Source organism: Streptomyces endophyticus, from assembly GCF_035798155.1.
Classification (GTDB): Bacteria; Actinomycetota; Actinomycetes; order Streptomycetales; family Streptomycetaceae; genus Streptomyces; species Streptomyces endophyticus.
In genome coordinates, this window is record NZ_JAOZYC010000207.1 from 1 (window position 1) to 56866 (window position 56866).

At 71.5% G+C, this 56866-nt stretch carries 52 protein-coding genes (1 of these 52 cut by a window edge); 18 read left to right on the forward strand and 34 right to left on the reverse strand.

The window, feature by feature from the left end; all coding sequences use genetic code 11:
* The 4 genes from OKJ99_RS41620 to OKJ99_RS41635 form a co-directional block, all read right to left on the reverse strand.
* A partial coding sequence (locus OKJ99_RS41620) for an ATP-binding protein (RefSeq protein WP_326023830.1) occupies window positions 1-2294 on the reverse strand: 2294 nt, incomplete at its 3' end.
* A 70-nt stretch (window positions 2295-2364) separates the two neighbouring features.
* A complete protein-coding gene (locus OKJ99_RS41625; RefSeq protein WP_326023831.1) occupies window positions 2365-5316 on the reverse strand; it encodes a hypothetical protein in 2952 nt (983 codons plus the stop codon).
* Window positions 5316-7901, reverse strand: coding sequence for a S8 family serine peptidase (locus tag OKJ99_RS41630; RefSeq protein ID WP_326023832.1), 2586 nt, complete (start codon window positions 7899-7901; stop codon window positions 5316-5318). Before OKJ99_RS41630 ends, OKJ99_RS41625 begins: the two co-directional genes overlap by 1 nt.
* 74 nt (window positions 7902-7975) lie before the next feature.
* The gene (locus tag OKJ99_RS41635; RefSeq protein ID WP_326023834.1) at window positions 7976-9031 is read right to left on the reverse strand and encodes a M23 family metallopeptidase; all 1056 of its coding nucleotides are present in this window, start codon (window positions 9029-9031) and stop codon (window positions 7976-7978) included.
* Window positions 9032-9388: 357 nt separating this feature from the next.
* Between OKJ99_RS41635 and OKJ99_RS41640 the strand changes: the two genes are divergently transcribed.
* The 6 genes from OKJ99_RS41640 (at window position 9389) to OKJ99_RS41665 (ending at window position 16109) form a co-directional block, all read left to right on the forward strand.
* Window positions 9389-9976 (forward strand): TMEM165/GDT1 family protein, encoded by a 588-nt coding sequence (locus OKJ99_RS41640; protein ID WP_326023836.1) that lies wholly within the window; start codon window positions 9389-9391, stop codon window positions 9974-9976.
* 75 nt (window positions 9977-10051) lie between these two features.
* A complete protein-coding gene (locus tag OKJ99_RS41645) occupies window positions 10052-10654 on the forward strand; it encodes a TetR/AcrR family transcriptional regulator (RefSeq protein WP_326023837.1) in 603 nt (200 codons plus the stop codon).
* Window positions 10651-12318, forward strand: a complete 1668-nt coding sequence (locus OKJ99_RS41650; RefSeq protein WP_326023838.1) for an FAD-binding dehydrogenase — start codon at window positions 10651-10653, stop codon at window positions 12316-12318. The genes OKJ99_RS41645 and OKJ99_RS41650 overlap by 4 nt, the downstream gene beginning before the upstream one ends.
* Window positions 12315-13115: an SDR family oxidoreductase gene (locus tag OKJ99_RS41655; protein WP_326023840.1), complete on the forward strand. Its 801-nt coding sequence runs from the start codon at window positions 12315-12317 to the stop codon at window positions 13113-13115. Before OKJ99_RS41650 ends, OKJ99_RS41655 begins: the two co-directional genes overlap by 4 nt.
* A 330-nt stretch (window positions 13116-13445) precedes the next feature.
* A complete protein-coding gene (locus OKJ99_RS41660; RefSeq protein WP_326023842.1) occupies window positions 13446-15263 on the forward strand; it encodes a S9 family peptidase in 1818 nt (605 codons plus the stop codon).
* Between the two features lie 78 nt (window positions 15264-15341).
* Entirely contained in the window at window positions 15342-16109 is a 768-nt protein-coding gene (locus tag OKJ99_RS41665; protein WP_326023843.1) for an SURF1 family protein, read from the forward strand.
* A 142-nt stretch (window positions 16110-16251) separates the two neighbouring features.
* Here OKJ99_RS41665 and OKJ99_RS41670 read toward each other — a convergent pair whose 3' ends face one another.
* From OKJ99_RS41670 to OKJ99_RS41700, 7 genes are all read right to left on the reverse strand, one after another.
* The gene (locus OKJ99_RS41670) at window positions 16252-17403 is read right to left on the reverse strand and encodes a hypothetical protein (protein ID WP_326023844.1); all 1152 of its coding nucleotides are present in this window, start codon (window positions 17401-17403) and stop codon (window positions 16252-16254) included.
* The gene (locus OKJ99_RS41675; protein ID WP_326023845.1) at window positions 17400-18068 is read right to left on the reverse strand and encodes a SigE family RNA polymerase sigma factor; all 669 of its coding nucleotides are present in this window, start codon (window positions 18066-18068) and stop codon (window positions 17400-17402) included. Before OKJ99_RS41675 ends, OKJ99_RS41670 begins: the two co-directional genes overlap by 4 nt.
* A 306-nt stretch (window positions 18069-18374) precedes the next feature.
* A complete protein-coding gene (locus OKJ99_RS41680) occupies window positions 18375-19445 on the reverse strand; it encodes an aspartate-semialdehyde dehydrogenase (RefSeq protein WP_326023846.1) in 1071 nt (356 codons plus the stop codon).
* A complete protein-coding gene (locus tag OKJ99_RS41685; RefSeq protein ID WP_326023849.1) occupies window positions 19445-20731 on the reverse strand; it encodes an aspartate kinase in 1287 nt (428 codons plus the stop codon). Before OKJ99_RS41685 ends, OKJ99_RS41680 begins: the two co-directional genes overlap by 1 nt.
* A gap of 242 nt (window positions 20732-20973) precedes the next feature.
* Window positions 20974-21720 carry a DUF5063 domain-containing protein gene (locus tag OKJ99_RS41690; protein WP_407700874.1) on the reverse strand — a complete coding sequence of 249 codons (747 nt, stop codon included), beginning with the start codon at window positions 21718-21720 and terminating at the stop codon, window positions 20974-20976.
* A complete protein-coding gene (recR, locus tag OKJ99_RS41695) occupies window positions 21713-22312 on the reverse strand; it encodes a recombination mediator RecR (RefSeq protein WP_326023850.1) in 600 nt (199 codons plus the stop codon). The genes OKJ99_RS41690 and recR overlap by 8 nt, the downstream gene beginning before the upstream one ends.
* Window positions 22313-22383: 71 nt before the next feature.
* Window positions 22384-22728 (reverse strand): YbaB/EbfC family nucleoid-associated protein, encoded by a 345-nt coding sequence (locus OKJ99_RS41700; RefSeq protein ID WP_326023851.1) that lies wholly within the window; start codon window positions 22726-22728, stop codon window positions 22384-22386.
* Window positions 22729-23076: 348 nt separating this feature from the next.
* On the opposite strand from OKJ99_RS41700, the gene OKJ99_RS41705 reads away from it, so the two are divergent.
* Window positions 23077-23835, forward strand: a complete 759-nt coding sequence (locus OKJ99_RS41705; RefSeq protein ID WP_326023852.1) for an SLATT domain-containing protein — start codon at window positions 23077-23079, stop codon at window positions 23833-23835.
* Between the two features lie 88 nt (window positions 23836-23923).
* On the opposite strand, the gene OKJ99_RS41710 is transcribed toward OKJ99_RS41705, so the two are convergent.
* The 3 genes from OKJ99_RS41710 to OKJ99_RS41720 all read right to left on the reverse strand — a co-directional run bounded on the left by OKJ99_RS41710 (window position 23924) and on the right by OKJ99_RS41720 (window position 27711).
* Complete coding sequence (locus OKJ99_RS41710; protein WP_326023854.1) at window positions 23924-24574, reverse strand: hypothetical protein; 651 nt, start codon at window positions 24572-24574, stop codon at window positions 23924-23926.
* A gap of 125 nt (window positions 24575-24699) precedes the next feature.
* On the reverse strand, window positions 24700-25383 hold the full coding sequence (locus OKJ99_RS41715; protein ID WP_326023856.1) for a GntR family transcriptional regulator: 684 nt from the start codon (window positions 25381-25383) through the stop codon (window positions 24700-24702).
* 972 nt (window positions 25384-26355) lie between these two features.
* Window positions 26356-27711: an aspartate aminotransferase family protein gene (locus OKJ99_RS41720; protein ID WP_326023858.1), complete on the reverse strand. Its 1356-nt coding sequence runs from the start codon at window positions 27709-27711 to the stop codon at window positions 26356-26358.
* A 165-nt stretch (window positions 27712-27876) separates the two neighbouring features.
* Here OKJ99_RS41720 and OKJ99_RS41725 point away from each other — a divergent pair, with 165 nt between their 5' ends.
* The 3 genes from OKJ99_RS41725 (at window position 27877) to OKJ99_RS41735 (ending at window position 30437) form a co-directional block, all read left to right on the forward strand.
* Window positions 27877-28383 (forward strand): hypothetical protein, encoded by a 507-nt coding sequence (locus tag OKJ99_RS41725; RefSeq protein WP_326023860.1) that lies wholly within the window; start codon window positions 27877-27879, stop codon window positions 28381-28383.
* An 84-nt stretch (window positions 28384-28467) separates the two neighbouring features.
* Entirely contained in the window at window positions 28468-29166 is a 699-nt protein-coding gene (locus OKJ99_RS41730) for a response regulator transcription factor (RefSeq protein ID WP_326023862.1), read from the forward strand.
* Window positions 29166-30437, forward strand: a complete 1272-nt coding sequence (locus OKJ99_RS41735) for a sensor histidine kinase (RefSeq protein ID WP_326023864.1) — start codon at window positions 29166-29168, stop codon at window positions 30435-30437. The genes OKJ99_RS41730 and OKJ99_RS41735 overlap by 1 nt, the downstream gene beginning before the upstream one ends.
* Before the next feature lie 57 nt (window positions 30438-30494).
* Here OKJ99_RS41735 and OKJ99_RS41740 read toward each other — a convergent pair whose 3' ends face one another.
* Both OKJ99_RS41740 and OKJ99_RS41745 read right to left on the reverse strand, forming a co-directional pair.
* Window positions 30495-31295: a polyphosphate polymerase domain-containing protein gene (locus OKJ99_RS41740; RefSeq protein WP_326023866.1), complete on the reverse strand. Its 801-nt coding sequence runs from the start codon at window positions 31293-31295 to the stop codon at window positions 30495-30497.
* Entirely contained in the window at window positions 31292-31978 is a 687-nt protein-coding gene (locus tag OKJ99_RS41745) for a DUF4956 domain-containing protein (RefSeq protein WP_326023868.1), read from the reverse strand. Before OKJ99_RS41745 ends, OKJ99_RS41740 begins: the two co-directional genes overlap by 4 nt.
* A gap of 201 nt (window positions 31979-32179) precedes the next feature.
* Between OKJ99_RS41745 and OKJ99_RS41750 the strand changes: the two genes are divergently transcribed.
* On the forward strand, window positions 32180-33931 hold the full coding sequence (locus OKJ99_RS41750; protein WP_326024023.1) for a serine/threonine-protein kinase: 1752 nt from the start codon (window positions 32180-32182) through the stop codon (window positions 33929-33931).
* Between the two features lie 33 nt (window positions 33932-33964).
* Here the strand turns inward: OKJ99_RS41750 and OKJ99_RS41755 are convergent, their stop codons facing one another.
* From OKJ99_RS41755 to OKJ99_RS41770, 4 genes are all read right to left on the reverse strand, one after another.
* Complete coding sequence (locus OKJ99_RS41755; RefSeq protein WP_326023870.1) at window positions 33965-34390, reverse strand: PIN domain-containing protein; 426 nt, start codon at window positions 34388-34390, stop codon at window positions 33965-33967.
* A complete protein-coding gene (locus tag OKJ99_RS41760; protein WP_326023872.1) occupies window positions 34387-34653 on the reverse strand; it encodes a hypothetical protein in 267 nt (88 codons plus the stop codon). The genes OKJ99_RS41755 and OKJ99_RS41760 overlap by 4 nt, the downstream gene beginning before the upstream one ends.
* A gap of 121 nt (window positions 34654-34774) precedes the next feature.
* On the reverse strand, window positions 34775-35575 hold the full coding sequence (locus OKJ99_RS41765; protein WP_326023874.1) for a hypothetical protein: 801 nt from the start codon (window positions 35573-35575) through the stop codon (window positions 34775-34777).
* Between the two features lie 139 nt (window positions 35576-35714).
* Window positions 35715-36056, reverse strand: a complete 342-nt coding sequence (locus OKJ99_RS41770; RefSeq protein ID WP_326023875.1) for a hypothetical protein — start codon at window positions 36054-36056, stop codon at window positions 35715-35717.
* Between the two features lie 186 nt (window positions 36057-36242).
* Here OKJ99_RS41770 and OKJ99_RS41775 point away from each other — a divergent pair, with 186 nt between their 5' ends.
* The 3 genes from OKJ99_RS41775 (at window position 36243) to OKJ99_RS41785 (ending at window position 38079) form a co-directional block, all read left to right on the forward strand.
* On the forward strand, window positions 36243-37082 hold the full coding sequence (locus OKJ99_RS41775) for a helix-turn-helix domain-containing protein (protein ID WP_326023876.1): 840 nt from the start codon (window positions 36243-36245) through the stop codon (window positions 37080-37082).
* Window positions 37079-37318 carry a DUF397 domain-containing protein gene (locus tag OKJ99_RS41780; RefSeq protein ID WP_326023877.1) on the forward strand — a complete coding sequence of 80 codons (240 nt, stop codon included), beginning with the start codon at window positions 37079-37081 and terminating at the stop codon, window positions 37316-37318. Before OKJ99_RS41775 ends, OKJ99_RS41780 begins: the two co-directional genes overlap by 4 nt.
* A gap of 245 nt (window positions 37319-37563) precedes the next feature.
* The gene (locus OKJ99_RS41785; protein ID WP_326023878.1) at window positions 37564-38079 is read left to right on the forward strand and encodes a hypothetical protein; all 516 of its coding nucleotides are present in this window, start codon (window positions 37564-37566) and stop codon (window positions 38077-38079) included.
* Between the two features lie 233 nt (window positions 38080-38312).
* Here OKJ99_RS41785 and OKJ99_RS41790 read toward each other — a convergent pair whose 3' ends face one another.
* Complete coding sequence (locus OKJ99_RS41790; protein ID WP_326023879.1) at window positions 38313-39596, reverse strand: adenylosuccinate synthase; 1284 nt, start codon at window positions 39594-39596, stop codon at window positions 38313-38315.
* A gap of 172 nt (window positions 39597-39768) precedes the next feature.
* Between OKJ99_RS41790 and OKJ99_RS41795 the strand changes: the two genes are divergently transcribed.
* A complete protein-coding gene (locus tag OKJ99_RS41795) occupies window positions 39769-40629 on the forward strand; it encodes a diacylglycerol kinase family protein (protein WP_407700875.1) in 861 nt (286 codons plus the stop codon).
* A gap of 73 nt (window positions 40630-40702) precedes the next feature.
* Here the strand turns inward: OKJ99_RS41795 and OKJ99_RS41800 are convergent, their stop codons facing one another.
* Complete coding sequence (locus OKJ99_RS41800) at window positions 40703-41209, reverse strand: GbsR/MarR family transcriptional regulator (protein ID WP_326023881.1); 507 nt, start codon at window positions 41207-41209, stop codon at window positions 40703-40705.
* A gap of 92 nt (window positions 41210-41301) precedes the next feature.
* On the opposite strand from OKJ99_RS41800, the gene OKJ99_RS41805 reads away from it, so the two are divergent.
* Window positions 41302-42234 (forward strand): ABC transporter ATP-binding protein, encoded by a 933-nt coding sequence (locus OKJ99_RS41805; RefSeq protein ID WP_326023883.1) that lies wholly within the window; start codon window positions 41302-41304, stop codon window positions 42232-42234.
* Window positions 42231-43847 carry an ABC transporter permease gene (locus tag OKJ99_RS41810; protein WP_326023884.1) on the forward strand — a complete coding sequence of 539 codons (1617 nt, stop codon included), beginning with the start codon at window positions 42231-42233 and terminating at the stop codon, window positions 43845-43847. Before OKJ99_RS41805 ends, OKJ99_RS41810 begins: the two co-directional genes overlap by 4 nt.
* Window positions 43848-43903: 56 nt before the next feature.
* On the opposite strand, the gene OKJ99_RS41815 is transcribed toward OKJ99_RS41810, so the two are convergent.
* The 4 genes from OKJ99_RS41815 to OKJ99_RS41830 form a co-directional block, all read right to left on the reverse strand.
* Entirely contained in the window at window positions 43904-45139 is a 1236-nt protein-coding gene (locus OKJ99_RS41815) for a cytochrome P450 (protein WP_326023885.1), read from the reverse strand.
* A 19-nt stretch (window positions 45140-45158) separates the two neighbouring features.
* Window positions 45159-45824, reverse strand: a complete 666-nt coding sequence (locus OKJ99_RS41820; protein WP_326023886.1) for a response regulator transcription factor — start codon at window positions 45822-45824, stop codon at window positions 45159-45161.
* Complete coding sequence (locus OKJ99_RS41825) at window positions 45821-47155, reverse strand: sensor histidine kinase (protein WP_326023887.1); 1335 nt, start codon at window positions 47153-47155, stop codon at window positions 45821-45823. The genes OKJ99_RS41820 and OKJ99_RS41825 overlap by 4 nt, the downstream gene beginning before the upstream one ends.
* Before the next feature lie 98 nt (window positions 47156-47253).
* Window positions 47254-48144, reverse strand: a complete 891-nt coding sequence (locus tag OKJ99_RS41830; protein WP_326023889.1) for an alpha/beta hydrolase — start codon at window positions 48142-48144, stop codon at window positions 47254-47256.
* A gap of 127 nt (window positions 48145-48271) precedes the next feature.
* Between OKJ99_RS41830 and OKJ99_RS41835 the strand changes: the two genes are divergently transcribed.
* Window positions 48272-48892: a TetR/AcrR family transcriptional regulator gene (locus OKJ99_RS41835; protein WP_326023891.1), complete on the forward strand. Its 621-nt coding sequence runs from the start codon at window positions 48272-48274 to the stop codon at window positions 48890-48892.
* 48 nt (window positions 48893-48940) lie between these two features.
* On the opposite strand, the gene kynU is transcribed toward OKJ99_RS41835, so the two are convergent.
* The 8 genes from kynU to OKJ99_RS41875 form a co-directional block, all read right to left on the reverse strand.
* On the reverse strand, window positions 48941-50143 hold the full coding sequence (gene kynU, locus OKJ99_RS41840; protein WP_326023893.1) for a kynureninase: 1203 nt from the start codon (window positions 50141-50143) through the stop codon (window positions 48941-48943).
* Window positions 50136-50978, reverse strand: a complete 843-nt coding sequence (locus OKJ99_RS41845; protein ID WP_326023894.1) for a tryptophan 2,3-dioxygenase family protein — start codon at window positions 50976-50978, stop codon at window positions 50136-50138. The genes kynU and OKJ99_RS41845 overlap by 8 nt, the downstream gene beginning before the upstream one ends.
* Window positions 50979-51133: 155 nt before the next feature.
* Entirely contained in the window at window positions 51134-51547 is a 414-nt protein-coding gene (locus OKJ99_RS41850) for a DUF3151 domain-containing protein (protein WP_326023895.1), read from the reverse strand.
* Between the two features lie 137 nt (window positions 51548-51684).
* Window positions 51685-52716: a class II fructose-bisphosphate aldolase gene (gene fbaA / locus OKJ99_RS41855; RefSeq protein WP_326023896.1), complete on the reverse strand. Its 1032-nt coding sequence runs from the start codon at window positions 52714-52716 to the stop codon at window positions 51685-51687.
* Between the two features lie 166 nt (window positions 52717-52882).
* On the reverse strand, window positions 52883-53443 hold the full coding sequence (gene pyrE, locus OKJ99_RS41860; protein WP_326023897.1) for an orotate phosphoribosyltransferase: 561 nt from the start codon (window positions 53441-53443) through the stop codon (window positions 52883-52885).
* Window positions 53444-53479: 36 nt separating this feature from the next.
* Entirely contained in the window at window positions 53480-54274 is a 795-nt protein-coding gene (locus OKJ99_RS41865) for an aldose epimerase family protein (RefSeq protein ID WP_326023898.1), read from the reverse strand.
* Window positions 54275-54300: 26 nt separating this feature from the next.
* Window positions 54301-55320, reverse strand: coding sequence for an SRPBCC domain-containing protein (locus tag OKJ99_RS41870; RefSeq protein WP_326023899.1), 1020 nt, complete (start codon window positions 55318-55320; stop codon window positions 54301-54303).
* Between the two features lie 503 nt (window positions 55321-55823).
* Window positions 55824-56866, reverse strand: the 3' portion of a protein-coding gene (locus OKJ99_RS41875; RefSeq protein ID WP_407700876.1) for a polyamine aminopropyltransferase. 481 nt of this gene lie beyond the right edge of the window; the window shows 1043 of its 1524 coding nt (coding positions 482-1524); the start codon falls outside the window, past its right edge; its stop codon occupies window positions 55824-55826.

Genomic DNA, 56866 nt, shown 5'->3' on the forward strand with positions numbered 1-56866 from the left:
GATCCGTACGATCGAGACCGCGCCCGAGATCCACGGCGACACGGGCCTCGACGGGCCCGCGCTCCAGGACGCCGCCTGACGAACTCGGCGAGGGCCTGCCGCAGCGCCTCGGCCGCTTCCGCGAAGTGGCCCATTCTCGCGAGGACCTGGCTGTGGGCCAGGCGGGCGCGGGCCGCGTCGACGTCGAGGCGGGCGACGAGGTCGCGGTAGTAGCGGTCGGCCGTGTCGTTGGCGTAGAGGGCGGCGGCGCGTTCGGCGGCGCGGCGCAGGTACTCGGCGGCGCGCGGGTCGTCGGCGCGGGCGAAGTGCGAGGCGAGCGCGTCGACCGCGTCGGGGCGGCGGGCGAGGACGGCCCGCGCGAACGCGCCGTGCAGTTGCCTGCGGCGGACCGCCGTCAGCCGCTCGTAGCAGGTGAGGCGGACCAGCGGGTGCCGGAAGGCGAGCCCCGGTTCGGGCCGCCCGGCCACCACGACCTGCCGTTCCTCCACCAGCGAGGCCCCGATGGCCCGCTCGACCCCGTCGGCGGCCGCGGCCCCGGTCACCGGCGGGTGCAGGCCGTGCTCGGCGACGTCGAGGAGTTCGGACAGGGCCGCCTCTCCCCCGGCCACGGACAGCGCCTCGACCAGGCGCCGCGCGTCGGGGTCGAGGCGCACGAGCCGGTCCGCCACCAGCTCCCGCACGCCTTCGGGCGCCCCCGCGTCGGCCGGTCCCTCGGCCAGGTCGCGGGCGAGTTCGAGGGCGAACAGCGGGTTGCCGAGGGAGAGTTCCCACACCCGGTGCTCCTGCCCGGGGCGCGGCGCGGCGGCGCGGGCCACCGCGAGGCACGCCTCCCGGTCCAGGAGACCCAACTCCTCGCGTACGGCGAGCCGTTGACGTACCAGGAAGCTCAAGATGGAACGCCGTGCGTCGCCTTCGGGGAGTTCCTCCTCGCGGTACGTCACCAGGAACCGCAGCCGGATCCCGCGCTCCGCGGCGCGCCGGGCCAGATGGCTCATGAGCTGGTACGAGCCGGTGTCGGCGGCGTGCAGATCGTCGAGGACCGCGAGCACAGGGCGGGCGGCGGCCAGATCGCCGAGCAGGGCCGCGCCGGCCCGGAACAGCCGGTCGCGCTCCTCCTCGGGGCTGCGCTCCCCCGGCGTCCGCACCTGCCCCAACGACGGGAGGAACGCGGCGAGTTCGGGGTACTCGGCGCCGATCCGCGCGCGCTGCGCCGCGTCGTGCTCGGCCAGCCACCCGTCGAGCGCCTCGGCGAACGCCCCGTACGGCGTGTGCCCCTCCGCGTCCTGACCGCCGCCCCACAGCACGGCGGTGCCGGACGCCGCGGCCCGCCGCGCCACCTCGCCCACCAGACGCGTCTTGCCGATGCCCGCCTCGCCGGTGAGCAGGGTGACCGGCGGCCCATCGGCGGCGAGAAGCCGGTCGAGCACCGCGTCGCGGCCGTGCAGCGGGGTGGCCGGTTCGGCCCGTAGCGGCGCTGGCAACGTTGTCCTGATGGGGACGGGGGTGGGCGCCGCCGCGAGGGCGGCCCGGTGCAGCTGCTCCGTCTCGGGCCCCGGGCGGACGCCGAGTTCCGCGTCGAGCGCCTCGCGGCACAGGTGGTACTGGTGCAGCGCGCGCCGCCGCAGGCCCTGGCGCAGGGCGGCGTCGATGAGAACGCGGTGGGCCAGCTCCTCGGCGGGGCTGGTGGCGAGGACGCGTTCGGCGGCGGTGGCCGCATCCGCTGCCGCGCCGTTGGCCAGGTGCGCCTCCGCGAGGCCGAGCAGCAGCCGCTCCCTCAGCAGCGCGAGCCGCCCGCGGCGCTCCTCGGCCCAGTCCACGTACCGGTCCTCGGGCAGCAGCTCGCCGCTGAACAGGTCGAGGACGGCTGCCAGTTCGGCCGCTCCCCCCTCGGCGAGCGTCGCTTCCGCCGCTGTCTCCGCCGCGTCGGCGTCGATCCACACGGCCGTCTGGTCGAGGAAGAGCATGCCGCCGTCGGATATGAGATACGACGACGCGGCGCGCGGGGCGAGTTCGGGTTCCAGGGCGTGCCGGGCGGCGTGCAGGGCGACGCGCAGGCTGCCCGCCGCGGACTGCGGATCGGCGTCGGGCCAGCAGATGTCCATGGCCTGCTCGCGGTGGAGCCGGTGTCCGGGGACGACGGCGAGCAGCTTCACCAGGGTCCTGGCGCTGGGCCGCGACCAGCGTTCGGCGGGCTCGGGGCCGCCGTCACGAGTCGCCCGGAAGCCATCGAAAAGGTGCAGGCGCAGCAGTGGGGCACCGGAGTCGGGGGCCTCGTCCGTGCGTCGTGCGTCCATAAGGGCGTCACTGTAACCGAGCATGCCGACGACCCCCTGGGCCAGGCCCAGGGGGTCGGCACTGTCGGTGTCAGGCCTTGTCGATGCTCAGGGTGATCGCCGAGCGGATCGCCGTGTACGGGCTCACGACCTCGTTGCCGACGAGGCCGGCCGTGCGGTCGGTGCCGTACCCGTCGAAGGCGAGCGTGACGATCTCGTCCTTCCCATCGGCGTCGAGGTCGGCCACGAAGTGCTCGCGGGCGCCCCAGGCGTTGTAACCGGTGTCGGCCAGCTGGTGCGGTTCGATGCCGGCCTGCAGCACCGCCGGGTCGTAGAGCGCGACGAACGTCTCGCCGCTGCGGACCAGGACACGGGCGCCGTCCGGGCCCTTGGCGAAGGAGCCGCTGCGGACCTCGGCAATGGCCCGCGGCGTGCGGTCCACACCGTCGGCGCCGTAATTGCGCAGCGAGGCGAGGCTGTTCTCCACCAGGCCCTCGGGGCCGGTCATCCAGTTCGCGAGCGTGGCGAAGCCGCCCGCCTTGGCCTCGTGCAGCAGCTCGCCGGTGCGGCCGTCGCGGATCTGCACCATGTTGGTCAGCTGGTTGGGCGGCGCCTGCTCGGAGTTGCCGCGCACCACGTAGGTGAAGACCACCGCGTGCCCGTCGGCGTAGGGGATGCCCGGCGAGGCGAAGGTGCCGGCCCGCAGCGGGATGCCGAGGACGTCGCCCTGGCTGCTGGCGGGCGCCTTCGGGGTGAACGACCAGGTGACGGAGCCGTCCTTGCCGTTGAGTGCGGCCCCGCCCACGGCGACCGGGGCGGTGGGGTTCTTTCCGCGGGTCTGGTACTGGGCGTAGACCTTGCCGTCGGCCGCGGACAGGTCCGCGAACGCCGGGGTGCCGATCTCCGCCGGGACCGTGTACGCCCACTTCAGGGTGCCGTCGCCGTCGTACGCGCGGACCTTGTCGGTGGCCACGGCCACCTCGGCGGCGCCGTCGCCGTCGAGGTCGGAGGCGACGACGTTGCGCACGTACTCGCCGGCGTCCGCCTTGATGGTGGTGAGGACCTTGCCGGTGCGGGCGTCGACGATCGCGGCCGCCGAACTGGCGGCGACGATCAGCTCGTCGCGGCCGTCACCCGTGGTGTCGGCCTTGATCACCTGAACCACCCGACCGGGCAGGGTCGCCGCCCACAGCCGCTTGGGCTTGCCCGACACCATCGACGGGCCGTCGTAGGCGAACAGGCCGTTGGAGGAGCCGCCGAGGACGACGTCGTTCTTCTTGTCGCCGTTGATGTCGGTGGCGGCGGCGGTGAAGGGGGTGCCCTCCAGCGGCTGGACGCTCTCCTGCTTGCCGCTGCCGAGGTTGTAGACCCGTACGTTCTGGTCGGTGTCGACGGTGCGCAGCCGCCAGCCACCGTCCTTGGTGAACGGCTGGGCGGTCAGCATCGAGCCGACGATGCCGCTCTTCTCCCACTTCACGGCGCCCTTGGCGCCGCTGAGCACGGAGATCCGGGCGTAGTGGCTCGCGCCGCGGTTCTCCGCGGTCGACCTGTCGGTGTCGTCCAGGTACGAGGCGACGATGGTGCCGTCCACGGCCTTCACGCCCCAGGCTGCGCCGACGTCACTGTTGTCGCCGGACCGCTTGACGGTGCGCGCCCACAGCACGCTCGCGTCGTCGCCGTTGAGCGCGCGGACGCTGTTGCTGTTCATGTTGGGGATGACGCTGCCGGCGCTCGGGGCGACCGTGGACTCGCTGACCGTGTACTCCGGCTTGGCGCCGCCCTGGATGTCGCCGATCTCCAGCGCGAGCGGAAGCGCGTTGATCCGCTCGCTGAGGCTGGTGCGGTCGCCGTCGGCGGGAGCGTACGAGGTGATCTCGTACTTCACGCCCTCGCTGTAGTCCGACTGCTCCAGCGCCACGATCCGGTCGCGCGCGGCGTCGAGGCGCAGCTGACGCACGTAGAGACGGCTGCTCTTGGCCCACTTGAGGCTGCCGTCCTTGGTGTCGATCACCAGGGCGTGGCCACTGGGCGCCTTGTCGGAGGCGTAGCCGCGCGCCTGGTTCCAGGAGGCGGCGAGCAGGCCGTCACCGATCGGCTGCAGCGAGCCCCACTGGACGCCGGCGTAGGCACCGGCGTCGTACGTCCAGGTGTCGGACGGGGTGAGCTTTCCGTCGGCGTAGTCGAAGCGGATGCCGTTCAGCGTGGTCTTGGCGTCGGCCGGGGAGTTGAGGTTGTTGTACGCCGAGTCCGCGACGACCAGGGTCCTGCCGGCGAGCTTGACGTTGTACGCGGCGGCGTACAGCTTCGACCACAGCGTCTTGCCGGTGGCGCCGTCGAGGACCGTGACGAAGGTGCCGTTGGGAAGCGAGGAGCCGGGCGAGGTGAACGGGCGGTAGGGCAGCACGCCGGACTCGGCGGTGAAGACGATGTCGTCGACGCCGTCGCCGGTCAGATCGCCGGTGCTGACACCGTCGTCGGAGGTCATGCTGAACGGGCCGACCGCGTTGAAGCCCATCACGACGGCGGCCGGGTACGGCTCCTTGCTGCCCCGGGGCGTCGGCGTGACCTGCCAGTCGCGGTCCAGGGACGTCGAGTCGCGCGACCACAGTTGCTTGCCGTCCGCGCCGACGCGCTGGATCGGGCTGAGCGCGTTGACCGAGAAGTAGTCGCCCTTCGAGCCGCTGACCGGGAAGGTGGCGGCCATGCCCTGGGCACCCTCGATGCCGGACTTCTTGGTCAGCTTCCACTTGCTCGTGGCGGTGGTGGACGCATCGCCCGTGTCGGACGCGGTCCCGGCGTCGTCGGAGTCGGCGGACTCCACGGCGTCCTGGGCGTCCTTGGCGGCCTGCCGCGGGTCGCCGAGGTCGCGTCCGTCGCCGTAGACGTCGGGCATGGTCGCCTGCGACAGCTTTTCGGCCTGGCTGTCGGTCAGCGTCAGCACACCGCTGTCCTCGGCGTGCACCGCCGGCGACGCGCTGAGCGCGAGCCCGGAGGCGATCAGTACGGAGGCCAGGCGCAGGCCCCGTCGTTGGATGTTTCTCATCAGGCACCCTTCGGGGTGAAGCGGATCGCGGTGGCGTCGCTCAGGACGGTCTCGTTGAAGGAGTGGCCGAGGCCGTCGGTGCCGGCCTGGTTCTCGATTCCGGTGGTCGCCGAACCACCGCGCTGCAGCGCGCTGTCGCCGATGCCCTTGTACTGGAGGGTGACGGCGCCGGTGGCCTCGTCGAGGACGGCCTCGAAGGAGATCCGCACCGAGGTGTCGGAGGCGAAGGCGGCGTTGTTCCAGACGATCGCGAACTTCCGGGCGCCGCTCTTGCCGGTGACGGCGGTCTGCACGCTGGAGCGCTTGTCGAGGACGAGGTCGTCCCAGAGCGCCGCGACCACACCGTTGGGCTGGGCGGCGGCCGGGAGGGCGGTGTTGGCGTACTCGCCCAGGCGCGGCTGGAGGAAGTTGACCAGGCCGTTGGTGGTGATGGACGCGCTGGTGTAGCTGACGCCGTAGTACTTCACCGGGAACGGCAGGCCGATCGTCTTGGCGTCCTCGTCACCGGTCAGGCCGGTGGCCGTGGAGCCCTTGATCCAGGAGGAGGCGACGGGGGCGCACGCGTACGTGCCGCCCGCGTCGGTGCGGTTGGGCAGCTTCACATCGGCGGTCTTGTCGCCGTCGACCTTGAGCTCGCCGTTGTAGGTGCCGTTGCACACGACCGGCGCGGCGGGGGCGGCCCGCAGCGTGTAGGCACCCTCGGCGACCTTCGGCAGGCTGAACTTCCCCTGGGCGTCGGTGGTCACCGCCTCGACCGGGTTGCCGGGCAGGGAGACGGTGGCCTTGGCGAGCGGCTCGCCGGTCACGTCGAGGACGGTGCCGGTGACGGCGTGCTGGGGAACCGGGGTGAGCGCGGCGTCCTGCGTCAGCGGCTCGCCGGTGGTCAGCTCGACGCCGGAGACGGTGTCGGCCGCGTAGCCGTACGCACTGAGCGAGAAGGTGTACGTGCCCGGGGGCAGCGACAGCCGGTAGGAGCCGTCGGCACCGGTGGTCACCGTGCGGGTCGTGGCGTCGTTCGTGGCCTTGACGGTGGCGTCGGCCAGACCCTTGCCGCTCGCCTTGTCGGTGATCTTTCCGGACACGGTGACCGCGGTGTGCGGGGCCTTGTCGATGGTCGAGAGGATGTCGAGCTTGCCGTTGCCCCACACGTTGTTGGCGTCGGCGGTGCCACCGCAGTGCGTGTCGTCGACGTCGGTCGCGCCCGCGTCGAGGAGCTTGCGGGTCTCGTCGATGTTGCCGACCAGCGACGGGGCGGCCGACCACAACAGGGCCACCGCACCGGCGACGTGCGGCGTCGCCATCGACGTACCACTGATGGTGTTGTACGAGGTGCCGAGCCATGCGGACTGGACGTCGACGCCCGGTGCGGTGATGTTCGGCTTCATCGAGCCGTCGATCCGCGAGGGGCCGAATCCGGTGAACTTGGCGACGTTGCCGGAGGAGTCGTAGGCGCCGACACCGTAGGCGTCGACCTGCGCGCCGGGCGGGTCGGTCGTCGAACAGGTCTGGCCGTCACCGAAGTTGCCGGCCGCGAACGCCTCGAAGATGCCCGCGGACTTCCAGGCGTCGATGATGTCCTCGTAGAACGGGTCGGTGCCGTACTTCTGGCCCCAGGAGTTGTTGACGATGTTCGGGGCGAGGTCCGGGCGCGCGTTCTGACCGTTGTGGTCGGTCGGGGCGAGGATCCACTGGCCGGCCGCGAGCAGATTGCCGTCCGAGCACTCGCCGGACTCGCAGCCCTTGGCGGCGATCCACTTGGCGTTCGGCGCGACGCCGAGGCCGTTCTTGCCGACCATCGTGCCCATGGTGTGGGTGCCGTGGCCGTTGTTGTCGCACGGGGTGCCGTCGGCGGCGCAGTTCCCGGTCGGGTCGTAGAAGTTGTAGTCATTGGTGAAGGTGCCGTCGCCGTTGTTGCCGCGGTACTGCTTCACCAGGTCCGGGTGGTTGTACTGCACGCCGGTGTCGACGTTGGCGATGACGATGCCCTCACCGCGGTCCTCGTACTGGTCCCAGACCTTGTCGGCCTTGATGTCGGCGACGCCCCACTCCGGGGTGTCCGTGCCGTCGGCGGACGACGCGACGCCGGAGCGGTCCTTGGTCACCTTGGCGTCGGACGTCTCGATGCCGTCGAGCGTGAACTTCCGCTCCTTGACGATCTCCTTGACGTCGGAGCGCTTGGCGAGCTCCTTCACCAGGTCCTGGTCACCGGTCACCTTGACGGCGTTGGTGATCCAGAAATCCTGGTGCCCGACCTTCTCCTTGTCGAGGAAGGCGTTGAGCGGCTTCTGGCTGTCGGCCGCGTGGGCCTTCAGCGACTTGTACGCGGCCGTGGCGGCCTTCGCGTGCGAGCGCTGCTGCTTGGCGGCGCTCAGGTCGGCCTTGTCCTTGAGGACGACGAAGAAGGTGGCGTCGTCTCCCTTGGAGACGGCCTTCGCGAGCGCGGAGTCGACCTTCGCCGTCGCGGAGTCCGCCTGCGCGGAGTCGGCTACGGCGGGTATCGCGCCGGTCAGTAGGGCGGCGGCCGCGGTCAGCGACGCCGCCGCCCAAACGGCACGTCTGCGCCGGGGCGGTCGGGGCAGGGGCATCGGGCACTCCTCGGGGAGGGTACGGGGTGCCCGAAAGCTAGGGAGAGGCCGTTACTGCGCCATTACAGCCCCGGTCACAGATTCAGCCCCCGCGCCCGCAGCCACGGCAACGGGTCGATGCCCGAGCCGAACTGCGGGGTGATGCGCACCTCGAAGTGCAGATGCGGGCCGCTGACGTTGCCGGTCGCGCCGGAGAGGCCGAGCGTCTCGCCCGCGGCGAGGCGGGAGCCGACCTTGACGCCGATCCGGGACAGGTGGGCGTACTGCGTGTAGTAGCCGTCGGCGTGCCGGAGGACCACCTGGTTCCCGAAGCCGTCGCCGCAGCCCGTGAAGACGACGGTGCCCGCGCCGACCGCCCGCACCGGCGTCCCGGTGGGCACGGCGAAGTCCTGCCCTGTGTGCGTGTGCGCCCACAGGCGGCCGCCCGAGCCGAAGCCCGCCGACAGCGTCGCGGGGCTCACCGGCTTCACCCAGGTCCGCCCCTTGCCGGCCCGCTCGTGCCCGCCCACGTCGCCGCGCGCGCAGTTCCCGCCGCCCCCCGTCGGCATCGGCCCGGCCGCGAGGACCCGCGCACGGGCCCGGCGCACCTCCGCCTCGGCCTTCGCCAGTTTCGCCTCGATGTCGTCGCGGGCGGCCGACCGGCGCCGTTCCTGCGCCTTGAGCCCCTTCACCAGGCGGGCGGACTCGGCGCGCCGGTCGGCGACCCGGTCCCGGGACTCGGTGACGCGGTCGGTGAGCTGCCGGGCCGCCCGGTCGCCGCGGCCCGCCCGGACGGTGGCGTCGAGGGCCCGCTGCGGGGAGGACGAGGTGAGCAGCGGCAGCATCGTGCCCAGGCCCGAGGCCCCCTGGTACTCGCTGCGCGCCTGGCGCCCGAGGGTGGCCCTGAGCGCGTCGAGCCGGCGCTGCTCGGTGGCCTGTCGCCGGGTGACGTCGGCGAGCCGGCGCTCGCCCTTGCGCACGGCGTCCCGCGCCTTCTCGTGCGCCGCGACGGCGTTCGACGCCTCCCGCATCAGCCGGTCGGCGCGGGTCGAGAGCCGTCCGATGCCGGGCCCGTCGTCCGCGGCTGCCGGGCCGGCGCCGATGCCGATGCCGATGCCGGAGACGAGGAGCGCGGCGATCGCCGCGGCCACGCATGCGGCCGTCCCCGTACGCCTCGTTCCGTTCCGTCGTACAGATCGCATCGACCGACTGTCGCAAAAATGGGCGTATCGGGCGGGAACCCGGGCGTTGATCGGGCTCCGTGTACCCTTAATGGAGCAAGCGAAGGGGAGTAGCCCCGCAAACCGGTCGTCGACACACTGGAACCCCCGGGTTCCCGGTGGCCGGGCTCGGACCGCCTCGGCGGGCCGGGTGGGCGAGACCTTCGATCAGGCAGAAGACTGCACACGTACGCATCCCGCTACGTGTGTCCGCTGCCGGGTCGAGTGGTCCTCCCTACGCAGCGGGGCGGGGTTCACCACGACCCGGCCCGCACAGAAAGCGTCCCCATGGATCTCGATCCCCTGGCGATTCTCACCGCCTTCGGGCTGATCTTCCTCGCCGAACTCCCGGACAAGACCATGTTCGCCTCACTGGCCATGGGCACCCGGATGAAGCCCCTGTACGTATGGTTCGGCACGTCGGCGGCCTTCCTCGTGCACGTCGCGATCGCGGTCGGCGCGGGCTCGCTCCTCGGTCTCCTTCCGGGCTGGATCGTGAAGGTCGTATCCGGCCTGATGTTCCTGTTCGGCGCGTTCATGCTCCTCAAGGGCGGGGACGACGAGGACGACGAGGACTCCGCGGGCCCCAAGACCGTCACCGGTTTCTGGCCGGTCTTCGGCACGGCGTTCATGGCCGTGTTCATCAGCGAGTGGGGCGATCTCACCCAGATCACCACCGCCAACCTGGCGGCCACCAACGGCACTTGGTCGACCGCCATCGGCTCGTGGGCGGCCCTGATGTCCGTGTCCGCGCTCGCCCTCGTCGCCGGGCGCTTCATCGCCAAGCGGGTGCCGCTGAAGACCGTTCAGCGGGTGGGCGGCTTCTGCATGCTGGCGCTGGCCGTGTGGTCGTTCGCCGAGGTGTTCACCGGCTGACGTACGCCCGCGCACACCCCTTGTGGATACACGAACGTATCGAATACGTTCGCGTATCCAACCGGGGAGGCGAGGATGCCCGTCACCAAGCGGCGTGCGCGGACGCGGCAGCGGCTGCTCGACGCCGCACTCGACGTGTTCGCCGAGGAGGGCTTCGGGCGCTCCACGGTCGAACAGGTCTGTGAGCGCGCGGGTTTCACACGCGGCGCTTTCTACTCGAATTTCTCCTCGCTCGACGAGCTGTTTCTCGCCTTGTGGGAGGAGCGGTCCGCGCGGATGCTCGATGATGTGCGGGCTGCCCTCGCCGGTATCGACCCGGATGATCCCGAGGCCGCCGTGCGGGCCGCGATCGATGCCACCCCCGTCGACGACGCCTGGTTCCGGATCACCGCCGAGTTCACCGCGCACGCACTGCGAAATCCGGGCCTGCGCCGCGTGATGGCCGCCCGCGAGGAAGCCATCCGCGACGCGATCCTGCCGGTGTTCGTGGCCGCGCTCGGCCGCCTCGGCCGGCGGGTCACCGACGAACGGGCCCTGGGCGACGCCCTGGTGGCCGTGCACGACGGGACCTCCGTGCAGGTTCTGCTACAGCCGGACGACGTGGCCGTACGGGCCCGTCGCCAGGCTCTCTTCATGAACGTACTGGACGCCTACAGCACACCGTTGGAGAGCGCATGAGTGACACCACTGCCGATGTCATCGTCGTGGGAGCCGGCCTCGCCGGGCTCGTCGCGACGTACGAACTCACTCGCGCGGGCAAGCGAGTCGTGCTGGTCGACCAGGAGAACGAGGCGAACCTCGGGGGCCAGGCGTTCTGGTCGCTCGGTGGGCTCTTCCTCGTCGACAGCCCCGAGCAGCGGCGGATGGGGATCAAGGACTCCTACGATCTCGCCCTCGCCGACTGGCTCGGCTCCGCCGGATTCGACCGCGAGGACGAGGACCACTGGCCGCGCAAGTGGGCCGAGGCCTATGTGCGGTTCGCGGCCGGGGAGAAGCGGGACTACCTGTACGGGCTCGGGATGAAGGTGACCCCGAACGTGGGGTGGGCCGAGCGCGGGTCGGGGACCGCGACCGGGCACGGGAACTCCGTGCCGCGCTTCCACATCACGTGGGGGACGGGCCCCGAGGTCGTGCGCGTCTTCCGCGAGCCGGTCCTGGCGGCCGCCGAGCGCGGGCTCGTCGACTTCAAGTACCGGCACCAGGTCGACGAGTTGATCGTGGAGGACGGCGCCGCTGTCGGCGTCCGCGGCTCGCTGCTCGAACCCTCCGACGCCGCACGCGGTGTCGCCTCGTCCCGAGAGTCCGTCGGCGACTTCGAGCTGCGCGCGAAGGCCGTCATCGTGACCTCCGGCGGCATCGGCGGGAACCACGAACTGGTCAGGAAGAACTGGCCTGTTGACCGGATGGGCGGCCCCGCCCCCGAGTCCATGGTGACCGGCGTCCCCGCGTACGTCGACGGGCGCATGCTGGAGATCACCGAGGGCGCCGGCGCGTCCCTCGTGAACCGCGACCGCATGTGGCACTACACCGAGGGCCTGAAGAACTGGGACCCGATCTGGCCGGGCCACGGCATCCGGATCATTCCGGGCCCCTCCTCGCTGTGGCTGGACGCGGAGGGCAAGCGGCTGCCCGCGCCGCTCTTCCCGGGACACGACACCCTCGCCACCCTCAAGCACATCACCGGGACCGGGCACGACCACACGTGGTTCATCCTGACCCGCGCCATCGTGGAGAAGGAGTTCGCGCTCTCCGGATCCGAGCAGAACCCCGACATCACCGGCAAGGACCTGAAGCTGGTCCTGCAACGCGTGAAGAAGGGGGCGCCGGGACCGATCCAGGCCTTCCTCGACCGCGGCGCCGACTTTGTCGTTCAGCGGAACCTGAAGGACCTGGTCGCCGGGATGAACGAGCTGACGCCTTCAACTCCCGTCTCCTACGAGCAGGTTGAGCGCGAGATCGTCGCGCGCGACCGGGAGGTCGGCAACGGGTACTCCAAGGACCTCCAGCTGATGGCGGTCCGCAACGCCCGCTCGTACCTGCCCGACCGCATCACCCGCGTCGCCAAGCCGCACCGCCTCCTCGACCCGGCGCAGGGCCCGCTGATCGCCGTACGTCTGCACGTACTCACCCGCAAGACGCTCGGCGGCCTGGAGACGAACCTCGACTCGCAGGTCGTGCGGCCCGACAAGTCCGTCTTCGAAGGGCTCTACGCGGCCGGGGAGGTCGCCGGGTTCGGCGGTGGCGGCGTGCACGGGTACAACGCGCTCGAAGGGACCTTCCTCGGCGGCTGCATCTTCTCCGGACGCGCCGCCGGGCGCGCGCTCGCCCGGAGCCTCGCGTGAGTACGCGGGGCAGGGCCCTCGTGACGGGGGCCTCTTCGGGCATCGGGGAAGCGGTCGCGGCGGCGCTCGTGCGGCGCGGCTACAAGGTGTACGGGACCAGCAGGGACCCCAGGAAGGTCGCCTCGCCGGTGCCGGGCGTGGAGTATCTCCCGCTCGACCTCTCCGACGAGGAGAGCATCGAGACCCTCGCGCGCTCGGTCGGCGAGGTCGACGTGCTCGTCAACAACGCCGGGGAATCGCAGAGCGGCCCGTTCGAGGAGCTGCCGATGGACGCGGTGCGGCGGCTCTTCCAGCTCAACGTGTTCGGGGCGGTGCGGCTCAGCCAGCTGCTGCTGCCGGGGATGCGGGAGCGGCGGCGCGGCCGGGTGGTGATGGTCGGCTCGATGCTGGCCAGCTTCCCGCTCGCCTACCGGTCCTCCTACGTCGCGTCGAAGGCCGCGATCAAGGGCTTCGCGCACGCGGCGCGGCGCGAGTACGCCCCGTACGGCGTCCGGATCACGACGGTCGAGCCGGGCTCCATCGCCACCGGCATCAGCGAGCGGCGCACCCAGTACGTGGCGAAGGACTCGCCCTTCCGCGCCGCCTACGACACGATGCTCGCCGCCCTCAACTCCAATGAGGCGCACGGGATCTCGGCCGAGAAGGTCGCCGCGAAGATCGTCTCGGCCATCGAGGCGGGGCGGCCGAGGCCGCTGTACGCGGTGGGCAGCAACGCCCCCCTCGTGTTCGCGCTGCGCCGGGCGCTGCCCCGCGCGGCGACCGAACGGATGGTGGCCAGGAGGCACGGGCTGAAGTAGGGGCACGGGCCGAAGCGGAGATTTCGGGCGGCCGCGGCCCGCTGGACCGGGCCGTCCGAACCGCTCGCACAGATATGCGCTCGGGCTATTCCGGGGCGGGGTCCACAGGCGTACATTCGCTTCACCGTCGCAGCACGCACGGTCGCACGGATGAATTGCGTCGGTGCTTTTCATCCCACGCTCGCGCGCTGCCGGAGACGGCATGCAGGCGCAGTACAGCGGGAGCACCTGCAAAGGCCGGCCCGGCCGCTCCCCTCGGAAAGCACCATTCCGGTCGGGCCGTGCCCGCTCCCCGGCGGACTGTCGGTGGGGGCAGGCACACTGGGGGCCATGACTGAGAGCAACAGGGTCACGTCGCCTGCCACCGAGTCCATGCCCGACTGGGAGAAGCGGTTCCGAGCACCACGCGTCTCCCTGCCCGACTGGGCCGAGGACGCACCGGACCGCTCCCTGTTCGTGTCGAACGCGACGGGGACGTACGAGCTGTACGCGTGGGACCGGGCCACGGGCGAGCAGCGCCGCGCGACGGACCGGGCGAACGGGACGACGGACGGCGTGCTCACCCCCGACGGCGCGTGGATCTGGTGGTTCAACGACACGGACGGGGACGAGTTCGGGACCTGGCTGCGCCAGCCCTTCGAGGGCGGGGAGGACACCGAGGCGGTCCCCGGCCTCGCACCCTCCTACCCCGCGGGACTCGCCCTCGGCCGTGACGGGCGGACGGCCGTGATCGGCTGCTCCACGGACGAGGACGGCACGACGATCCACGTCGTACGCCCCGGTTCCGACTCCCCCGCCGAGATCTACCGGCACCGCGAGTCGGCCGGCGTCGGCGACCTGTCGTACGACGGGACGCTGATCGCGATCGAGCACACCGAGCACGGCGACGCGATGCACGGAGCGCTGCGCGTGCTCCGGCTCGACGGTTCGACGCTCGCGGAGCTCGACGACTCCAAGGGCGGCACCGAGGAGCTCGGCCTTGAGGTGCTCGGCTTCGCGCCCGTGGCCGGCGACACCCGGCTGCTCGTCGGGCATCAGCGGCGCGGCCGCTGGGAGCCGATGGTGTGGGACGTCGCCACCGGCGAGGAGCGCGACCTGGCACTCGACCTGCCGGGCGACGTGTCGGCGGAGTGGTACCCGGACGGCTCGGCGCTCCTTGTCGTGCACGAATTCGAGGCCCGCGGCGAGCTGTGGCGCTACGAGTTCGCGAGCGGCGCGCTGACGAAGGTCGACACCCCGGTCGGCTCGGTCTCGGGCGCCTGCGCGCGGCCCGACGGCAGCGTCGAGTACCTGTGGTCGTCGGCCGCCGAGCCGTCGGTCGTCCGCTCCACCACGGGTGACGTGGTGCTCGATCCGCCCGGCATGAAGGCCCCGGCCTCCGTCCCCGTCGAGGACGTGTGGGTGCAGGGCCCCGGCGGCCGCATCCACGCCCTCGTACAGAAGCCGGCGGGCGCGAGCGGTCCGCTGCCCACCGTCTTCGAGATCCACGGCGGGCCGACCTGGCACGACTCCGACGCGTTCGCGGCGGGCCCGGCGGCCTGGGTCGACCACGGGTACGCGGTGGTCCGGGTCAACTACCGGGGCTCCACCGGATACGGGCGGGAGTGGACGGACGCGCTCAAGCACCGCGTCGGCCTGATCGAGCTGGAGGACATCGCCGCCGTACGCGAGTGGGCCGTCTCCTCCGGGCTCGCCGACCCGGAGCGGCTCGTCCTCGCGGGCGGTTCCTGGGGCGGCTATCTGACGCTGCTCGGCATCGGCACGCAGCCGGGCGCCTGGGCCGTGGGTCTCGCCGCGGTGCCGGTCGCCGACTACGTGACGGCGTACGAGGACGAGATGGAGGCGCTCAAGGCCCTGGACCGCACGCTGTTCGGCGGTTCGCCGGAGGAGGTGCCCGAGCGGTACCGGGTGTCGTCCCCGCTCACGTACGTGGACGACGTGAAGGCGCCGGTCTACATCTCGGCGGGGGTCAACGACCCGCGGTGCCCGCTCCAGCAGATCCTCAACTACGTGGACCGGCTCGCGGCGCGCGACGCGGCGCACGAGGTGTACCGGTACGACGCGGGGCACGGCTCGCTCGTCGTCGAGGAGCGCATCAAGCAGGTCGCGCTCGAACTGGACTTCGCGGAGCGCCACTTGCCGAAGTGACCGGCGTCGCGGGGCAAGGGAGGGGCGAGCGAGGGGCCGGTGGGCGGGTCTTTATTTCGGACCCCGTACCGTGGGGGTGTGTACCGGTTCCTCCTGACCCCGCGCTGGTGGGGGATCAACATCTTCGTCCTGCTCTCGATCCCCGTGTGCATCTTCATGGGCTCGTGGCAGCTCAGTCGTTTCGAGGACCGGGTGCAGGACCACAAGACCGCGTCCGAGCAGACGAAGGTGAACGAGACGGCGGCGCCCGAGCCGCTCGCCTCCGTGCTGCCCGTGGACCAGAAGACCTCCGGGAAGCGGACGACCGCGACCGGCCACTACGGCAAGCAGCTCCTCGTGCCCCAGCGGGACCTCGACGAGCGCAGTGGCTTCTACGTCGTGACGCTCCTCAAGGTCGAGGGTTCCGGGAAGGCGTTGCCCGTGGTCCGCGGCTGGGTGCCCGGCAAGGCCTCCGCCGCGAAGGCGCCGGCCGCGCCCAAGGGGGAGGTCACGGTCGTCGGCGCGCTCCAGGCCTCGGAGTCCGCGACCTCGAACGGGGTGACGGCCTCGGGTGGTCTGCCCGTGGGACAGGTAGGCGTGATCAGCGCGGCGTCCCTGGTGAACCTGGTCCCGTACGACGTCTACGACGGGTGGATCACGCTCGACAAGGCGGACTCCGGGATGACCGCGGTGCCGGCTTCCGCGCCGGAGGGCAGTGGTCTCGACCTCAAGGCGTTCCAGAACCTGGGGTACACGGGTGAGTGGTTCGTCTTCGCGGGGTTCGTGGTGTTCATGTGGTTCCGGCTGGTGCGTCGTGAGGCGGAGGCGCTTCGGGATGCGGAGTTGGGGATCGCGGAGTCGGTTTAGCGGCACCGCTCGGGGCTCCGCCCCGGACCCCGCTGCTCAATCGCCGCAGGGGCTTGATTTGCCGGTGCAGGTATATGGAGCCCCGCCGGCGATTGAGGCGCGGGGCCCGGGGCGGAGCCCCGAGGGCGGCGGATTGGCCGGGCTAGGACGCCGGCAGCAGGCCCGTCCGGTAGACCGTGCCCTCGCAGGCGTTCGAGATGGTCGTCGCCGCGACGGGCGCGCCCGGCTCCGCCGTGTGGGACACGGCAACGCTGCCTTCGTCACCGCCGTCGGAACCCAGCTGCGTGGTCGTCTGGGTGTCGGTGCCGGTCGTGGCGTCCCCGCTGTCCGTCCCGTCCCCGGTCGGCGAGGGCGTCGGGGTCGGGTCGCCGCCGCCACTGCCCCCACTGCTCCCGCCCGTCGCGGAGCAGGACGCGGAGGGCACCCACGCGAACCGCACCTCGTACGCCTTGCCCGGTTCGAGGATCACCTGGCTCGGCTCGGTCGACGGGTCGGGCAGCCCGGAGCCGTCGCCCGAGGTGTGGTCGACGACGCTCACCTTGGCCGGGTCGGCCGCGCCCTGCGCGACGGTGACCACGGATCCGGCGCTGTCCACCGTGCAGTTGGAGCCCGAGACGTTCGCGACGCGGAACGTGCCGTAGACCTTGCCGTCCCCGTCGGGCGCGCCGACGGTGGCCTGCGGCCTGCCCAGCTCGCTCGCCTCGCAGGTGGGCGAGGTGGCCGCCGCCGTGGACGCGGGGTCGGCCCCCGCGGTGGCGCCGCCCGTGGCCCTGCGCCCGTCGCCCTTCTTGTCCTTCTTGGCGCCCTTGCCCTTGTCCTTGGTGTGCGACGGCTTGCCCGCGTCGCCCTGGCCCGTGCCGCCGGACGCCGTGCCCGAGGTCGCGCCGCCGCGTGTGGCGTCGCTGCTGTTGCCCGCGATGGTCGGCCGGTCGCCGGAGGAGTCGGGGTTCGTCACGTGCAGCACCGCGGGCACCGCCATCGCCGCGAACACGCCCACGGCGATCGCGCCCACGGCGGCCTGCCGCTTGCGCGCGCGGCGGACGGGGACGGCACGGTGCAGCTCGTCGAGCGCCTGCTCCGAGGGTTCGAGGTCCGCGACGGCCTGCCGCATCATCCGCCGCACGGCGAGCTCGTCGTCACCGAGCCCGGTGTCAGCGGGTCCCGTGTCGCCGAGTCCGGTGTCAGCGGGTCCGGCCTGTCCGGCCTCACCGGATCCGGTGGGGTCGGGAGCGTCCTCGGGCTCGCTCACTTCGTCGGCCGCCCGGCCCGGGCCGCCGTCGAGATGGGGGTTCATGCCGGCTCCTCCATGGCGACGCGCAGCGCCGCGATCCCGCGCGATCCGTACGCCTTGACCGAGCCGAGGGATATCCCGAGCGACTCGGCCACCTGCGCCTCCGTCATGTCCGCGAAGTATCGCAGGACAAGGACCTCGCGCTGGCGTCGCTGCAGCCCACGCAGCGCCTTCTTCAGAGCGTCCCGCTCCAGGAGGTCGTACGCGCCCTCCTCCGCGCTCGCCATGTCCGGCATCGGCTTGGTGAGCAGCTTCAGGCCGAGGATGCGGCGGCGCAGCGCGGACCGCGACAGGTTCACGACGGTCTGGCGCAGATACGCGAGCGTCTTCTCCGGGTCGCGGACGCGCTTGCGCGCCGAGTGCACGCGGATGAACGCCTCCTGCACGACGTCCTCGCAGGAGGCGGTGTCGTCGAGAAGCAGCGCCGCGAGCCCCAGCAGGGAACGGTAATGGGCGCGATAGGTCTCGGTGAGATGGTCGACGGAGGTACCGGCCTGCGTCATCGACTCGTCAGCACCCTGTGCCGGAATGCGCGCCGGGCGCGCCGCTGGGGCGATCACCGGCATGCCGCCGGGTGCCCGGGTGCGCCGCGTTCCAAGGGGTGCGAGGGGCGGACGAAGGGCCGCGCCCGTCGCCCGTACCGCTGTGAAGTCCAGTACTTCTGCCACGCCTGTTGGACAAGCTTCCCCCCGTCAAGGTTGTACGCGTCAGGCGCCCCATTTGCGACGGACCTCGTCACCCCCACCGATGACGCGGCCTCGAATGCCGACATGCGCACCACTCTTCCCCTATGCCCCGTATGTCCGATGCCGGTCGGCGCCTCACCAGGGCGACCGCAAAGACGCTCCCCGCCCTGCGCACGGTTGCAGGGCGGGGAGGAAAAACCGCTTACACAAAACTCACACAGAATCTTATGAGCGGATCCACGGTTGGGAAGGGGCTGCCCGCATCGCGGGCGCCGAAAGAGCCGCAGCTCACATCGCGGTGAGCTCCGCCGCCACCAACTCGGCGATCTGCGCGGTGTTCAAAGCTGCGCCTTTGCGCAGATTATCCCCGCATACGAAGAGTTCGAGCCCGGCCGGATCGTCGAGCGAACGCCGCACGCGGCCCACCCACGTCGGATCGGTGCCCACCACGTCGGCCGGCGTGGGGAATTCGCCGGCCGCCGGATTGTCGAAGAGCACGACGCCCGGCGCGGTCGCGATGATCTCGCGCGCCCGGGCCACGGTGACCTCGCTCTGGAAGCGGGCGTGGACGGTGAGGGAGTGCGTGGTGACGACGGGCACCTGCACACAGGTGACGGCCACCTTCAGGTCCGGAAGGCCGAGGATCTTGCGGGTCTCGCCCCGCACCTTCATCTCCTCCGACGACCAGCCGTCCTCGCACAGCGTGCCCGACCAGGGCACGACATTGAGCGCCACGGGCTCGGGGAAGGGCCCCGTCCGGTCGCCCACGGCCCGCCGCAGGTCACCGGGGGTGGTTCCGAGTTCGGAGCCGGACACGAGGGACAGCTGCGCCCGCAGCGTCTCGACCCCGGCGCGGCCCGCCCCGCTCACCGCCTGGTAGCTGGACGCGACCAGCTCACGGAGCCCGAACTCGGCGTGCAGGGCCCCGATCGCCACGATCATCGACAGGGTCGTGCAGTTGGGGTTGGCGATGATGCCGCGCGGCCGCACGCGCGCGGCGTGCGGATTCACCTCGGGCACGACGAGCGGCACATCCGGGTCCATCCGGAAGGCCGGCGAATTGTCCACCACCACAACGCCCTTGGCGGCGGCGATGGGCGCCCACTGCGCGGACACCTCGTCGGGTACGTCGAACATCGCGACGTCGACCCCGTCGAAGACGGACTCCGTCAGGGCGACGACCTCGACCTCCTCGCCGCGCAGGGTGAGCTTGCGCCCGGCCGAGCGCGGGGAGGCCACGAGCCGGATCTCGCCCCAGATGTCCGCGTGCTGCGACAGAATCTGCAGCAGAACGGCGCCGACGCTCCCGGTCGCTCCCACGACCGCGAGCGTCGGACGCCGCACGGGTGCCTCGGCCATCAGCGGCCGGTGCCTCCGTAGACCACGGCCTCGTCGGAGTCCGAGTCGAGTCCGAAGGCGGAGTGCACGGCGCGCACGGCCTCGTTCACATCGTCGGCGCGCGTGACGACCGAGATGCGGATCTCGGAGGTCGAGATCAGCTCGATGTTCACGCCCGCGTCGGTGAGCGCCTCGAAGAAGCCGGCCGTGACGCCCGGGTTCGTCTTCATGCCGGCGCCGACGAGGGAGATCTTGGCGATCTGGTCGTCGTAGCGCAGCGAGTCGAAGCCGACGCTGGCCTTCTGCTTCTCCAGGGCGTCGATGGCCTTGCGGCCCTCGGTCTTGGGGAGCGTGAAGGAGATGTCGGTCAGGCCCGTGGACGCGGCCGACACGTTCTGCACGATCATGTCGAGGTTGATCTGGGCATCCGCGACGGCCCGGAAGATCTTCGCGGCCTCGCCCGGCTTGTCCGGTACCCCGACGACGGTGATCTTCGCCTCGGAGGTGTCGTGCGCGACACCGGAGATGATGGCCTGCTCCACGCCCTTTTCCCCTTGCTGGTTCTTCTCGATCGGCTCGTTGCTGACCCACGTGCCCTGCAGCCCACTGAAGCTGGAGCGGACGTGGATCGGGATGTTGTACCGACGGGCGTACTCCACGCAGCGGTGGAGCAGCACCTTCGACCCGGAGCTGGCCAGCTCCAGCATGTCCTCGAAGGAGATCCAGTCGATCTTCCGCGCCTTCTTCACGACGCGCGGGTCGGCGGTGAACACGCCGTCGACGTCCGTGTAGATCTCGCAGACCTCGGCGTCGAGCGCGGCGGCGAGGGCGACAGCGGTGGTGTCCGATCCACCACGACCCAGGGTCGTGATGTTCTTGCCCTCCTGGCTGACGCCCTGGAACCCGGCGACGATGGCGACGTTGCCCTCGTCGATGGAGGTCCGGATGCGCCCCGGCGTGACGTCGATGATGCGTGCTTTGTTGTGGACCGAGTCGGTGATGACACCGGCCTGACTGCCCGTGAACGACTGGGCCTCGTGGCCCAGGTTTTTGATCGCCATCGCCAGCAAGGCCATGGAGATCCGCTCTCCGGCGGTCAGCAGCATGTCGAATTCGCGCCCGGCAGGTATCGGAGATACCTGTCCGGCGAGATCGATCAACTCATCCGTCGTGTCACCCATCGCGGACACCACGACAACCACCTGGTTGCCGTTCTTCTTGGCGTCGACGATCCTCTTGGCGACCCGCTTGATGCCCTCGGCATCTGCTACGGAGGAGCCTCCGTACTTCTGCACGACAAGGCCCACGTGCGCTCCTCGCTCAGTCCGTCTGTCACCGCACGTACGTATGCGCACTGCGGTCGTCTCAGTTTAACGAGCGGCCGAAATCCGCCCCGGCTATATCACATCGTGAGATGTCCCGCCCACGACCTGACCACCAGGTTTCCGTTTGCCGACATCCGGCCGCTCGGACAATCGCATGCCCAGCCCCCGCCCGGGCAACCGGGTAAGTGGGGCGGGTCACACGGAGACGGCCCGCGCCGGACCTCTCACTTCACCGGGCGGAGACCCAAGGGGGCCGCGATCTCCTCTGCCATGACCTGACCCGCCTCCTCCTCCAGCGTGCCCTCCGCCGTCGACAGGTCCTCGTCCGTGTCCAGGCCGTCCAGGTCGTCGAGCGGCTGGTTCAGGCGGACGTGCGCGACCAGCGACTGCAGGGCGCGGAGCGTCGCGGAGGCGGTCGACCCCCAGTTGGAGAAGTACGAGAACTGCCACCACCACAGCGCCTCGGTGATCCGGCCGGCGCGGTAGTGCGCCATGCCGTGGCGCAGATCGGAGACGACGTCCGCCAGGTCGTCCGAGATCCGCGCGGCGACCGGCGCCTTGCGCGGCTCGTACGGGTCGAAGACCTCGGAGTACACGTCGACCGGGTCGAGCATCACGGCGAGCCGCTCGCGCAGGCCGTCCATGTCCGGCTCGGCGCCCAGGTCCGGCTCGTAGCGCTCGTCCGGGAGGATGTCCTCGTGCGCGCCCAACCGGCCGCCGGCGAGCAGCAGTTGGGAGACCTCGAGCAGCAGGAAGGGCACGGCCGAGTCCGGCTCGTCGCCCTTGGCGATCTCGGTCACGGCCACGATGAACGACTCGACCTGGTCCGAGATCTGGACGGCGAAGTCGTCGGGGTCCTGGGTGGTGGAGTGCAGCGTGACCGCGTCGGGCGTCGACGGCTGAGCCTTCGGCGGCTGCTGTGCCGCCGCCGACTTCTGCGGCATCGGCGACTGCTGTGGCGTCTTAGACATCTAGGAGTCTTCTCCCCTCGAAGGCGCGCCCGAGGGTCACCTCGTCCGCGTACTCCAGGTCGCCCCCGACGGGGAGGCCGCTGGCCAGGCGGGTGACCTTCAGGCCCATGGGCTTGATCATGCGGGCGAGGTACGTCGCTGTGGCCTCGCCCTCGAGGTTCGGGTCGGTGGCGAGGATGAGCTCGGTGACCGTGCCGTCCGCGAGGCGGGCGAGAAGCTCCCGTATCCGCAGATCGTCAGGGCCCACGCCCTCGATCGGGCTGATCGCGCCGCCGAGCACGTGGTACCGCCCGCGGAACTCACGGGTGCGCTCGATCGCGACGACGTCCTTGGGCTCCTCCACGACACAGATGACGGAACCGTCACGCCGCGGGTCGCGGCAGATGTTGCACAGCTCCTCCTGCGCGACGTTGCCGCACGTCGCGCAGAAGCGGACCTTGTCCTTGACCTCGAGGAGGGCGTGCGCGAGCCGCCGTACGTCCGTGGGCTCCGTCTGCAGGATGTGGAAGGCGATCCGCTGCGCGCTCTTGGGACCGACGCCGGGCAGCCTGCCCAGTTCGTCGATGAGGTCCTGGACCACGCCTTCGTACACGGATTGCCTTCGCCTTCAGATCGTCGTCTGCGGATGCTGCGTCTTGGTACGTACGGTAGTTGGCGGCGGGGTCAGAAGGGGAGACCCGGAATGCCGCTGCCGCCGCCGAGTCCCTGGGCGAGCGGGCCGAGCTTCTGCTGCTGGAGCGTCTGCGCGTTCTCGTTGGCCGCGGCCACCGCCGCGATCACCAGGTCGGCGAGGGTCTCGGTGTCCTCCGGGTCGACCGCCTTCGGGTCGATCACGAGGCCCCGCAGTTCACCGCCTCCGGTCACCGTCGCCTTGACGAGACCGCCGCCGGCCTGGCCCTCGACCTCGGTCCGCGCCAGCTCCTCCTGAGCCCGCGCGAGGTCCTGCTGCATCTTCTGGGCCTGCTGGAGCAGCTGCTGCATATCGGGCTGGCCACCACCGGGGATCACGATCAGCTCCTGTTCCGGTCCGCTTCCGGTCCGTATACGTCGTCGGGACGGGGCGGGTATCCGCGGCGCTTGTCCGCCGATGCCCCTGAATCCGAGCCTACGTGGTCGAGGGGCCGCCTGCCCCGGTGACCTGAAGCCTCCCGGGGCATGCACGGCCTCATTTCCGGTCTGCACTCTTTCGAGTGAGATGGGTTGCTTTCTCTACCTGATGCGGGGCCACGTCCGGGCGGAGATCCGGTGAAAACTGGGGTTCGGCCACCCGTTGAGCGGTAGGAAGATGCTGCACACCAGGCCTCGACAACGAGTGCGGGGTCTGGCCCCAGCCGTGATCTGTCGAGGGAGTTCCGGGTGAGTCAGCCGGAGATGCAGCCCGAAGGTGCACCCCATGAGGGGTCGGGCGAGGACGGCGACCGGGGCAGCCGCGGCAAGAGGGTTCCCCGGCAGGGCGATCTCGCCGGCCGCGCGCTCCCGCTCGGCGACTGGAGCGAACCCGCCGAGCGGCTCGACGAGCTGTACCGCTGGGTCGAGCAGGGCGCCCTGAACACGGCGGACTGGTACCTCTCGGACCGCGTCTGGAAGCGGAGGAGCGCGCGGGCGCTGCGGGCGGGCACGGTGCTTGCCGCGGTCTGCGGCGGAGTGCTGCCGCTCCTCGACCTGACGGGGGTGCTCGGCGGCGCGGCCCCCTGGGGATACCTGTCGCTGCTGCTCGCGGTGGCGTGCGTCGCGTGCGACCGGTACTTCGGTCTGACGTCCGGCTGGATACGGGATGTGGCCACGGCGCAGGCCGTGCAGCGGCGGTTGCAGGTGCTGCAGTTCGACTGGGCCTCGGAGAACGTACGAGAGGTGCTCGGCCCGACCGAGGGCACCGCCAGCGAGGCGGCCGAGCGGTGCCTCGGGGTGCTGCGGCGGTTCTCGGACGACGTGACGGAGCTGGTGCGGGCCGAGACGGCGGACTGGATGGTCGAGTTCAAGTCCGGCCCCGCGCCCCTCACCATGCAAGCATCCGTGCCGGCCGCCCGCCCGGCGGACCAGCCGAGCAGCCGCTTTCCGCTGCCGCCGGGGACCCGGCCGAACATGCCGCGGCAGCGTCCGCCGGAGCCCCGATAAAGCCCCTATTGAGCCCCTGCGGCGATTGAGCAGCGGGGTCCGGGGCGGAGCCCCGCGGCGTAGGCACGGCCCACCGCAACGATTCCGGTCAACTGAAGATCAGCATGGAGCTCTGCGCCAGACTCCGGGTAGCCGCCTGGTGCAGCCCCAGCCACACGTGCCGCTCCCGGGCGAACGGACTGTCATCCAGTGGCACCGCCGCCGCCGGCTCCTCCAGGGACGTCGGCGCGACCGGCGGAGCGGGCGGCTGCGGCGGATTGGCCGGGTCGATGCCGATCGCCGGGGCCACGAATTCCAGCTCCCGGAGCAGCGCGTGCGACGAGCCCAACGGGCCGCCTCCCGCCAGGAGTTCGTCGTTGGAGAGCGGTTCGGGGAAGTCCACGGGAACGTACGCGCCCGCGTGGTCGTAATGCCAGACCAGGTGGGAACTCTGGGCCGTCGACTCGAACATTTCCAGCAACTGCTCGTAGTCACCGCCCAGTTCGTCGACCGGCGTCACGGCGAGGCCACAGATCTGCAGGAGGTACGCCCGGCGCAGGAAGTGCAGCGCGTCGTAGTCGAAGCCCGCGATCGGGGCCACGTCCCCGGACAGGCCCGGCATGTACGCGTGCACCGGCACCGGTGGCAGCCCTGCCTCGTTCAACGCTTTGTCGTAGAGCGCGAGTTCGTCGGCGAACGGATTGTCGGGGCTGTGGCACAGCACGTCGACCAGGGGGACGAGCCACAGGTCACAGGCCAAGGGGGCTCCTCAGTGCTCCGGAGTGCTCCGGTGCGTTGGACGGTATCGGCGTCGTAGCCAGGGTAGTGCGATGCGGGGCAGGGTTGACCTGTCTTGCGCCTACCCGTTGCCCCCGTTCCACCCGCTCACCTGCCCGTCAGAGCCTCGATCAAGGAGAGCGAGTCGTTGTTGTACGAGGCAATGAGCGCGTGCGCGGCATCGGGGTCGCGGTTCACGAGCGCGTCGACCAGCTCGCAGTGGCCCGCCCACAGCCGGCCCCTGAGGTCGCCCGCGGCACGCAGGTGCGGGACCGCGCACATCCAGGACTGGACGCGCAGCCGGTGGAAGAAGTCGGAGAGGTACGGGTTTCCGAAGAGGGCGGAGAGCTCGCGCCAGAAACGCAGGTCGTAGCCGATGAGCACGTTCAGGTCACCGGCTCCCGCCGCGCGGGACGCCTCCTCGCCGCGGCGGCGGACCCCGGCGAGGTCCACGGCGGTCCGCGGGGCGCGGGACGGGTCGTCGGCGAGGCCGCGGAAGATTCCGTCCGCGACGAGGCTGCGGGCCTCGATCATCGCCCGGTAGTCCGCGAACGAGTACTCGTGGACGCGGAAGCCGCGGTGCTGCGCGGAGTCGAGGAGCCCCTGGGCGCTCAGGTCGACGAGGGCCTCGCGGACGGGGGTGGCCGACACCCCGTATCCCTCGGCGATCTCCTTGACGGTGAATTCCTGGCCGGGGCTGAGGCGTCCCGCCAGGATCTCGTCGCGCAGCGCGTCCGCGATCTGCTGGCGCAGGGTGGAGCGGGTGACGGCGGGGCCGTCAGATACGGGCACGGATCGGGTCCCCCGGTTCGGCTGGCGTGGTCGTGCGATCTGGTGTGGCTGGTCAGGTTACGCCTGCGGGTGCCGGGGCGGGGGTGGGGTTGGCGCCCATGGTGATGGGTGCGCGGCACCGGGGTGCCGGGGCTTTGCCGGGGTTGGAGCCTGGCGTGACGGTGCGCGGCACCGGAGTTCCGGCCCTGCCGGGGCCGACGCCCACGGTGACCGATGCACGGCACCGGGGTTCCAGGGCTTCGCCGGGGCCGACGCCCCCGGTGACGGTGCACGGCACCAGGGTGCCGGGGCTTTGCCGGGGTTGGCGCCTGCCGTGACGGTGCACGGCACCGGCCCTTCTCCGGCTGCGCCGGCCCGCTCATCTCCCACCCACCCGCCCCCTCCGGGGGCTCCCACCCCGAGCGGGGTGGTGCCTGGCGCGCCGCGCCGAGGGGTCTGGTCTGTGTCGGCGGCGGCGTCCGTCGTGATGAGTGCGCAGCACCTGGCGCCGCCCAAGCCAGTGACGGTCGACCGTCACTGGCGCGGCGAGCCGTGCTTGGTGCCGTTTGTGCGGGGCGGCGGATTGCCCGGAGTCGGGGGCCGCACCGGGGTGCCCGAGACGGGGTGGCGCCCCGGCGGGCCGGAGCCCCCGGAGGGGGCGGGAGGGTGGGAGATGGGCGAGGAAACCAGGCCGTGCACCGGGCACCCGAACCTGGCACTGAGCCAAGCACCGGACACCCGGACCAGACACTGAGCCAAGCACCCGGCACCCGGACCGGCACCGGGCCAAGCACCCGGCACCCGGACCAGACACCGGGCCAAGCACCGGACACCCGGGCCCAGCACCGGGCCAAGCACCCGGCACCCGGACCGACACCGGGCCAAGCACCCGACACCCGGACCAGACACCGAGCCAAGCACCCGACACCCGGACCAGACACCGAGCCAAGCACCCGACACCCGGCCACACCCCGGCGCCCGGTCACCCAATTGTCACGCCACGTGTTCGTCCGCCACAGCCAGCGCAGCGTCCAACGCCGAGAGGCCCTCCTTGGCCTCCGATTCCGTGATGTTGAGGGCCGGGACGACGTGGGTGCGGTTCATGTTGATGAAGGGCCAGAGGCCGTTGGCCTTGGCGGCGGCGCCGAACGCGGCCATCGGGGCGTTCGCCTCGCCCGCGGCGTTGTACGGGACGAGGGGCTCCCGCGTGGAGCGGTCACGTACGAGCTCCAGGGCCCAGAACATGCCGACGCCACGCACCTCGCCCACCGACGGGTGCCGCTCGGCCAGATCGCGCAGGGCCGGCTCGACGACCTCGGAGCCCAGCTTCGCCGCGTGCTCGATGATGCCCTCCTCCTCCATCACGTTGATGGTGGCGACGGCCGCCGCGCAGGCCAGCGGGTGCCCCGAGTACGTCAGGCCACCCGGGTACGGCCGCTTCGCGAACGTCTCGGCGATCGCGGAGGAGATCGCCACGCCGCCCAGCGGGACGTAACCCGAGTTCACGCCCTTCGCGAAGGTCAAGAGGTCCGGCGTCACGTCGTAGAGGTCGGCCGCGAACCACTTGCCCGTACGACCGAAGCCCGCCATGACCTCGTCGAGGATGAAGACGATGCCGTAGCGGTCGCAGAGTTCGCGGACGCCCGCGAGGTAGCCCTTCGGCGGGAGCATGATGCCCGCCGTGCCCGGCACCGTCTCCAGGATGATCGCCGCGATGGTCTGCGGACCCTCGAACTGGATCGTGGACTCCAGGTGCTCGAGCGCGCGCTCGCACTCCTGCTCCTCCGTCTCCGCGTAGAAGCGGGAGCGGTACAGGAAGGGCGCCCAGAAGCGGACGACGCCCGCGGTGCCGGTGTCGCTGGCCCAGCGGCGCGGGTCACCCGTCGCGTTGATGGCCTGCTGGGTGCCGCCGTGGTACGAGCGGTACGCGGAGAGCACCTTCGGGCGGCCCGTGTGCAGGCGGGCCAGCCGCAGGGCGTGCTCGACGGCGTCGGCGCCCGCGTTGGTGAAGAAGATCTTGTCGAGGTCGCCGGGAGTGCGCTCGGCGATGAGGCGTGCGGCCTCGGAACGCGACTCGATGGCGAAGGCCGGGGCGAAGGTCGTCATCTTCCCGGCCTGCTCCTGGATCGCCGCGACGACCTTCGGGTGCTGGTACCCGATGTTCGTGTAGACGAGGCCGGAGGTGAAGTCGAGGTAGCGGTTTCCTTCGTAGTCCCAGAAGTAGGAGCCTTCGGCACCGGCGACGGCCAGCGGGTCGATCAGCTCCTGTGCCGACCAGGAGTGGAAGACGTGCTTGCGGTCCGCGGCCTTCACGGCGGCGCCGACCTGGGGATTCGGCTGAGGGGTCATGGGGCCGAGGGTAAAGGGGCGCCGCACCGGCACACCATCGGCGTCCTGTCTGTGGGACGCCGATGAACCCGACAACCTGTCGCCCCGACCGTCGCGTCCGTTCCCGGACCCGTCCTGAGCTGCTTTTAGCGTGGCGTTAGGAAACCGTCGTGCAGGCTGGTCGGCATGAGACAGCCGATCGCGCACCGCTGGCGCAACGTTGCAGTGACCGCGGCCTGGGTCGCCGTGGGGACGGCCGCGGGCGCCCTCGGCGCCTGGCAGCTGGCGGGCACAGACGCGAACGCCGGGACCGGCACGCACGGCCATCCGCTCGACGACGCCGCGGTGCACCGTGCCCTGGCCTCCGCGCAGGCCTCGACGCCCCGCGCCGACACCACGTCCGCCACCCCGTCCCCCGCCGACCAGCGCCGCACGCTCCGCTTCACGGGCGGCTCCGCGACGGTCGAGTGCGGGGCGGACGGCAGCGTCTACCTGGTGTCGTGGAGCCCGTCGGACGGCTACGAGATCGATGGCGACGACGTCGTACGCGGTCCGGGCCGCGTGGCCCGGCTGGAGGCGGAGCCCTCCGACGACGATGACGGCCCCGACCGGCACTACGAGATCCGGTGTTCGGCGGGCTCGGGCACGCCCCGGGCCGTCCTGGTCCCCGACCGCGACGATGACGACGACTGACGACTGACGAGGAATGACTGACGAGGAATGACGTCGGCAGGACCCGGCCGGGGGCCCTCCACCACACCCACATACGGTGATCAAATGCCCCATCTCCTCGTCGTCGAAGATGATCCCGCCCTGCGGAACGCCCTGGTCCGCGCCCTGCGCGACCGCGGCCACGCCGTCGCCACCGCGGCCACCGGCATGGCCGGCCTCGACGCCGCCGTCACCGACCGGCCCGATCTGGTCGTGCTCGACCTCGGCCTGCCCGATGTCGACGGCGCCCGAATACTCCGGATGCTGCGCGCGGTGAGCGACGTACCGGTGATCGTGGCGACGGCCCGCGACGAGGAGGGCGAGATGGTCGCGGTGCTCGGGGACGGGGCCGACGACTACATCGTGAAACCGTTCGGCGCGGCCCAGTTGGACGCCCGGATCAAGGCGGTGCTGCGCCGCCTCGGGCTGCCCGACGACGCCGACGAACCGCTCACGGTCGGCGGGCTCGTGATCACGCCCGCGTCCCGCGAGGTCACCCTCGACGGGCAGCCGCTCGACCTCACGCCCCGCGAGTTCGACCTGCTCGCCCATCTCGCCCACCGGCCGGGACAGGTCGTCTCGCGCCGCGAGCTGCTCGCCGAGGTGTGGCAACAGCCGCTGGGCGGCGCCGACAAGACGGTCGACGTCCATCTGTCGTGGCTCAGAAGGAAATTGGGCGAGTCGGCCCAGTCGCCGCGCTATCTGCACACCGTACGCACGGTGGGTGTGAAGCTGATGGCTCCCGACGACCGGGCGGCGTCGTAGTGCGCCGCACCCTGCTGCTGCTCACCGCCGCCACCACCGCCCTCGTCCTCACCGCGCTGCTCGTCCCGCTGACCCTGCTGACCCGCAGCCACGCCGCGGACCGGACGACCGCCGAGGCGACGGCGCGCGCCCAGTGGGTGGCCGCCGCGATGGGCCCCTCGCTGCACAGCCCGGACGAGCGGGCGGGCGCGGAACAGGCGGTGGAGAGCGTCAACTCGCCCTCCCAGCCCGATACTTCCCTCGTCTTCGCCGACGGCCACGTCATCGGCGCCCCGACCGCCGTCACCGACGCCGTACGCCTCGCGCGGGCGGGGCGCGCGTTCACGTACGAGCCGCCGGGCGGGGGGCGTCAGGTCCTGGTGCCGGTGCAGGGCGCGGAGGGCGGCACGGCCGTCGTCCAGGTGAGCCTGACCAACCGGCAGCTGTACGACGGGGTGCTCTCGTCGTGGCTCACGCTGGTCGGCATCGGGCTCGGCCTCGTACTCATCGGGCTGCTGCTCGCGGACCGGCTCGGGGCGCGGCTCGTCGGGGCGGCACGCGCGCTGGCCGGGACGGCGGACCGGCTCGCCGGCGGCGATCTCACCGCCCGCGCCGAACCCCAGGGGCCGCCGGAACTGCGCTCCGTGGCCGGCGAGCTGAACCACCTCGCCGGCCGCATCGACGAGCTGCTCACCGCCGAGCGGGAGAACGCGGCCGACCTCGCGCACCGGCTGCGCACCCCCGTCGCGGCGCTCCGCCTGGACGCGGAGGGGCTGCGGGACGCGGAGGAGGCGGAGCGGATCGCGGCGGGGGTCGCGGAGCTCGAACTGGGCGTGGACGAGGTCATCCGCAAGGCGCGCAAGCCGCTCCGCGATACGGCGGGCGCGGACCTTGCGGCGGTCACCCGGGACCGGGCGGCGTTCTGGGAGCCGCTCGCCACGGATCAGGCGCGGGACCTGGACGTGTCGGTGCCCGATGCGCCGGTGCCGGTGCCCGTGCCGGAGGACGAGCTGGTCGCGGCGCTCGACGCGTTGATCGGCAACGTGCTGGACCACACTCCGCAGGGCGTCGGCTTCCGGGTCTCCGTCCGGGCGGAGGGCTCCGCCGTGGAGCTGGTGGTCGCGGACGACGGTCCCGGGATCCCGCCGGAGGCCGAGACGCGGGGCTCCAGCGGGGGTGGGTCCACGGGTCTCGGCCTCTCGATCGTGCGTCGCACGGCGGAGGAGACCGGGGGCGACGTCTCCTTCGGAAACGGGGGGCCGGGCGCGACCGTCACGCTGCGGTGGCATTGACCCGTACCGCGGTTGCGGCCTCGGGGCTCTGCCCCGGGACCGGGCGCCGGTGCCGCGTCACACGGTCGACGGCCGGGGAAACGCTTCCCGGACCGCTCGGGACCAGCGGTTCACGCCCAACTCCGGGCGCAGCGCGGCGAACCCCCCGCAGTACTTCGTGAACTCGGCCGCCCGCACCCCGAACCGGTGCAGCACCCGGTCCGCCTCGGTCAGCGACCCCCGCGTCTTCGTCTCCACCAGCACAAGCCCACCGTCCGCCCGGACCGTCCGCCCGTCGGAGAGGTCCCGCACCACGAGCCCGGCGTCACACGTGATCCGCTGCCCGTCGGCGACGAACGTGGCGCGCTGGTAGTCCGTGACCAGCGAGGGTTCGAGCCCCTCCGGCGCCTCGATCCCGTACGCCCCACCGAGCACACCGGCGAGAAAGCCCTGCTGCGCGGCGTCGAGCGGCCGCTCCTCGCCCTCCAGCCTGCGACGGTGCTTGACCGTCTCGCCCCGCCCGTTCTTGAGCTTGATCTCGAACTGCCGCTCCCCCGTGTCCTGGTAGAGCCGCTCACGGATCTTGTAGCGGAGCCGCCGCCCCTGCCGGTGGTCGTGGTACGTGCGCAGGTCGGTGGTGTCGTAGTAGGTCGATCTGTATGAGAACCAGCGCCGGCCGTTCACCGAGAGCGAGCGGAAGGGGCCCTCCGGGCGCCGCGGGTCGGTCAGCAGCGCCGCGAAGTCCTCGAAGACCTCCACCGGTACCAGGTAACTGTTGTCGTAGCGGGCCAACAGCTCTGCCCTGTTGTTCAGTTCATCGAGCGACAACGGCTTGGCGGCGAGTGCGGCGCGCCCGATGGCGCGTACGGCGGGGATCACACGGTCTCCTGGTGATAGGCGGCTGCGGTCTTCGTCGTACTGCGAGGCTCATGACGGTCATGAGCGCCCTTGTGGGTACGGGAGGTACGTATGGGCGCCTCCGATCGTTCCCGTGCCTCCGGCTGCCGGAATCGAACTTCCACAACCATCAGGTCGCGTACGTAGTCGATCTCCTGCACGGTCCAACCATGGGGCCGCCCCACGCGCCTCGCCAGTTCGGCCCGCAGCGCGTCCTCGTCGACGTACACGGCGTCGAGCGTGACGACGGCCCGGCGGTCACGGGCGTACAGACGCGGATGGTCGGCCACGTAGACGACCACGAGCAGCAGCGCGGCGAGCGCGGCGGTCACCCCGAGGCCGAGTGCGCGCAGCCCGCACAGCAGCCCGAGGACCAGCGTCACGAAGTAGTACGCCACTTCCTGGTGCCGCAGCGCGTCCGAGCGCAGCCGCACGATCGACAACACCCCGAACAGGCCGAAGCCCAGGGCTAGCCCGCCGCCCTTGCCGACCTCGCCGAGCGCGGCGACGACCGCGAACAGGGCGACGTTCAGCGCGAGATACGCGGGCACCAGCTCACGCCTGCGATGCCGCGGGTAGAAGATGCCGAAGGTCAGCAGGGTCACGGCGAGCAGATCGAGGCCGAGATGGGCGCCGAGCTCCGCCACAGGTGGGAGGTTGTCCATGGCCACGACGTTACGAACGGTCGGGTTAACGCCGCGCTTGGTGACAGTTAACGATCGGCGTCAACGTATCCGCGTCACCATTCGTCAACGTACGTCGACGAACGGAACCGTTGAGCCCGCGAGACGCCTCTCTGTCGTATGTCCGCACTATTCTCATTTCGTTGCACACATACCGGGGGAGGGTGGCGCGACATGGAGGGTATGCAGAACATCGGCGCGTACCGACTGCTCGGCCGGCTCGGCGCGGGCGGCATGGGCGAGGTGTACCTCGCGCGCTCGGAGCGCGGTCGCACGGTCGCCGTGAAGGTGGTGCGGGAAGAGCTCGCGGAGCAGGAGGAGTTCAGGAACCGGTTCCGGCAGGAAGTGGCGGCCGCACGGCGGGTCGGCGGCGCGTGGACGGCTCCGGTGCTCGACGCGGACACGGACGCGGACATTCCCTGGGTGGCCACCGGGTACGTCGCGGGCCCCAGCCTTCAGCAGGTCGTCTCGCACGACTACGGCGCGCTGCCCGAGCGCTCGGTCCGCATCCTCGCGGGCGGGCTCGCGCACGCGCTCAAGGACATCCACGCGGCGGGCATCATCCACCGCGACCTCAAACCGTCGAACGTGCTGATCACCATCGACGGTCCGCGCGTCATCGACTTCGGCATAGCGCGCGCCCTGGAGACGGTGACCGACGGCGGGCTCACCCGCACCGGGGCCCTGGTCGGCTCCCCCGGGTTCATGGCGCCCGAGCAGGTCCGCGGCGACCGGATCACCCCGGCGTGCGACGTGTTCTGTCTGGGGTCGGTGCTCGCCTACGCGGCGTCGGGGCAACTGCCGTTCCGGACGACCAACAGCGGGGTGCACGCCCTGATGTACCGCATCGCGGAGGAGCCGCCCGAGCTGACGGAGCTGCCCGAGGGCCTCCAGGAGCTGGTCCGCGACTGTCTGCACAAGCAGCCCGGCGACCGCCCCACGCTCGACGAGATACTCGAACGGACCGGCGTGGACGACACCCTGGGCGACACCGGCCGCACCCGCGACCCATGGCTTCCGGGCGCTCTCGTCGCCCAACTCGCGCGCCACGCGGCGAAGTTACTCGACACGGAGAACCCGGAGCGCACGGCCCGGCCTCCCTCGCCCGCGCCACCACCGCCCGGCACGCCCGCCGCGGCCTCGCTGAACCACCTGCCGACCGTGATCTCCCACGAAACGCCGGCGACCCCGCCGCCCGCACCAGCGCCCGCGCCCGCGCCGCAGTACGGCTATCCGCACCCCTCTCAGCCTCAGCCGCTGCCCCAGCAGCCCACCTACGGTTATCCGCCCGGCGGTTGGGTCCGGACCCCGCCCTACGGCCCACCGCCTCCCGAGCCCCCACGTCGCAACCGCTCCACCCCGGCGCTCATCGTGGTCGCGCTGGTCGTGGCGCTCGGGGCGGGCGGTTCGGTGTACGCCTTGATGAACGGCAAGGACAAGCCGTCCGGCCGGGCCGACGACAAGGTCTCCGCCACGTCCGCGACCTCCCCCGCCGCGTCCGACCCGAGCCCCCCGAGTTCCCCGAGCCCCCCGAGCCAGGAGGCGCCCTCGACCCAGGAGGAGTCCCCGCGGTCCGCCGCGGGTGACATACCGACCACGTTCCTCGGCACGTGGGAGGGCGCCATCGACAACGCCAACGGCCACCACCCGCGCAGCATCACGCTCCAGCAGGGCTCGTCCGGCGACACGGTCTTCTCCCTGACGGCGGACGGCTACCAGAAGGACGGCGCCCCCTACCACTGCGTGTTCCAGGGCCAGTTGGAGTCGGCGACGTCCTCCACCGTCCGGATCGGCCCCACCGACCCCACGACCGCCCAGCCGAGCGGCGCCTGCAACCCGGGCGAACCGAGCACGATCACCCTCACGCCCGGCGGCGAGCTGAAGCGGGTCATGTCGGGGGGCGAGGCGCCGGTGACGTACGACAGGACGGGCTGAGGGCGAGGCACGCGCCTCGCCCTCGACCCCGGGTTACTCGACGACGCGGATCGTGCGGATCGCTGTACCTCGGTAGCGGTCCGGCGTCCGAGTGAGGACGGGGCGCCCACGTGGCCACTCGAAAGTGGGCCGCGCCAGGTGCAGCACGTGGGCACCGCTCCAGTCGGCCTCGGTCTCCCCTTCGCTCTTGTCGCGCAGCCACTTGCCCACGGCGACGGCCGCCGCGAAGTCGAGCCCTTCGACGCTCACGGACGACAGCGCCCCGACGTGCTCGGCGAGCCCAGCGCGCTCCCGTTCGGCGGAGGCGAGGCTGACGGCCGCGATGTAGACCCGTAGCGTCGGATCCTTCTCGGCCTCCACGACCAGCCGCGAGGCCATTCGGTTGCCTGCCCCCAGGGCCAACGCCGCCGTATCGTCGAAGATCACGGCACGCGGAAGCGGGTACTTGTCCTCGCTCACTGAATCTCCCCGACGCGCCCGGCCTCGATGTCTGCCCAGAGCCGCTCGCCGGCCCGCTCGTCCTCTTCCGTGTACGGCCCGCCGAGGAAGTGCTCCTCGACGTACGCCCGGGTCTCCTCGTACCGCTTGCGCAGCTCTTCCTTGGTCGGCGTGGCCCCGGCCAGCTCGGCCACGAGGTCGCGCATGGTCACCCCACGCTCCTTGGCCAGCTCCATCAGGCGGTCACGGACGGCGGGGTCGACCTTGATCGTGGTGTCAGCCATGAGCACAGTATACCGCCGGTATACCGTCTCGGGGCGCACGAGTGCGATGGTCACGACACTCCTCTCTCTCGGTAACCGGTCGCGCGGACGCGCGGCCGGGAGTTCTGGTGCGGAGTCGGGCCTACGCGAGTGCGGGTCGCCCGCGCATCGCGGCGCGCACCCGCGCGGCGCCGCGCGTGGCGGCCTCCCGGAACCCGGCCTCACCGGGCCGCCGCACCTCAACGGGCGCCTCAGGACCCGCACTCGCCGCCACGGGCCGCTTCCTGATCAACCGGTCCTCGACGATCGCGGCGGCCGAGTACATCCGCCGAGGCAGCCCCTGCGTCAACGCGGCCCGGATCTGCCCATTGCTCGCCCCCGCTTCCCACCACTCCTCGACGAGCGGCGCGAGCCGTACCGCCTCCGCCGCGCCGAGTACGAGCCGAGGCTCGACCCGCCCCAACTCGGCGAGGAGCCGCGCGGCGGGCCCGACCGCCACCGCCGCCACTTCCGGCTCCGCCGGGCGGGAGGGAGGTACTTGTACCCCGGTTCTTTCTCCCGAAGGGAGAGAGCCCGACGGCCGGGCGGGCGACACACCGGAGGCCCGGTTTCGGACTTTTTCCGGCTCACCCGACGGGGTCTCGTTCTCGTACGGGGTGTCGAACACCTCGTACATGGTGGAGAGTTGCCCCGTCTCGCGGTCCTTCCGGACCACCCTCCGCAGATACCGCGATTCCTCCAGCTCACGCAGGGCAGCGGCGATCCTCATCCGCCCTTCCTTGCGCTGCTCGGCGAGCGAGCGGACGGTGGCGCGGGCGCCGTCGGGGAGGCTGACGAGGTACATCAGTACGCCTGCCGCGCACCAGGAGATGCTGCGGTCGCGGAGCAGAGAGTTCGCGAAGACGGTGAAGGCGCGCGTCGGCGTCGTACGATGAATACGCATGGGGAGGGCTGTACTCCTGATGTCGAGCCCCCGGGTGTTGGCGCACCGCGGGGGCGTTCTTATTGCGGTGAATCTAGCGGTACGCAAAAGGCGCTTTGCAAGCCGAAAGCGGCTTTTCCCAGGTGGGAGTTGACGATGTTCACCCCTGGGAGTGAAGGGCGGCGCAGAGCAGCCGGGCGTGCACGAAATGCCCGTCGCCATCCGGCTCGTGACGCCAACTCAGTGGCCAGGTAACCCCTTTGGTCGCCGGAATCGGCACGTACGCGATGCGGCCCGGACCAGCCGCGAGCGTTGTGACACCCGCAGGCCACGACTTGTACGACGTGCTGCCGACCGGCACCAGGAAGTACATGGGCCGGGCCCCGTTCGCCTGCTCGACGACCGGGCCGGGGTCGCCACCGGTCAGCTCCGCGAGCCGGTCGGCGACGCGGCGGCCCCGGTCGCCGTCCACGCGGACGGCGTCGAACTGGATGCCGGCCATACGGAGTTGGAACCCGGTGTGTGGGATCCACCCACAGTTCTGCTCACTTTGCGTGTTCACGGTTTGAGGTAAGCGGGCCCTGGACACTTTCGTCCATGACTCTGCGTAACTGGTTGAGGGCGGTTGAATGCGAACCGTGTCCGGTTGAGTTCGGTTGATTTCGCATCTGCTCCGGGGGTGGCCGCGATGGCACGGGCCGAGAACAAGGACGAGGCGGGTGGCGTGGCCTATCTCGTCGCCTCACTGACGAAGGCGTTGCGTATGCAACACAACTTGTCTCAGGAGCAGCTGGGACAGCGGATCGGCTACACGGCGGCAGCCATCAGCGCCGTCGAGACCTGCGCCCAGCCCGCGAGCGACGACATGCTCGTGAAACTGGAGGAATCCATCGGGTCGGGACTCGGCGTGTTCCAGAAGGCGCGGGAGTACGTACTGCTGGACAAGTACCCGCGTCAGTTCCGGGACTTCGCGCGCCTGGAAGCGCAAGCAGTGACGTTGTCGTCGTACCAGACCTATGTGGTGCACGGCTTGTTCCAGACACGGGGGTACGCACACGCTCTCATCGGTGGCGGCCACCCCAGGCTGCCCGAGAGCAAAGTGAAGGAACTGGTCGAAGCCCGCCTCGCTCGCCGGGCGCTCTTCGACCGCGACCCCACCGCGCTGATCGAGCTGATCGTCGACGAGGCCGTACTGCGTCGGCCATTCGGCGATTGGGAATCGATGAGGGGGCAGCTCCACTCACTCGTCAAGGACTCCCGGAGGCACAATGTGAGCGTCCAAGTAATGCCGTTGGAGCGAGGATTGCGCGGCGACCACGCGGGAGTTCGCGGCGACATGACGCTGGTGGAGACCCGGGAACACCGGCACGTCGTCTACATGGAGATCGAGGACGAAAGCATCCTCGTCAGCAATCCCGCCAAGGCGTCCCAACTCGCCCATCGCTATGCGAAGATCCGCTCGCAGGCGCTCAGCCCGGACGACTCGCTGCGCCTCATCGAGCGGTTGGCAGGAGAGAGGCAGGGATGAGCGGCAGCGCACTCCACTGGTTCAAGTCGAGCTACAGCAACGACAGCGGCGGCGAGTGCCTCGAAGTCGCCCATGCCTGGCGCAAGTCCACGTACAGCGACGGCGGCGGCGGACAGTGCCTCGAAGTCGCCGGTTGCCCGCATGCCGTGCACGTTCGTGATTCCAAGGCCCCCGGCCTGCCCCACCTGGTCGTGCCCGGTGGGTCTTGGGGGCGGTTCGTGGCGTGGGTGCGGTGACACGGATCGCCCGCCCAACCACACCCCCACCCAGAAAAATGTCGCACTGACACGTGCCCCTGCGACACTTTTCTGGGCTCACACCTTCGGGCGGCCCGGAACGCGACCGGCCCGCGCCCGCCGCAAAGCGCGCGAGGCTGCTCGCCATGCTGCCGAACCAGGATCGACGCCGAGCGGGACCGCCCAGTGCCACCGCTGTCTACCGTGCCGTCATCGAGGTCATGGGTGAGAGCGGTCCTCGCCGTGTGCCTCGCGTGCGGGTCGCGGAACTCGCCCTCACCGACCGCCAGTTCCTGCGCAGGAACTGGCCTCACGCCGACACCCTGACCCGCTTGTCCGCGGAGGTCGAGCTGGACCGTGTGCTGAACGGCGTGGCCGCCCGCGTCGGACACCTCGGCCCACCCGACCCGGTGTGCTGCCTCGCGGAGACGCTGGTGCTCGCCACGCGACGGGTGCGCGAGCATCCAGTGACCCGGGCGACCGCACGTACCGCCCCGGAACTGCTGAGCTCAGCCCTGGTCTGCTGGGAGAGCACGTTGCACGCCAGAGCCTGGAACTGGCTGCGCTCCCAGGTCCACTGTTTGGGGCCCGAGCGGCGGGCACAGGCCGAGGCGCTCACGTACCAGCTGTTCGCGGCCGCACTGCCGTTCGCCCTCGGGCAGGCTCCGCCGGGGGACGGCCTTCAGGACCGCATCGACGAACGCGTTCGTGCCGTCACCCACCTCTGCCTGACCGGTGTCGCAGACTGCGCTCTGCACTGAGTCGCGGGCGCGCACGGCGAGGTCGTGGCGACGGCCACGGTCGATGGCGACAGCGGCCACTGCGAGTGGGAGAGCAGGCTCGCCGCGATCGAGCCCGCGGACTACCGCGAAGCGGGCCCGTCCAAGACGTTTCGCCTCGACGGCCTACCGCCGCTCCAAGAACTGAACCGGTCCCGACAAGCCGAACGCCCCGGCCCGCCGAAGCGGGCCGGGGCGCACAAGCCGGGAACGGCCTACAGGAACGAGTTGACCTGGATCGTCTCGTCGCGGCCGGGGCCGACGCCGATCGCCGAGATCGGGGCGCCGGACATTTCCTCCAGCGCCTTGACGTAGTCCTGCGCGTTCTTGGGGAGGTCCGCGAAGGTCTTGGCCTTCGTGATGTCCTCCGACCAGCCCGGCAGGTACTCGTAGACCGGCTTCGCGTGGTGGAAGTCGGTCTGCGAGTACGGGAGCTCCTCGACGCGCTTGCCGTCGATCTCGTACGCGACGCAGACGGGGATCTGCTCCCAGCCGGTGAGCACGTCGAGCTTCGTCAGGAAGAAGTCGGTGAGGCCGTTGACGCGCGTCGCGTAGCGGGCGATCACCGCGTCGAACCAGCCGCAGCGACGGTCGCGGCCGGTGGTGACACCGCGCTCGCCACCGATGCGGCGCAGGTCCTCGCCGTCCTGGTCGAAGAGCTCCGTCGGGAACGGGCCCGCGCCGACACGCGTCGTGTAGGCCTTGAGGATGCCGATGACGCGGCTGATCTTCGTCGGGCCGACACCCGCACCCGTGCAGGCGCCGCCCGCGGTCGGGTTCGACGACGTCACGAAGGGATACGTGCCGTGGTCGATGTCGAGGAGCGTGCCCTGGCCGCCCTCGAACAGGACGACCTTGTCCTCGTCGAGCGCGTCGTTGATCACCAGGGTGGTGTCGGCGACGTAGCCCTTGATCTTGTCGGCGTAGCCGAGCAGCTCCTCGACGACCTGCTGCGCCTCGATGGCGCGGCGGTTGTAGAGCTTCGTCAGGAGCTGGTTCTTGACCTCAAGAGCCGCCTCGACCTTCTGGGTGAGGATCGACTCGTCGTAGAGGTCCTGAACGCGGATGCCGACGCGGTTGATCTTGTCCGCGTAGGTCGGGCCGATACCGCGGCCGGTCGTACCGATCTTGCGCTTGCCGAGGAAGCGCTCGGTGACCTTGTCCACCGTCACGTTGTACGGCGTGATGATGTGAGCGTTGCCGCTGAGCAGGAGCTTCGACGTGTCGACGCCGCGCTCGTTCAGACCGCTCAGCTCGGAGAGCAGGACCGACGGGTCGACGACGACACCGTTTCCAATGACCGGTGTGCACTCCGGCGAGAGGATTCCGGAAGGGAGGAGATGCAGCGCGTACTTCTGGTCGCCTACGACAACCGTGTGGCCGGCATTGTTACCGCCCTGGTAGCGCACTACATAGTCCACGGATCCACCGAGCAGGTCGGTGGCCTTTCCCTTGCCTTCGTCACCCCACTGAGCACCGAGCAGCACAAGTGCGGGCACAGGCGTACACCCCTTCCGGGCGGGGCATGTCCAAGGTCAGGGGCCGTGGCCGCGACTTTGCGGCCTGCCTTCGTGAGCCTTGGGGTGCCCCGGAATAGACCAAGCCCCTGGCGCAATAGCGCAAGGGGCTCTTGCACAAAGATGCTACCCGAGGAAGCGAGGCAAGGCCGAGGTGGCGGCTTTGGACCATCCATCTGACCGTGCGGACGGTGCGAGCGGGAGGCTGTCGCGGCAGCTTCTGGTGATCGTCGATCCGCTTGCGATGCGCGCCGACGGGGAGTCCGTGCGCATCGCCAAGGACGTGCTGTGTGCGGGTTCGACGGCGAAGGTGTGCCTGCCGGACGGGCCCGCGGAATTCGCGAAAGCGCTGGCCAAACGCGGTGCAAGACGGCCCGTCGTGGTCGGCGACGACCGGGCGCTGCTGCGCGCGGTGTCGCTGCTGCACCGGGACCGGGAGCTGGCGGACGCGGTGTTCTCGATGGTGCCGGTGGGGTCGGCGGTGTCGCTCGCGCACTCGTTGGGCGTGCCCGCGGGGACGGTGGAAGCGGCGCGTTCGGCGCTCGACGGATCCCCTCGGCGCCTCGATCTGCTGGTGGACGACAGCGACGGGGTGGTGCTCGGGGGGCTGCGCATCCCGCCGATCGCGGATCCCTCGGCCGCGGAGCCGCAGGACGGCCGGCCCTGGTGGCGGACGTGCGGCTCGCTCGTGCGGAACCTCGCGGCGCGCTCGCCGCGCGGCGCCGAGTCGGACGAGACGCAGGCCGCGCGGCTGCGGATCGAGGCGGACGGGACGACACTCGTCGACCTCGACCAGCCGGTGCGGGGAGTCTCGGTGACGCCCTGCGGGGGCGACGGGATCGCGCGGGTGGAAGTGCGCAGGGCCACGGGGGCGGCGATCTCCGTCCGGGCGCATACAGTCACCGTGACCGGGGCGGACTTCCGGTACCGGGCGGATCAGGTGCGGATCGGAGGGCCGGTGCGGAGGCGGACGTGGTCCGTGCGGGCGGGGGCGTGGGCGCTGGTGCTTCCTTGACCAATCAAGCCCCGCCGGCGATTGAGGCGCGGGGTCCGGGGCGGAGCCCCGTGGCCCGAGCCACCACTGCGCTTCAGCCCAGCCCGAGCGTCTTGCGGTGTTCGCGCCAGCGTTCCATCAGGCCCGCCAGCTCGCCCTGGACGAACTCGAAGAAGGCGAGGGTCTCGCCGATCCGGCGGCCCGCGGGGGTGTCGGCGCCCAGGCTGTCGACACCCTCGCGCAGCGCGTCCTCCCAGCGCTTCATGACGCTGTCGCGGCTGCCCAGCGCCTCGTACCACTGGTTGCTGTGCACCCGGAACAAGTCGCGCCGCGTTCCCGGCTCCCGCTCGCGGGTGACCATGTGCTGCTGGGTCAGATAGCGCACCGCTCCGGAGATCGCGGCCGGGCTGACCTGGAGCTGCTTGCCGAGTTCGGCGGAGGTGAGGGCGCCGGAGTCGGAGGCGAGCAGGGCGGCGAACACCCGGGCGGGCATCCGGGTCATGCCGGCGTCGACGAGCTGGGCGGCGAAGCGCTCGACGAACCGGGAGCGGGCCTCCCCGGCCACCTGTGCCTGCGTCTCGTCCCTGCCCTGCGCGCTCATGTCCCGATCCTCTCCCCTTGCCCGGTCTGCGACGTCAGTTTATACGCTTCCTTAACTTCACAAGTTTGTGAAGTGCGCGTAGCTTCAGAATCATGACGAAGGCAATCACGGTCTCCGGACTGCACAAGTCGTTCGGCAGGACCCACGCGCTTGACGGTCTCGACCTGGATGTCGAGGCCGGAGAAGTGCACGGATTCCTCGGCCCGAACGGAGCGGGGAAATCCACCACCATCCGCGTCCTGCTCGGCCTGCTGCGCGCCGACTCCGGCGCCGTGCAGCTGCTCGGCCGCGACCCCTGGGCCGACGCCGTGGAGCTGCACCGCAAGGTCGCGTACGTACCCGGTGATGTGACGCTGTGGCGCAACCTCAGCGGCGGCGAGGTCATCGACCTCTACGGGCGCCTGCGCGGCGGGCTCGACAAGAAGCGCAGGGCCGAGCTGATCGAGCGCTTCGAACTCGACCCGACCAAGAAGGGCCGCACGTACTCCAAGGGCAACCGGCAGAAGGTCGCCCTGGTCGCCGCGTTCGCCGCGGTCGACATCGACGTGCTCATCCTCGACGAGCCCACCTCCGGCCTCGACCCGCTGATGGAGGACGTCTTCCAGTCCTACGTCGAGGAGGCCGTGCGCGAGCACGGGCGGACGGTGCTGCTGTCCTCGCACATCCTCAGCGAGGTCGAGGAGCTGTGCGACCGGGTCAGCATCATCCGCAAGGGAGTGACCGTGGAGAGCGGCTCGCTCGCCGAGCTCCGGCATCTGACGCGGACGAGCGTGACCGCCGAACTGGCGGGCGCGCCCAACGGGTTGAGCGGGCTCCCCGGCGTGCACGACCTCGACGTCCAGGCGCACCGCGTCAAGCTCCAGGTCGACACCGACAAGCTCGACGCCGTCCTCCGCTCGCTCGCCGAGTCCGGCGTGCGCTCGCTGACCAGCACCCCGCCCACCCTGGAAGAGCTGTTCATGCGGCACTACCAGGAGGACGTGGCCGACGTGCGGACCGGCGAGAAGGAAGCGGTGTCGCGATGACCACCCTCGTGAGCGACAACCGCTACGCCTCCAGGTCCGGCGGCGCGCGGCACCTCGCGGGCACCGGGACACTGCTCAGGCTCGCGCTGCGGCGCGACCGCGTGATGATGCCCGTATGGATCGCCATCACCGCGATGATGGTCGTGTCGATGCCGAACACGCTGAAGTCGGTGTGGCCCACGGTCGCCGAGCGGGCCGACATCGCGGCGTCCATGAACACCAACAGCTCGATGCGCGCCATGTACGGGCCGGTCTTCGGGGACTCGCTCGGCGCGCTCACGGCGTGGCGCGGGGGCACGTTCGCCGCGATCTTCGCCGCGATCATGAGCCTGCTCATCGTCGTACGGCACACCCGTGACGAGGAGGAGAGCGGGCGGCAGGAGCTGGTGTCCTCCGCGATGGTGGGGCGGCGCGCGCCGCTGACCGCCGCGCTGCTCGCGGCCCTCGTGGCCAACGGAGTGCTCGCGTTGATCATCGCGGGCGGCCTCGCCGGACAGGGCGGCGCGGGAGCGCTCGCCCTCGGGCTCGCGATCGGCGGCTGCGGGATGGTGTTCGCGACGATGACGGCGATCGTCGCCCAGTTCACGGAGAGCGCGCGGCTGGCGCGCGGTGCCACCTCGGCGGTGCTCGGTGCGGCCTTCGTGCTGCGCGCGGCCGGCGACTCCGGTACGAACGACGGCTCGTCGCCGCTGACCTGGATCTCGCCGGTCGGCTGGGTCGAGAACGTCCGCGCCTTCGCCGACGAGCGGTGGTGGGTGCTCGGGCTGTTCCTCGCGGCCGTCCTGATCCAGGGCGCGGTGGGCTACGAGCTGGCCGGGCGGCGCGACATCGGCATGAGCTTCCTGCCGACCCGGCCCGGGCCCGCGGAGGGCCGTCTGGGCACGGCGGGTTCGCTGGCCTGGCGGCTGCAACGGGGCAGCGTGACCGGCTGGTCGATCGGGTTCCTCGCCGCCGGCGTCGTCTTCGGCGGCATGACCGAGGGAGCGGCCGACCTGGTCGGCGACAGCGAGAACACCAAGCAGATCATCGAGCGGATGGGCGGCCAGTCCGGCATCACCGACGCCTTCCTCGCCACGATGGTCGGCATGCTCGGGATGGTCGCCGCGCTCTACATCGTGCAGGCGGTGCTCCGGCTGAACGGCGAGGAGACCTCGCAGCGCGCCGAACCGGTCCTCGCGAACGCGGTGGGCCGGATCGCCTGGGCCGGCGGCCACCTGGTGATCGCCTTCGCGGGCGCGGCGCTGATCATGCTGCTCGGCGGGGTCGGACTCGCGGTCGGCTACGGGCAGGAGTTCGGCGCGGTAATCGGCGCCTGCCTGGTCCAGCTCGCCGCGATCTGGACGCTCGGCGGGGTGGCGGTGCTGCTGTACGGGGTGTGGCCGCGGGCGGCCGCCGCCGCGTGGGCAGCGGCGGGAGCGGCGCTGCTGATCGGCTGGATCGGCCCGGCGCTCAAGCTGCCGCAGGCGGTCATGGACATCTCGCCGTTCGGGCATCTGCCGAAGCTGCCGGGCGGGGAGATGGCGTGGGGGCCCGTGGTCGTGGAGGTGGTGCTCGCGGCGGTGTTCGTGGGCGTGGGCCTGGTCGGTCTGCGGCGGCGGGACATGTCCAACTGACGGTAACTGACGGTGCCGCCACAGCTCCCCGCTCACAGATCCGCTCACAGCTCCTCTCACAGCTCCACGGTGAGCCCCTCCAACCCCCGGATCACGAAGTTCGGCTTGCGCTGCGGCTCCGATGCGAGCCGCAGCGTCGGCGCCTGCGTCAGCAACGCCCGCATGGACGCGGCGAGTTCGATCCGGGCGAGCGGGGCGCCGATGCAGTAGTGGATGCCCGCGGAGAAGGAGATGTGGGGGTTGTCCGGGCGGGCCAGGTCCAGGCGGGCCGGGTCGGTGAAGACCGCCGGGTCGTGATTGGCCGAACCGAAGAGGAGGGCCACCTCCGAGCCGGCCGGGATCGTGGTGCCGGCCACCTCGATCTCGTCGAGCACCCAGCGTTCGAAGAGCTGGAGCGGGGTGTCGTAGCGCATCAGCTCCTCGACCGCGGTGGGGACCAGGGAGTGGTCCGCGCGCAGGGCCGCCAGTTGATCGGGGTGGCGGAAGAGGGCCCACCAGCCGTTCACGGTCGCGTTGACCGTGGCCTCGTGGCCCGCGTTGAGGAGCAGGACGCAGGTGGAGATCATCTCCTGCTCGGTGAGGCGGGTAGGGCGGGCACCGTCCTCGTCGCCGCCCTCGTCGTCGTGCGCGGCGATCAGGCCGGAGATGAGGTCGTCGGCGGGACGGGCGCGGCGTTCCGCGATCAACTCCCGTAGATACTCGGTGAATTCGAGTGACGCGGCGACCGCCGCCCGCGCCGTCTCCGCCGACGGGTTCAGCTCGTACATGCCGCAGATCGCCGCCGACCACGGCCGCAGCGGCGCCCGGTCCGACTCGGGGATGCCGAGCATCTCGGCGATGACGGCCACCGGGAGCGGTTCGGCGACCGCGGTGAGCAGGTCGCCGCCACCGTCGGCCACCAGACCGGAGACCAGCTTGCCCGCCAACTTCTCTACGTAGGCCTGGAGTTGACGCACCGTGCCCGGCGTGAACGCCTTCGACACCAGGCGGCGGATGCGCGTGTGGTCCGGGGGTTCGAGGTCGAGCATGCCGTGGTCGTTGAGGGTGTGGAACGGCTCGTGCTCGGGTGGCGGGGCCGTACGGCCGAAGTCCTCGTGGGCGTAACGGTGTTGGTAGGTGCGGCCCAGGCGGCGGTCGCGCAGGAGCGCCGAGACGTCGGCGTGGTGCGGGATCAGATACTGGTTCGACGGCTCGAACCAGTGGACCCGGCCGGCCGCGCGCAGGTCCGCGTAGGCGGGGTACGGGTCGGCGACGAAGGCCGGGGACCAGGGATCAAACGCAGCGCCATCCATGAACGGACGCTAGCCCCGCTCACCCCGGCGTGACCAGACGTGCCTCGTACGCGAACACCGCCGCCTGCGTCCGGTCGCGCAGGCCCAGCTTCACCAGGACCCGGCTCACATGCGTCTTGATCGTCGACTCGGCGACCACGAGCCGCTCCGCGATCTCGATGTTCGACAGGCCCTGCGCGATCAGGACGAGCACCTCCGTCTCGCGCTCGGTCAGCTCCCCGTACGCGCCCGCCTGCCGCCCCGCCGGGATCCTCGACGTCTCGGACAGCTTGGCGAACTCGGTGATCAGGCGGCGGGTCACGGTCGGCGCGAGGAGGGCCTCGCCGCTCGCCACCACCCGTACCCCGTCGGCGAGTTCGCGCGCGGAGGCGTCCTTGAGGAGGAAGCCGGAGGCCCCGGCCCGCAGCGCCTGGTACACGTACTCGTCCAGGTCGAAGGTGGTCAGGACGAGCACCTTCGTGCCCGCGTCCGCCGCGACGATCTCGCGGGTTGCCTCGATGCCGTTCAGCTCCGGCATCCGGATGTCCATCAGGACGACGTCGGGACGGAGTTCGCGGACCTTGGCGATGGCCTCCACGCCGTTGACCGCCTCGCCGACGACCTCGAAGTCCGGCATGGCGTTCAGCAGGACCGAGAAGCCCTCGCGGACCATCATCTGGTCGTCGGCGACCAGGACCCTGATCACGCCTCGTCCTCCGTCCCGGTGGCCGCGGCCCGGGCGACGGGGATGAAGACCGTCACCTCGTACCCGCCGTCGGCCGTTCCGTCCGCCGTCATCTCGCCGTCGAGCATGGAGACGCGTTCGCGCATGCCCGTGAGGCCGTGTCCGGCGCCGGGGCTCGGCTTGATCAGTCCGGTCGACGGGCCGTTGACGATCCTGAGGCCGAGGCCCCCGAGGACGTACGACACCTCGACCGCGGCCTGCGAGCCCGGAGCGTGCCGCAGCGCGTTGCTCAGCGCCTCCTGCACGATCCGGTACGCCGACAGCTCGACGCCCTGCGGGAGTTCACGGGCCGCGCCCGTCACCGTCCGCGTCACGGTCAGGCCCGCCTCCCGCACGTTCTCCAGGAGCCTGTCGAGGTCGGCGAGCGTGGGCTGCGGGGCGTCGGGCGCCTCATAGTCCTCGGCCCGTACGACCCCGAGGACGCGGCGCAGTTCGGTGAGGGCCGCCACCGCGTTCTCCCGGATCGTGACGAACGCCTGCTCCAGCTCGGGCGGCGGGTTCTCGACCCGGTAGGGCGCCGCCTCCGCCTGAATGGCGACGACCGACATGTGGTGCGCCACCACGTCGTGCAGCTCGCGCGCGATGTTCGTGCGCTCCTCCAGGAGCGTGCGCCGGTCCCGCTCGACGGCGGTGACCGTGCGCTCCTGGACGACCTGGCGCCGCGCGGTGCGGTTGACCTGGACGAGCGCGACGATCCCGACCCCGATGCCGGAGAGCACCGCCATCGGGACGGCGATGCCGCCGTCCAGACCGCCGAAGACCGCCGCGGAGAGCAGCGAGTACAGCGTGGACAGGGCCCACATCCAGGCCGCCGTACGCGGCCGGGTGCGCGCCGCGACCACCATCAGCACGATCGTGTGGCCCATGATGCTGCCGCCCGACCACGGGTAGAGGTCGTCGCTCGTCGCCCAGACCAGGAGCGGGGCGGCCCCCAGCGAGAGCCAGAAGGCGAGGACCGGGCGGAGCAGGGTGAGCGCCACGGGGACCGAAGCCAGCAGCCCGGCGACGAGGGCGAAGAAGCTGTCGTCGAGGGCGCCGTAGCTCGCCATGCCCGTGATCAGCGTGAGCCCGGCCAGGCCGAGCACGACGGCGTGCGGCAGCAGCCCCAGGTGCCTGCGGAAGCGCTCGGGGAACTGCCGGGCCCACGGCCCGTCCGTGCCCGCCCGGGGCAGCGGCCGGTACGTGAGCACCCCCCGGAACAGGTCCTCGCGCAGCCCCCGCAGCGCCGCCTTCGCGAGATTTATCTCGGGGCTGTGCTCGCGCGGGCCCTGGATGATGGTCGTGTCGGTCATGGCACTCACGGTAGGTCGCGGGGGCACCGCCCCGCGTCCGCACGGAGGAGGGTTCGGCGGCGTCCGTCGCAAGGACTAGGGCCGCCCGCACCCCACGGTCACCAGGCCAGTTGCGCGATCTCCTCCGCGACCACCGCGCAGGCGTCCGCCGCCGGGTCGATCACCGGGAAGTGGCCGACCTCCTCCAGGAACGTGACGCCCACGACCTCGCCGGCCTTCGCCGCCGCGTCCGCGTACGCCTCGGCCAGCTCGACCGGGATGGTCGTGTCCGTACGCCCCTGGACCACGGTCGTCGCGACGCCGGTCGGCAACAGCTCCACGGGGTCCGCGTACGGACGACGCTCGTCGAACAACTCCCGCATACTGCCCAGGAGTTGGACGCACGCGCCGCCGCAGACCCCGAGCTCCTCGGCGAGCACGAAGCCCGCGAGCGGGGCGATGGCGACGACGCCGCGCAGTGCCGCCGAGTCCGGGGTGCGCCAGGGCGCGCCCTCCGGCAGCACGTGCCGGGCCCCCGCCCACAACGCGAGCTGGCCGCCCGCCGAGTGCCCGGTGACGATGGTGCGGCGCGGGTCGGCCGACGGCAGGTGCGCGGCGGCGAGCGCGGGCATCGCGTCGAGCGCGGCCGCCACGTCGTCGAAGGTCTCCGGCCAGCGCCCGGCGACGGGCCCCTCGACCCCCTGGTGCGGCACCGCTGTGCCCGGACCACGCCGGTACTCGACGTTGGCGACGGCGAACCCACGCCGCGCGAGGAAGTCGCAGAACGGGGTCAGGTACTGCCGGTCGTACGGCGCCCGCCACGCGCCGCCGTGCAGGACCACGACGAGCGGGGCCGCGGTCGACCCGTCCCTCGGGGCGTAGAAGTCGACGATCTGATCCGGGTGATCGCCGTACGCGGCGCTGACGTCCGGCGGCACGGCAGGGTGCGAGAAGGCCGACGCCTCCTCCGCCTCCTCGCGGGTGGCGCCGGACTTGTCGGGGTCTGACATGCTCCAACCTCTCGACATCGAGCGGAACTTGCGGTTACGGGTATGCGGACGCTACCAGGCCCGTGACGTGCGTCAACACGTACAGTGACCGCACAAACGGTTCCTTCGTACCGTTACCCTGGCGGTCATGACCGGTAACCCGACCGATGCGCACGAACCCGGCACGCTCCGCCCCGGCGGTCGCACGGCCCGCGTCCGCGCGGCGGTGCTCGACGCGGCGGGCGACGTCCTCGCCGAGCACGGCTTCGACCGGCTCGACCTGGGCGACATCGCGCGGCGCGCGGACGTCGGCAAGACGACCGTGTACCGGCGGTGGGGTTCCCCCACGGGCCTCGTCGCCGACCTCCTCGACCAGATGGCGCAGGAGTCGCTCCCCCGCACCGAGACGGGAACCCTGCACGGAGATCTGACCGCCAACGCACACCTTGTGCAACGCACGCTGGCGGACCCCCGGCAGGGCCCCCTGTTCCACGCGGTGATCGCCGCGGCCGCCTGCGACCCGCGCACGGCATCGGCCCTCGCCCATTTCTACGAGGTCCGGGTGGCCGAGTGGGCACCGTGCGTGGAACAGGCGGTGAAGCGCGGCGAATTGCCGCGCGGCACGGACCCGTCGGAGGTCATCCGCGCGGTGTCCGCCCCGCTCTACTACCGCCTGCTGACCACCGCCACGGCCCCCACGGAAGCGGACGCGACCCGCTCCGTGAGGGCGACAGTGGCGGCGGCGGTCGCGGGCGCGTACGCATTTTGAGCCCCTGCGGCGATTGAGCAGCGGGGTCCGGGGCGGAGCCCCGTGGCGCTACCCCAATTCCCGCGCCAGCCCCCTCGCCGCCCGCTCCACATCCGCGAAAGACAGATACAGCGGCGTAAAGCCAAAGCGCAGAACATCCGGCGCCCGGAAGTCACCGACGACCCCCGCCGCGATCAACCGCCCCATCACGTCCCCCGCATCCGCACACCGCAACGCCACCTGACTCCCCCGCTCCCCGTGCGCACCCGGCGTCACCACCTCGACCCGCCCCCCAGGAACGTACGCCTCGACGCACTCCAGGAAGAAGTCCGTCAGGGCGAGGGACTTGGCCCGCACCGCGTCGACCGAGACGTCGGGGCGCGACCAGACCTCCAGCGCCGCCTCCAACGCCAGCATCGACAGGATGTCCGGCGTACCGACCCGGCCCCGCACGACCCCGTCCGCGGCCTCGTACTCGGAACGCATCCCGAACGGCTCGGCGTGCGAGTTCCAGCCCGGCAGCGGCGAGTCGAAGGCGGCCTGGTGCTCGCGCCGCACATACAGGTACGCGGGTGAACCCGGGCCCCCGTTCAGGAACTTGTACGTGCAGCCGACGGCGAGGTCGACCCCGTGCGCGTCGAGCCCGACCGGCAGCGCGCCCGCGCTGTGGCACAGGTCCCACACCGAGACCGCGCCCGCCGCCCGGATCGCCGCCGTCAGCGACGGCAGGTCGTGCAGCCGGCCGCTGCGGTAGTCGACGTGGTTCAACAGCACCGCCGCCGTACGGGACGACAGCGCGCCCCGCACCTCTCCCGGCTCCACCGCACGCACCGCACAGCCCGTCATCCGGGCCGCCGAAGCGGCGATATAGCCGTCGGTGGGGAACGTCGCCGCGTCGACGAGGATCTCGTCACGCCCGGCCTCCGGACCGCCCACCAGCCGTACCGCGCCCACAAGTGCCTTGAAAACATTGACACTTGTGGAGTCGCCGACCACGACCTGACCACTGGCCGCGCCCACGAGCGGAGCGATCACGTCCCCGATCCGCTCGGGCGCGGTCCACCACCCCGACTCGGTCCAGGACCGGATCCGCAGCTCGCCCCACTGCCGGCGCACGACGTCGTCGACCCGCCCCGGCACGTTCGCGGGCAGCGCGCCCAGCGAGTTCCCGTCCAGGTAGACACCCTCGTCGTCGAGGACGAAGTCACCGCGCACACCTGCGAGTTGGTCCTTGGCATCCAGCTCGCGCGCCCGCTCGTACAGATCAGACATGGGACCTCGCCGTCCACAGCTCGGGGAACACGTTCCTGCCCGCCCGCTTCTCCAGCCAGGCCACACCGGCGGAGCCACCCGTGCCCGTCTTCGCGCCCATGGCGCGCCGCGTGGCCACCAGGTGATCGTTGCGCCAGCGCCACACCAGCTCGGCGACGTCGGTCAACGCCTCGCCCAGACGGGCGAGTTCGTCGTTCTCGTCACCGGCGTACAGGCGCGTCCACACCGCCTCAACCTCCGCCGACGGCTCGTACTTGAGCGACACATCACGGTCGAGGACGGCCCGCGGCACCGCGTGCCCGCGCCGGGCGAGCAGCCGCAGCACCTCGTCGTACAGGCTCGGCTCCTGCAGCGCCTTCTCCAGCTCGGCGTGCACCCGGTGCGCGCCGCGGTGCGGCACCAGCATCGACGCCGACTTGTCGCCGAGCAGAAACTCCATGCGCCGGTACATCGCCGACTGGAAGCCGCTGCCCTCGCCGAGCGCGGCCCGGTACGAGTTGAACTGGGCCGGAGTGAGCTGGCCGAGCGGCCGCCACGAGGCGTTGAGCGCGTCCAGCTCGCGCACGGAACGTTTCAGCGCCGCCACCGCGGTCGGCACGTCGTCGCTGCCGAGCGCGCGGGCGGCCGTCTCCCACTCGTGCACGATGACGGTGAACCACAGCTCCATGACCTGGGTGGTGACCAGGAAGACCATCTCGCCGGGATCGTCCGAGCGCAGGTGCTGGAGGTGGGTGAGGACGTCGGCCTGGACGTAGTCCTCGTAGGGCGTGGTGCCCGCGAAGTCGAGATGCGGGGTGGCGGGAGCTTCCGCCTCGTGATCCGCGTCGTGGGACATCGCTGTCTCCTGATGTGTACTCCGGGTAGCGGTCCGCCCTGCCGTTACCGACACGGGGCCCCGGTCCCCGACTGCATCCTCCGTAATCGTGCCCGCAAACGGCAAGGCCCGCCTGGTCACAAAGGACCGGGCGGGCCGCACCGCGCGAGGAGGTCTCAGGTCAGCGTCTGCGCGGCCGACTCCGATGAGTCCTTCAGGAACTGCGTGCAGCGCTCGTACTCCTCCTGCTCACCGATCGTGCCCGCGGCCCGCGCGAGGGCGTGCAGCGCGCGCAGGAAGCCGCGGTTGGGCTCGTGCTCCCACGGCACCGGGCCGTGGCCCTTCCAGCCGGCACGGCGCAGCGAGTCGAGGCCGCGGTGGTAGCCGGTACGGGCGTAGGCGTACGACTCGACGACGCTGCCGCGCTCGAACGCGTCGTCGGCGAGCTGCGCCCAGGCGATCGAGGAGGTCGGGTACTTCGCGGCGACGTCCGCAGGGGCCGTGCCGGACGCGAGGAGCTCGCGCGGCTCCGGGTCGTCCGGGAGCTGGGTCGGGGGCGGGCCGCCGAGGAGGTTCTCGTGAAGGTTCATGGGGTCAAGTGTGCCGCGCCCGCACCGCTTCCCGTCGGGCGCCCTCGTGACATGCCACGGGCCCGGCTCCCCGAGGGGGACGCCGGGCCCGTGAGCGGAAGGACAAGCGGAAGGACGAGCGAAGGACTAGCGCAGGACTACTTGATGCGCGTACCCGTCGAGCGCAGGTTCTCGCAGGCCTGGACGATGCGGGCGGTCATGCTCGCCTCGGCCTTCTTGCCCCACACGCGCGGGTCGTACGTCTTCTTGTTGCCGACCTCGCCGTCGACCTTCAGGACGCCGTCGTAGTTCTCGAACATGTGGCCCGCGATCGGCCGCGTGAAGGCGTACTGGGTGTCGGTGTCGAGGTTCATCTTCACGACGCCGTTCTCGAGCGCGGTGGTGATCTCCTCGACCGTGGAGCCGGAGCCGCCGTGGAAGACGAAGTCGAACGGCTTCGAGCCGGCCGGCTGACCGTACTTCGCGGCGACGCCCTCGTTCAGGTCCTTGAGCAGGTCGGGACGGAGCACGACGTTGCCCGGCTTGTACACGCCGTGCACGTTGCCGAACGAGGCGGCCAGCAGGTAGCGGCCCTTCTCGCCCAGGCCGAGCGCCTCGGCGGTGCGCAGCGCGTCGTCGACCGTGGTGTAGAGGTTGTCGTTGATCTCGTGCGAGACGCCGTCCTCCTCACCACCGGTCGGGGTGATCTCGATCTCCAGGATGATGTTCGCGGCCTTGGCCTTGGCGAGCAGCTCCTGGGCGATCTCCAGGTTGTCCTTGAGGGTCTCGGCCGAGCCGTCCCACATGTGCGACTGGAACAGCGGCAGGCCGCCGGCCTCGACGCGCCTGGCGGAGATGTCGAGCAGCGGGCGCACGTAGCCGTCCAGCTTGCCCTTGGGGCAGTGGTCGGTGTGCAGCGCGATCTTGTTGCCGTAGCGCGCGGCGGCGACGTGCGCGAACTCGGCGAGCGCCTCGGCGCCGACGACCATGTCCTTCACGCCCTGGCCCGACAGGTACTCGGCGCCACCGGTGGAGATCTGGATGATGCCGTCGGACTCGGCCTCGGCGAAGCCCTGAAGCGCCGCGTTCAGGGTCTGCGTCGACGAGACGTTGATGGCCGGGTAGGCGAACTTCCCCGCCTTGGCCCGGTCGAGCATCTCGTTGTACTGGTCCGGGGTTGCGATGGCCATCTGCCGTCTCCTCGTAAAGCGCGGGTTGCGGGTGTGGTGGTCGTGGTTCTCGGCGACCCTCACCAAGCGTCAAGGGGTGACATCATCGTCGACCCCATCTTTCCAGACTTGCGCGAATGCTCCAGCCCGGCGAAGGTTCCGGGGGTTCCGGGCCTCGGACAGGGCCTCAGTCCAGGCCGAGCTCGTCCTTCGAGAACGCGAAGAGGTACGGCACCCCGGCGCCCTCGGTGATCTTCTCGGCGGCACCGGTGGCCCGGTCCACGATGGTCGCGACGCCGACGACCTCGGCCCCGGCCTCGCGCACCGCCTGGACGGCCTCCAGCGGGGAGCCGCCGGTCGTGGACGTGTCCTCGACGACGAGCACGCGACGGCCCTTGATCTCCGGGCCCTCCACGCGCTTCTGCATGCCGTGCGCCTTGGCGGCCTTGCGGACGACGAACGCGTCGAGCCGCTCGCCGCGCGCGGCCGACGCGTGCAGCATCGCGCCCGCGACCGGGTCGGCGCCCATGGTGAGGCCGCCGACCGCGTCGAACTCAAGGCCGTGCTCGCTGGCCAGGTCGAGCAGCACCTGGCCGACCAGCGGGGCGGCCTCGCCGTCGAGGGTGACGCGGCGCAGGTCGACGTAGTAGTCGGCCTCGATTCCGGAGGAGAGCGTCACCTTGCCGTGCACCACGGCCTTGTTCTTGATCTGCGTCAGCAGCGCGTCGCGCACGTCGTTCGTCGTCATGCCTATGAGCTTAAGGGGGCCCGGTGGGGACCGGTTTTACAGGTGGCTCCAGGTCCAGGTCGTGCTCGCCTCCAGCGGCTCCACCGGGGTGACCAGGCGCGGCGCGGTGTTCAGGCCGTTCGGGGGCCCGGTCTGCGGTTCGACGCAGACGGCCGCGTCCTGCTCGTCGTAGACGACGACCCACTGCTCGGGGCTCTTCACCTCGACCTGGAGGGCGCCCGGCCAGGACAGCATGACGTCGACGCCCTCGGGCATCCCGAAGCAGTCGTCCCAGGGGCCCGGGGTGGCCTCGATGCGCTTGCCGGTCGGCAGGTGGTCCGCGCCGCGCTCCTCCTGCCAGGCCGGGTCGAAGGCGATCTGCACGCTGCTGCCGCCGTCGGTGATCGTCCGGTTGAACCAGGGGTGCCAGCCGGCCTGCGCCGGGAACGAGTCGCCGTACGTCTCGACGCCGAGCGACAGGGTCAGCGAGTTCTCGGCGAGCGAGACGAGCTGCGTGACGCGTCCGCTGTACGGCCAGGGGTCGGTGAGGTCGTACGTGAAGGCGGCCTCGGTGCGGGTGGCGCGCGCGGTGGTCCACTCGGCGTTCCGGCCGAAGCCGTGGATGGCGTGCGGCGGGGAGTTCAGCGGCATCTGGTGGGTGTGGCCGCCGTCCCGGAACTGCCCGTCCCTGATGCGGCCGCACCACGGCACCATCGGGAAGCAGCCGTACTTCTCGCCCTGCCGCAGCAGTTCGGTACCGGAAATCTTCAGGCTGCTGATACGGCAGCCGTTGCCCGGCGCCACGGTCACTTCCGCGTCGCCCGCGGTCAGGGTCGTCTCCTGTGTCGTCACGACCACTGAGCCTATGCGGGGTACGGCTACCGGCGCCTGCGCAGGGCCCGGCCGACGACGATCGCCGAGGCGAGCGCGACGGCGGCCGCGGGGGCGGCCCAGCGCAGCGTGGCGCTGGTCGTGACGCCTTCGGGGGCGGGCACGGGGGCGTACCGGCCGCGCGGCGGCGCGTGGTCGACCTCCTCCGCGCTGCGGCCGATCATCGTGCGCCGGGCGTGCGCGGCGACCGGCTCCGCCGGGAGGTCGGATTCGGGTCCGGCGGCGAGGTCCGGGTCGGGGTCGAGGGACGGCGGCGGAATCTCGGTGTCGAAGACGGAGGAGTGGTCTTCGGTGGGGGCGAGGGCCTCGGCCCGTTCACCTTCGACCTCGCCCTCGGCGGGGCCGGCGACCGGGCTGCTGCCGGAGCCCTCGACCGTGTCGTCGGCGGGGCCTTCGCCCGAGCCCTCACGCGTGTCGTCGAGGGGGCCTTCGCCCGAGCTCTCACGGGTGTCGTCGACGGAGCCTTCGCCCGAGCCCTCGACCGTGTCGTTGGCGGGGCCTTCGCCCGAGCCCTCACGGGTGTCCTCACCCGCGTCCTCGCCCGCGTCCCCACTCGTGTTCTCGTTCTCGTCGGGGTCCGAGCCCGGCTCCTGGCCGGTCGCTCCCAGGTTCCCCGCGAAACGGTTCAGCAGCCGGTGCGTCGCCGATGTCACGGCCTCGCGCGGCAGTTCCGCGACCCGGCCGTCGCCTGAGCCGGTGCCGGAGAACGTGACCGCGGAGCCGCCGGACGCCGCGGCGACCCGGGCGGTCAGGGCGAACTTCACGCCTCCCGCGCCGCGGGCCTCGCTGCCTTCACCCGTCACGGCGAAGGAGCCGTCCGCCGACTGCGTCACGGTGACGCTGCCGCGGTACGTGATGGTGTGCCCGCCGATACGTACCTTCAGGCGGCCGCCGCCACCGGAGGCGTCACGCTGGAAGCCGGGCAGGGCCCGGTCGACACGTTGGGGATCGCAGAGCACCGCCCGCAGGGACTCCGCCGGAACCGGAACGAACACCTCATGCTCCATGCCGCCGAGCCTAGCGACCTCATCGCTCACGTGTACCCCCTTCGCCGTCCACCTTTCGACTTTCCAACGTAGCGGGGTGGTCCTGTGCTACTGGCCTGCGGCCGAGCCCGGGGGGTCGTGCCGCGGCGCCGACGGTCCTGGTTACCCGGGCCGGCCGGCCGCCGCCGCGCAACAAGCATCACCACGGGGGGCCGGAGCCCCCGGAGGGGGCGGGCGGGTGGGAGACGAGCGGGGCCCGGCGCAGCCGGGAAAGGCACGGCCCCGCGAACCAGCACCCCAGGCCCCACCCCGGCCCCCTCAAAACCCCGGCCCCGCGAATCCGTGACGACAGTCGCCACCCCGGCACAGCCCCAGAACCCCGGCGCCGCGCAACACGCACGACGAGCCCCCGCCCCGGCACACCCGCCACAACCCCGGCGCCGCGAACCAGCACCCCAGGCCCCACCCCGGCACAGCCCCACAACCCCGCCGCCGCGCAACACCACGACGCCCCCCGCCCCGCGCTAGTCGCCGAACCGGGGATGCACCAACGTCGACGGCACGCTCCCGTGCCCCGTCCGCACCAACCGCTCACCCGCCGGAGGCCCCGGCCGGACCCATCCCGCCAGCACGAACCCCACACCCCCGTCGCCGCGATACGCCACCGCCCGCAACCCCGCGGAGCGCACCGTCGCGGCGGCCGTTCCCAGCGGCGCCGCGCCGCGCCCCACCCGCGCCACCACTCGCCCCCGGTCCGTGAGAACCCGCCCCACCAACCCGTAGAACTCCTGCGAGTACAGCTTCGTGCTCGCCGTGCTGTCGGGGTCGGGCAGATCGCACACCACCACGTCGTACGGCAGCGCCCGCGGAGCGCTCCGCAGCCACGCGAACACGTCCCCCGTCACCACCCGCACCCGCGGATCCCCGAGCGCCCGCCCGTTCAACTCGCTCAGCCCCGGATCGGTCCGGGCCAGGTGCACCACCGCCGGGTCGGGGTCGACGACGTCCACGCGCCGCACCCCACGGGCGCGCAGCGCCTCACGCGCGGCGAGGCCGTCACCCCCGCCGAGGATCAGGACCCGCGCACGCGGACCGCCGTGCAGCGCGGGGCCGAGGAACTGCCGGTAGGGACGGCCCCGTTCCCGCCCGTCGGCCCGCAGCCGCCCGTCGAGGTAGAGCGACGGGGGACGCCGCCCACCACCCGTCAGCACGACCTCCTGCACCCCGGTCTGCACGGCGACCCGCACATCCGCCCCGAACAGCGCGTGCCGCGCCGCCCGCTCGAAGTCGTCGACGAGGACCCAGGACGTGGCGAGCACGCCGAGCACCGTGACGTTCGCGACGATCAGCAGCCAGCGGGCGCGCCTGCTCAGGTCCCGCCGGAACAGGCCGAGGACGAGCACCGCCCCCGCCACCGCGTTGACCGCCCCGGTGAGCAGCGCCCCGGTCAACTGCCCGAGCAGCGGCAACAGCAGGAAGGGGAACGCCAGTCCGCCGACCAGCGCGCCCACATAGTCCGCCGCGAACAGGTCGGCCACGGCCCCGCCCGCGTCCTGCCGCCGGATCC

Excerpts from the sequence above, each read along its gene's own strand:
- OKJ99_RS41625 (WP_326023831.1), bottom strand. The coding sequence starts at position 5,316 with ATGAGAAACATCCAACGACGGGGCCTGCGCCTGGCCTCCGTACTGATC.
- OKJ99_RS41630 (WP_326023832.1), bottom strand. The coding sequence starts at position 7,901 with ATGCCCCTGCCCCGACCGCCCCGGCGCAGACGTGCCGTTTGGGCGGCG.
- OKJ99_RS41640 (WP_326023836.1), top strand. The coding sequence starts at position 9,389 with ATGGATCTCGATCCCCTGGCGATTCTCACCGCCTTCGGGCTGATCTTC.
- OKJ99_RS41645 (WP_326023837.1), top strand. The coding sequence starts at position 10,052 with ATGCCCGTCACCAAGCGGCGTGCGCGGACGCGGCAGCGGCTGCTCGAC.
- OKJ99_RS41650 (WP_326023838.1), top strand. The coding sequence starts at position 10,651 with ATGAGTGACACCACTGCCGATGTCATCGTCGTGGGAGCCGGCCTCGCC.
- OKJ99_RS41660 (WP_326023842.1), top strand. The coding sequence starts at position 13,446 with ATGACTGAGAGCAACAGGGTCACGTCGCCTGCCACCGAGTCCATGCCC.
- OKJ99_RS41670 (WP_326023844.1), bottom strand. The coding sequence starts at position 17,403 with ATGAACCCCCATCTCGACGGCGGCCCGGGCCGGGCGGCCGACGAAGTG.
- OKJ99_RS41680 (WP_326023846.1), bottom strand. The coding sequence starts at position 19,445 with ATGGCCGAGGCACCCGTGCGGCGTCCGACGCTCGCGGTCGTGGGAGCG.
- OKJ99_RS41690 (WP_407700874.1), bottom strand. The coding sequence starts at position 21,720 with ATGTCTAAGACGCCACAGCAGTCGCCGATGCCGCAGAAGTCGGCGGCG.
- OKJ99_RS41720 (WP_326023858.1), bottom strand. The coding sequence starts at position 27,711 with ATGACCCCTCAGCCGAATCCCCAGGTCGGCGCCGCCGTGAAGGCCGCG.
- OKJ99_RS41725 (WP_326023860.1), top strand. The coding sequence starts at position 27,877 with ATGAGACAGCCGATCGCGCACCGCTGGCGCAACGTTGCAGTGACCGCG.
- OKJ99_RS41730 (WP_326023862.1), top strand. The coding sequence starts at position 28,468 with ATGCCCCATCTCCTCGTCGTCGAAGATGATCCCGCCCTGCGGAACGCC.
- OKJ99_RS41745 (WP_326023868.1), bottom strand. The coding sequence starts at position 31,978 with ATGGACAACCTCCCACCTGTGGCGGAGCTCGGCGCCCATCTCGGCCTC.
- OKJ99_RS41750 (WP_326024023.1), top strand. The coding sequence starts at position 32,180 with ATGCAGAACATCGGCGCGTACCGACTGCTCGGCCGGCTCGGCGCGGGC.
- OKJ99_RS41760 (WP_326023872.1), bottom strand. The coding sequence starts at position 34,653 with ATGGCTGACACCACGATCAAGGTCGACCCCGCCGTCCGTGACCGCCTG.
- OKJ99_RS41765 (WP_326023874.1), bottom strand. The coding sequence starts at position 35,575 with ATGCGTATTCATCGTACGACGCCGACGCGCGCCTTCACCGTCTTCGCG.
- OKJ99_RS41770 (WP_326023875.1), bottom strand. The coding sequence starts at position 36,056 with ATGGCCGGCATCCAGTTCGACGCCGTCCGCGTGGACGGCGACCGGGGC.
- OKJ99_RS41775 (WP_326023876.1), top strand. The coding sequence starts at position 36,243 with ATGGCACGGGCCGAGAACAAGGACGAGGCGGGTGGCGTGGCCTATCTC.
- OKJ99_RS41780 (WP_326023877.1), top strand. The coding sequence starts at position 37,079 with ATGAGCGGCAGCGCACTCCACTGGTTCAAGTCGAGCTACAGCAACGAC.
- OKJ99_RS41800 (WP_326023881.1), bottom strand. The coding sequence starts at position 41,209 with ATGAGCGCGCAGGGCAGGGACGAGACGCAGGCACAGGTGGCCGGGGAG.
- OKJ99_RS41805 (WP_326023883.1), top strand. The coding sequence starts at position 41,302 with ATGACGAAGGCAATCACGGTCTCCGGACTGCACAAGTCGTTCGGCAGG.
- OKJ99_RS41810 (WP_326023884.1), top strand. The coding sequence starts at position 42,231 with ATGACCACCCTCGTGAGCGACAACCGCTACGCCTCCAGGTCCGGCGGC.
- OKJ99_RS41815 (WP_326023885.1), bottom strand. The coding sequence starts at position 45,139 with ATGGATGGCGCTGCGTTTGATCCCTGGTCCCCGGCCTTCGTCGCCGAC.
- OKJ99_RS41825 (WP_326023887.1), bottom strand. The coding sequence starts at position 47,155 with ATGACCGACACGACCATCATCCAGGGCCCGCGCGAGCACAGCCCCGAG.
- OKJ99_RS41830 (WP_326023889.1), bottom strand. The coding sequence starts at position 48,144 with ATGTCAGACCCCGACAAGTCCGGCGCCACCCGCGAGGAGGCGGAGGAG.
- OKJ99_RS41835 (WP_326023891.1), top strand. The coding sequence starts at position 48,272 with ATGACCGGTAACCCGACCGATGCGCACGAACCCGGCACGCTCCGCCCC.
- kynU (WP_326023893.1), bottom strand. The coding sequence starts at position 50,143 with ATGTCTGATCTGTACGAGCGGGCGCGCGAGCTGGATGCCAAGGACCAA.
- OKJ99_RS41845 (WP_326023894.1), bottom strand. The coding sequence starts at position 50,978 with ATGTCCCACGACGCGGATCACGAGGCGGAAGCTCCCGCCACCCCGCAT.
- OKJ99_RS41850 (WP_326023895.1), bottom strand. The coding sequence starts at position 51,547 with ATGAACCTTCACGAGAACCTCCTCGGCGGCCCGCCCCCGACCCAGCTC.
- fbaA (WP_326023896.1), bottom strand. The coding sequence starts at position 52,716 with ATGGCCATCGCAACCCCGGACCAGTACAACGAGATGCTCGACCGGGCC.
- pyrE (WP_326023897.1), bottom strand. The coding sequence starts at position 53,443 with ATGACGACGAACGACGTGCGCGACGCGCTGCTGACGCAGATCAAGAAC.
- OKJ99_RS41870 (WP_326023899.1), bottom strand. The coding sequence starts at position 55,320 with ATGGAGCATGAGGTGTTCGTTCCGGTTCCGGCGGAGTCCCTGCGGGCG.